This window comes from Streptomyces sp. NPDC048584 (assembly GCF_043199595.1).
Classification (GTDB): Bacteria; Actinomycetota; Actinomycetes; order Streptomycetales; family Streptomycetaceae; genus Streptomyces; species Streptomyces edwardsiae.
The window spans coordinates 636,298-690,763 of record NZ_JBICWF010000002.1 but is presented as its reverse complement, the minus strand read 5'-3'; the positions used below and the strand labels follow the sequence as shown (position 1 = coordinate 690,763).

The following is a 54,466-nucleotide window of genomic DNA, read 5'->3' as shown; positions in this document are numbered from 1 at the left end:
ACCAGTCCCTTCAAGGCTCCGGTCGCTCCGCCTCCGAAGCACTTCGCCGTGGGGGATCAGGTCACGCATGACATGTACGGCCTCGGTCGGGTCGTCGGTATCGAGGAGGGGATCGCCGCCGTTGTGGATTTCGGATCGGCGGAGCGACGGATTCCGAGTCCGTACTCGAAGATGACCAAGTTGTAGGTCGCCCCGACCGCGGTGCGTGTTCAGCCGCCGGCCAGGGCTACCAGCTTGATGAAGATCAGGGTGGGGGTGGTCGCGAGGTCCACTTCCTTGTCGAGGCTGTCCGCCTGGCGGTCGCCGGCGAGGAGGAAGAAGCCGTTGGTCAGGAAGGCCCTTTCCCAGTCGATGGGGTGGGCCGCCTGCTCGCTTGCCCGGCGATGGATCAGGGCGCGTACCGTCATGCGGTCGGGGAGGCCGGTCGACTGCCACTCCCCGAGGGGCCTGCCCGTGGGGGTCTCGTCGCGGAAGGTCACGGTGGCCATCAGGCGCCTCGCCCGAACTGTGTGAGGAGGGACTCGTCCGTGATGTCCGCGTCCGCGGCCGGCAGGAACGCCTTGCTGAGGATCAGGGACAGGCGGTCGTCCTCGAAGGGCAGGTACCGCTCACCCCTGGCGGGGGCCGGGACTATGCAGAGGTGGGCGTCGTCCGGCTCCAGCAGGATGTTCGCCGAGAGCAGGTGGATCTCGTACGTGCCCCGGTCGCCCCGGACCACCGGGAAGCGGCCGTCCAGTGTGCGGCGGTCCGCGATCTTCAGGCGGGGCAGGAGCCGTTCCAGTGCGTCGCGGCGGTTGCGCCGAGCTCTCCGAAGGCCGTCCGCTCCCGGTAGGCGCGTTCCGGGCCGCCCTCCCGCCGGTCGGGGTCCGCGGCGATCGAGGTGACGCCCACGAAGAGGTCCACGTCGTGCATCGCCTCGCTGAACACCAGCGGGGTAGTTCGGCGAGTGGCGCCTCGTGCCACATGCCGTCCGTTCGGTGGTCGAAGCCGACTCTGCCGGTCGAGGCCAGTTCGTCGCCGCCCGACCAGTCGGACCACGTGTGGTGGAAGCGGACGCGCCGCTCCCCCGCGGCCGGCGCCTTCTCGGCCTCGGCGCCGTCCCCCTCGTCCCGGGGGCCGAGCAGGCCGCTCTTCCAGCCCGCAGATCTCGCGGAACGCCTGTCCACATCATGGGACGCCACCAGCAGGTCTCCGAGGTCCTCGTCGGAGATCCGCGCCAGGTCCGGCAGGCGGTGGGGGTCGATGGCGTACGGCATGACGGGATGCCGGCGGAGGGGACTGACAATCGTCGCTACGGCGGTATCAGGACACAGTCATTGAAAGTACAACTACGCCTTGTTCCACGGTTGTTGAGCGAGTGACACTCGTTGACGGCTGCCGGCCGGCGGGAACGGCCGGGAGACCCTTTCGCACGGCCTCATGCTCCCCCACCAGGAGGTATCGATGAAAGCACGTCAACGCGCGGCCGGGTTGACCCTCGGCCTGTCCTCGACTCTCGCACTGGCGCTGGTTGGCGCGTCCCCGGCCTCGGCTTCGGCGGCCTGGACACTGGAGGCCGAGGGGCAGCGGATCTGCGTCGAGGCGGGGCACGGGTGGCCCAACACCTACGCCTTCGCCCCGGTCTCCGGCACCTGGTCGGCGCCGATCCGGACCGGGGTGCGTAATCTGCCGCCCGGTTCGACGAGTGAGGGCGGCAGCACCATCGCGCCGGGGACGAACGAGCGGGATCCCGTCGACCACGGTCTGGTCGTCAACGGCTGGCTGCAGTTGTCGATCGCGGCAGCGCCGGCCGGTGAGTACACGGCCGAGATCTGGGCGACCGACGGCACGGAGACGCAGACCGATCCGCTGCTGATCGTCTTCAAGGACAGGTGCTACTAGACGGCAGAGGACGCCGCATCGCGTCGTGGCCGGCCTCGCCCCGCAGTGGGTGAGGCCGGCTTCCGTCTCCCAGAAGGCGTCGGGCCTCGCTCCCGGCACAGGTTCACCTCCCCGGCGGTTCATATATATAAATTCCATCTCACAGTCTAGATGTGGGCTGCGGTCTGTGCGTAGAGTCCGGTCACCTCGCCCGTACGGACCAAACGGAGACCCTCGTGTCGAAGCAACTCCGTAAACCAGAAGGAGGGCGGCGGTTCGGCGCGATCGCCGCCGTTCTCGCCGTCGCCGCCGCCACCGTCACGGGGTGCTCCTCGGGCGGATCCGGTCAGCAGCAGGACGACTCCGCCCCGTTGGAGGTGTGGATCCGGCAGGACGCCGGCAGTCCCGCCGCCGAGTCCGCGGAGGCCCTCACCAAGGCGTTCTCCGAGGAGAGCGGTATCGAGGCGAAGCTGGTCGCCGTCGGCGTGACGGACTTCGAGACCAAGCTGCAGCAGCGCACGGCGCAGAAGGATCTGCCGGACATCGTCATCAACGACACCGGCCAACTGGGGAACCTGGTGACCCAGGGCCTGGTCCGCGAGGTCGACCGGGACGGTGTCGCCGGAAGCGGGGACCTCGCCGACCGGGCCTGGGAGGCGGCGCAGGGGTACGACGGCAAGTACTACGGGGTGCCCTTCAACTCGCAGGCCTTCGCGCTGCTGATACGCAAGGACTGGCGGGACAGGGTGGGGGCGGACGTTCCCACGAGCTGGGACGAACTGACCGCGCTTGCCGTCAAGTTCACCGACGACGACCCCGACGGCAACGGCAAGGACGACACCGCCGGCATGGTGGTGCCGGGGACCACCACGCGCGGCTATCTGACCTGGTGGTTCTCCACCATGCTGTGGTCGGAGGGCGGCGGGTTCGTCAAGAAGACGGGTGCCGGCTACACGCCCGCGATCAGCGACGACGCGTCCATCAAGGCGGTCGAGAAGCTGCAGGCGATGTTCTGCGACTCCAAGGTCGTCCAGCCGGGGGCCACGACCGCCGACTCCTCCACCACACACACCGTGTTCGAGAGCGGCAAGGGCGGCATCTATCTGACCGGGCCGTACATGCTGCCGCGCTTCGACGGATCGCTCGGCAAGGACAAGTACGAGGTCGTCGCGGCCCCGCCGGGCGCCGGCGGGGAAGCCGCCCTGGCGGAGGGCGAGAACGTCTACATGATGGCCGGATCGGCCAACGAGAAGGGCCAGCAGCGGTTCGCGGAGTTCGCCGCCTCCCCCGCCGGGCAGAAGATCGGCCTCGGGGTCGACAACGGCGGCATCATCGTGCGGCTGCCGGTCAACACCAAGGTGGACGGGGCCACCGAGCGCGAGGACCCGCGCTGGGACGTCTTCCAGAAGGTGTACGACACGGCCGGCCGCAACGCCCCCGCCCTGCCCAACTGGTCCAACGTCCGGCAGATCTCCTCCGAGGGACTCAACGGCGTCGTCTCCGACTGCTCGCGCGACGTCGGCACGGCGATGGACAAGCTGGCGGGCGAGATCGACGCCGAGCTCGAGAAGCAGGGGGCCAAGGGCTGATGACGGTGACCGAGGCGCGGACGTCGCGCGGGCCGGTCACCAAGGGGGCCCCGCGTTCGGCCCCTCCGGTGAGGACCCGGCTGCGCCGGGCCGCGACGCCCTGGCTCTTCCTCGCGCCGGCCCTGCTGCTGTTCCTGTACTTCAAGTTCATCCCCATGGCCGAGGCCGTGCGGATGAGCTTCCAGGAGGTACAGCCGTTCCTCGGCAACACCTATGTCGGCGGCGCGAACTACTCGGAGATCGCGGGCAGTTCCGACTTCGGTGCGGCGGTGTGGCACACGGTGGTGCTGGCCGTGGCCACGACCGCCGGTTCGATCGTGCTCGGGATGGTGCTGGCGCTGCTGCTGGAGGGGCAGACCCGGTCGCTGTGGTTCATCCGGTCGGCGATCTTCCTGCCGGTGGTGACGGCCATGGCGGTGGTGGCCGAGGTGTGGCGGGTCATGTACTACCCGGCCGAAGGGGGTGCGCTGAACTCCGTGCTGTCCGTCATCGGGCTGGGGCCCAGCGAGTTCCTCAACTCGCCGGACAGTTCACTGGCGTCCATCGCCTTCGTCGGCATCTGGCGGGGCGCCCCGTACGACATGATGATCTTCCTGGCGGGGCTGGCCGGGGTGGACCGGGTGCTCTACGAGGCGTCCGCGGTCGACGGTGCCTCGCGCTTCCGCCGGATCTGGCACGTCACCCTGCCCGGACTGCGGCCCGTGTTCGCGATCCTGCTGACGCTGGCCGCGATCCGGGGACTGCGGATCTTCACCGAGGTGTTCCTGCTGACCAACGGCGGGCCCGACGGCTCGACCGAGGTGCTGCTGACGCTGACGTACAAGCTCGGTCTGGAACGCAACGAGCTGGGGGTCGCGGCGGCCGGGACGGTGCTGCTGTTCGCGATTCTGCTGGTGCTGACCGTCGCCTCGCGCGTACGCCGTAAGGGGGTCCGATGAGGAACGACACCGCGCTCGGACTGCAGGAGGCGCGCGGGCCGTGGGCCCGGGTGCTGCGGTTCGTGCTGTACACCGTCCTGTTCGCGGTGTTCGCGGGGCCGCTGCTGGCGCTGATGATCGGCGCCTTCACACCGACCGTGGACCCGACGCAGTTCACCCTGTTCCCGGACCGGCTGTCCCTGGACAACCTGGAACGGGCGATCGACCGGAACGTGCTGGACTATCTGCTCAACTCCTTCCTCGTGGTGGGCGGCGGGCTGGCGCTGCAGGTGCTGGTCAGCGTCCTCGCCGGGTACGCGCTGGCCCGCAAGCGGTTCCGCGGGTCGGCGGTGGTGCTGGTGCTCGTCCTGGCCACCATGATGCTGCCGGAGGAGGTGCTGGCCGTACCGCTGTCGGTGCTGCTGGCGGATCTGCCGGTGCTGCACATCAGCCTGGTCGGCTCGCTGGTCGGCATGATCGTGCCGGTGGCGGCGTGGGGCTTCTCCATCCTGGTGATGACCGAGTTCATGAAGGAGATCCCGAAGGAGCTGGAGGAGTCGGCGCGGCTGGACGGCGCGGGCGAGTTCCGTGTCTTCTGGCAGGTGGTGCTGCCGCTGTGCCGGCCGGCGCTGGGTGTGATCGGCATCTTCGGGTTCACGATGATCTGGGACCAGTACATGCTGCCGCTGCTGGTCGCCACCGACCCGGCGCAGTACACCCTGCCGCTGGCCCTGCGCTCGCTGCGCTCCGACGACCAGGTGGGCATCGGGGTGCTGCTGGTGGGCGCCTTCCTGGCGATGCTGCCGTCGGTGCTCGCCTTCCTCGCGCTGCAGCGGTCGTTCATCCGGGGGCTGACCTCGGGGGCGGTGAAGGGGTAGGAGGTGCGGGTTCTAGGGTGTCCGCATCGGTTCACGGCGGGGGCTCGGGCTTCGCCGTAGGGGTTGGGGGGTGGCATGGCACTGGTCATGTGTCCGCTGTGCAGTGACGACGAGGACATCGAGGTGGTCCGGAGCCTGGAGGGCGGCGGGCGGGTCGTACGGCATCGGTGCGGTTACGAGTGGGAGGACGCGGCGCCCGCCGCCGCTCCGCGGGGGGAGCGGGTGCCGCGCTCGTTCGACGAGCTCGCCGCGCGCTTCCCGAGGGCCGAGGAGGTCGAACCCGGGCGGCTGCGCCGTCTGGACCGGCTCAAGGAGCAATACCTCGCCGCACGGCCGGACTTCGATCCCCGGGTCGCGGCGTACTGGGCGGAGTACCAGGAGATCTTCTCCCCCGACGGGTTGCGCACCTGTGATCCGCGGCGGCTGAAGGACTTCGCCAACTCCGAGATCGGCGCCCGCCCCGGCAACCAGGCCACCTTCAACTCCGCCTGGAACGCCATGGGGGACGCGGCGGCAGGGGAGGCGACCCGGGAGACGATCGCGTACCTCCTGTACGGGCCCGAGGACATTCCGCTCGGAGACCGTCTGCACCAACTCCTGGCCGGGGCTGTCCCGTTCGCCATGACCGGGTTCAAAGAGGCGCTGCTCACCCGGGTGTTGTGCGTGGTGCGGCCCGAACGGTTCCTGACGATCCTCAAGTACACGACGGAGGCGGGCGGCAAGCGCGAGATCGCGCGGCAGGTGTACGGCCTCGAGCTCCCGGCGCCGGAGTCGGTCGACTGGACGCTGGGCCGGCTCGTCCTGTGGAGCAACGACCTGCTGCGTTCGCTGGCCGGCGAGGGGTTCGCCAATCAGCAGCACGCGGCCGCGTTCCTGTGGTGGGCGAAGGACCAGCCGGCCTGACCGGTGTCCGCGGGGTCAGGGCACCGTCCCCGCCCGTGTCGGGGCGGTGGCCGCCGCTCCCGGGGTCGTCGCGGAGACGGTCGACGTGATCTCGATGCCGTCGCCCACTCGTGCCCGGGCGTAGAACCACTCGGCGTCCTTGGTGCTCATGTCCAGCCAGCAGGATTCGGCGTCGAGCACGGAGAGCTTCTTGGTGTCGAAGGCGAGGGCGCCCGCGTAGACCGGCTCCCGGTCGGGGGTGCGCAGCTCCACCAGGTACGGGACCTTGACCTCGCCGCCGTACTCGGCGCCGTCCTCCAGGGGCAGCAGTTTGAGGCCGGCCTTGGTGACCACCGTCATCCGGCTGCCGGACCGGAAGCGGGGGAAGGTGTGCGAGTCGATCCGGATGACGCGCTTGTCGACCGTGAGGGTGTGCCGGTTCAGGTCCAGTACGCCGGTGGTGGAGGCGGGCTCGGGGGTCGCCGTGTCCGGTGCCGGGGCGTGGAGGGTCGACGCCGTGGCGGGGGTGCGGTGTTTCCGTGCGGGTGGCTCGGTGTCCAGGGTGAACGCGACGGCCGCGAACACGCTCGCGGCCGTGGCCGTCGAGGCCAGCGCGGCGGTCGCCCTGCGGCGGCGCGAGCGGCGCCTGGCCCGTTCGCGGACCTCCGCGCCGCCGACGCGCGGCGGGGTCTCGTGCTGCGCGGCCAACTCGCGCAAGGCTCCAGCGAGTTCATCCGACACGGCCGCCCTCCCTCCAGGCCGGCTCCTCGGCCTCGTCCACCGCCAGCTGTCTGGCCAGTGCCGCCCGTCCGCGGGACAGCCTCGCCTTGACCGTACCCACGGGTGCGCCGGTCTCGGAGGCTACCTGTTCGACACTGAGGTCGCACAGATGGTGAAGGACTACGGCCATGCGCTGATGCTCCGGGAGTTGGCGCAGCGCGGCGACGAGGGCGGTGCGGTCGGGGTCCGGGCCGGGCGTGTTCTCCGGGGGCGGGGTGTGCCGCACCAGTTCCAGCCAGCGCTTCGCGCGCCGCCAGCGGCTCACGGCGAGCCGCATGGCCACGGTGCGTATCCACGCCTCGGGCGCCTCGTCGGCGAGCAGCTTCTGGCGGCGGTCCCAGGCCCGTACGAACGCCTCCTGGACAACGTCCTGCGCTTCGCCGAGGTCCCCGGTGAAGGTGTACAACTGCCCGGTCAGGCGGGGGAACGCGGCCGCGTAGAAAGCGTCGAACTCTTCCTCGGTCATGCCCTCCACCGGTGTCTCGGATTTCCCGTGCAACCCGGCCGTCCCCGCCGCGTGTTCAGGTTTCGCAGGTCGGGCTCATCGAAGCACACCCCGGTGAGAAGACGCCGAACGCGGGTGCCGGGATCCGTCGGGCGGGGGTGTGGCGGTGGTTCGCGGCGTGACGCTTCCCACATGCCGGTCATGTCGAGGCAACCCGGCCGGGGCGCTCGGGAGTTGTGCGGTGTGTCTCGCGTCACCCGTCTGGTAGAACGTGGCAAAACGGACATGGACGGGATTCAACAATGGCTCGTTCGCAATGCGTACAGAACACTCGTATCCGTTACCAGTACGACAGTTCGTCTCAAAGAGAGCATGTGCGGCCATGACCCACTCCCCCGAAACGCCTGAAGTACCCATACGTCCGTACGCGGTCGGCGCCGCCGAGGTCGTTCCCGGTGATCTGCTCGCCCTGTCCCGGGAGGACGTGGCGGGGCGCCGGTGGCATGTCGTGACGCACACCCTGCCCGTGGGTCCGGAGGTGATCCAGGTCACGCTGCGTCCGCCGTTGGGCGGGGTGGACCGTGAGGAGACGCTGCGGCGCGAGCAGCGGGTGACGGTCGCCGGGCGGCGGATGGACGTGGACACGGTTCCATGCGTGAGCTCGCCGGCCCTGGACGACGTGGAGTTCCGCGACGGGGACCGGGTGCACACGCTGCGGGCCGTGGACCCGGAGGCGGGTGAGGTGGCGTATGTGCGCCGGTGGGGCGCCTGGGCGGCCGAGGGGTCGCCCTCGGCCGCGTCGGCGGACGACGCCGACGTACGGCGGTGGGCCGCGGAAGCGGACCGGGACGGCGTTCTCGTACGGCATGAGCCGCGGCCCGTGCGGGCGGCCGAGGCCGCCGGGGCGCGGCGGGTGGTCGTCACCGGGCTCGGTGCGGTCACGCCGCTGGGGGTCGGCACGGGCGAGTTGTGGCAGGGGCTGCTCGAAGGGCGGCACGGCATACGGGAGTTGGCGGACCAGGAGTTCGACGGCCTGCCGGTGCGGATCGCCGGGACCGTGCCGGTGGACCCGGCCGGGCTGCTGCCCCGGCAGGCGGCGCGGCGGATGAACCGGGCCGCGCAGTTCGCCGTGCTGGCGGCGCGGGAGGCGTGGGCGGACGCGGGGTACGCGGACGGCGGTACACGCGAGAGCGGGCTCGATCCGGAACGGGTCGGGGTCAGCCTCGGCGCCATCCTCGGGGACGCGTCGGTGCTGGTCGGCGGGGACCGGAGGCTGCGGGACCGGGGAGCGCGCGGTGTGTCACCGCTCACCACGCCGATGACCGTGCCCTCGCAGGCGGCCTCGCAGGTCTCGCTGGACCTGCACATCACCGGTGAGGCGCGCACCGTGACCAGTGCGTGCGCGTCCGGGACCGAGGCGATCGGGCAGGCCGTGGACCGGATCCGGTACGGCCGGGTCGACGTCGCCCTCGCGGGCGGGGCGGAGGCGGTCGTCACGCCGGCGATCATGGCGTCGTTCGCGGCGATGCGGGCGCTGGCGGCGGGGGATCCTGCCGCGGGGTCGCCGTCGCATCCGTTCGCGAAGGACCGGGACGGGTTCGTGAACGGGGAGGGGGCGGGGGTGCTGGTGCTGGAGTCCGAGGAGCACGCGCTTGCCCGTGGGGCTCGGATCTACTGCGAGGCGGCGGGGTGGGGGCTGTCGGCCGACGCCCACCATGTGGCCGCGCCGGATCCGTCGGGGGACGGGATCGCGCTGGCGTTGCGGCGGGCGGTGCGGGACGCGGGGGGCCGGGTCGCGGATGTCGTTCATGTCAACGCGCATGCGACGGCGACGGTGGACGGGGATCTCGCGGAGGCCCGGGCGGTGCGGGGGGTGCTGGGGCGGCGGGATGTGCCGGTGACGGCGCTGAAGGGGCATCTGGGGCATCTGCAGGGGGCCGCGGGCGGGGTGGAGGCGGTGGCGGCGGTGCTCACCCTCCACCACGGGGTGGTGCCTCCCACGGTGGGGTGCGGGGAGGTCGACGCGGCGGTGGATCTGGACGTGGTCCGGGGTGAGCCTCGGGTGTTGCCGTCGGACGGCGATCTGGTGCTGAGCAACTCGTTCGGGTTCGGGGGGCACAACGCGGTGCTGGCGCTTCGACGGGTGGCGTAGGGGGCGGACGGGTACCGGCGCGGCAAGGGGTTGCCGGCGTCGGTGGCTGTGCCCACCCGTTCCGCCCTGCGGAACGACTGCCCACAGCCAGGCGGGGGCGCGGGTGGCGTACGGCTGCGCCCACAGCCGGGTGGGCGGGCACCTGCGGCGCCGTGGGCATGCGCCCAGGGCCGGTGGGTGGGTCGGGGCCGCGACGGGGGTGGCCGTCCTCGGGCTGGCACGCCTGTGTCCCGCCGACCGCAGCACATGGCTGCGCCCGGCATGCGCCTGCGGCCCACCGCCGCACGCCTTCACACCCCACGGGCAACCGCTGCCGCACCCTCCGCCAGCCGCGGACAGCCGCTGCCGCACCCTCCGCCAGCCGCGGACAGCCGCTGCCGCACCCTCCGCCAGCCGCGGACAGCCGTGCCGCACGCCTCCGCACCCCACCCCCAGCCGCCGACGGCCGTGCCGCACGCCTCCGCACCCCACCCCCAGCCGCCGACAGCCGTGCCGCACGCCTCCGCACCCGCCCCCAGCCGCGGGCAGTCGTGCCGCTGGGGCGGCACGGGTGGGCGCGACGGCACCCCGTAGGCGCCGGACCGCGCGAGCACCCACCGGGCCACACCCACGGGGGGTGCGTACGACGCTGGTGCAGGGCCCCTGTGTCCGCGCACGGCGCCGACCGGGGAGTCAGGCCGAGCGTTTGCGGGGGGTGCTCTTCTTTGCCGTGCTCTTCTTCGCGGGCGACTTCTTCGCCGTCGGCTTCTTCTCCGGCTGGGCGGTCTTCGACGTGGACTTGCGGGGCGAGGAGGCCGTCTTCTTCTTGGCCGTCGACGTCGACTTCCTGCCGCCCGTCGTCTTCGGGGTCGAACGGGACGTCTTGCGCTGGGGCAGAGGCTTGACCTCGGCCTCCTCGCCCCGGGATTCGCGGGCCGCGCGGACGCTGTTCTCCAGCGCCGCCATCAGGTCCAGGACCTTGCCGCCCCGCTCCGGGGCCGCGGACTCCGGTGGCGCCTCGCCGGAGGCCTTCGCGGCGATGACCTCCTCCACCGCCTCCCGGTACTCGTCGTGCAGGTCCTCCAGGTCGACCTCGCCCAGCGTGTCCATCAGCGCGTCCGCGAGGTCCAGCTCCTGGTCCCGCACGGTGACGTCGGTGTCGGGCGCCACCCCCTCCGGCGCGCGGACCTCGTCCGGCCACAGCAGCCCGTGCATGGCGATCGCGTCACCGACCACCCGGAGCATGCCCAGCCGCTCCTTGCCCCGCAGCGCGAACTTCGCGATGGCCACCTTGTTGCTCCGCTTCAGTGCCTCGCGCAGCAGCGTGTACGGCTTGGCGGCCGGCGCCCCGCCCGCCGCGAGGTAGTACGCCGCGTCCATCTGGAGCGGGTCGATCCGGTCCTCGGGGACGAAGGCGACGATCTCGATCGTCCGGGCGGTCGGGATCGGCAGGCTCGACAGATCGTCGTCGGTGATCGGGATGATCGTGCCGTCCGCGTCCTCGTACCCCTTGCCGATCTCCTGCCCGGTGACCTCGCGGTCCTCCAGCTCGCAGAACTTGCGGTACCGGATCCGCCCGCCGTCCTCGGTGTGGATCTGGCGGAAGGAGATCGAGTGGTTCTCGGTGGCGTTCACGAGCTTGATCGGGATGCTGACCAGGCCGAAAGAGATCGCGCCGTTCCAGATGGATCTCACGTGCAGCACCTTTCCGGTCGTCCGCCGATCACCGTCGGAGGCTTTTGTCACGGTTCGCGTGCGATTCTCATCGTATGGCGCCTATCACCGAGGTGGAGGGGCGACGGCTCGCGCTCAGCAATCTGGAGAAGGTGCTGTACCCCGCCACCGGGTTCACCAAGGCGGAGGTGCTGCACTACTACGCGACCGTCGCCGACGTACTGCTGCCGCATCTGCGGGACCGGCCGGTGTCCTTCCTGCGGTATCCGGACGGACCCGACGGCCAGGTGTTCTTCACCAAGAACGTGCCGCCGGGCACCCCCGACTGGGTCACCACCGCCGAGGTGCCGAGGAGCGAGGGGCCGGCCCGGATGGTGCTGGTGCAGGATCTGCCGAGCCTGATGTGGGCGGCGAACCTGGTCACCGAGTTCCACACCCACCAGTGGCTGATCGGCGACCCCGGGCAGGCCGACCGGATCGTGTTCGACCTCGACCCGGGCGCGCCCGCGACGGTCGTGCAGTGCTGCGAGGTCGCGCTGTGGCTGCGGGAGCGGCTGGCGGCGGACGGGATCGGGGCGTACGCGAAGACGTCCGGGTCGAAGGGGCTGCATCTGCTGGCGGCGGTGCGGGGCGCTTCCTCCGATCGGGTGTCGGAGTACGCCAAGGAGCTGGCGGTGGAGGCGGAGAAGGCCCTGCCGGGACTGGCGCTGCACCGGATGACCCGGAGCCTGCGGCCGGGGAAGGTGTTCGTCGACTGGAGCCAGAACGCGGCCCGGAAGACCACGGCCACCCCGTACACGCTGCGGGCGCGGGCCGAGCCGCTGGTCTCGGCGCCGGTGACCTGGGAGGAGGTCGAGGCGTGCCGGGCGCCGGAGCTGATGGCGTTCGGGGCGCCGGACATCGGGCCGCGGGTGCGGGACTACGGCGATCTGCTGGCCCCGCTCCTGGACCACGGGGACGCCGCCGCTCTGCCGTGAGCCCTCACAGCCGCGCCCAGGTGTTCCGGTCGCGGGCGACGGCGTGCAGGGCCTCCACGTCGGCCGGTTTCAGGACCCCGCCCCCGCCGGTCAGGCGGTCCAGGCCGGCCTCGGTGAGGACGCGCACCTCGCGTGGCGGGACGGGGCAGCTCAACCGGGCCGCGCCGACCAGCACGAGCACGGGACGGACCTCGGCCGTCAGGGCGTACGAGGCACGGCCGGCGTCGGACCGTACGCGGCGCAGCAGCGGCCGAGGGGCGTGCCGGCCCAGGGCGACCCGGGGGTCGGTGACCGTGACGCGCTGCTTGTGGGCGTACACGGCGTGTACGGCGTACAGTCCGCCGGGGCCGATCAGCAGATGGTGGACGCGGTCGCCGCCGGGAAGCGGGATCGAGTGCAGGGTGTGCCAGCCGGCGCCGTCCATACGGTCCAGGGCGGCGCCGACCGTCCGCTCCGCGGTGAGCGCCCTGCGGCGCGGGTCGGGGCGCAGGCGGCGGGCCGGGGCGGGCTCGCGGTCGAGGGCGACCAGGAGTGCCTCGCCGGGGCGGTTCGGCGCGAGGTCGTCGTCGGGGTGCAGGGCGAGACGTGCCAGGTCGGCGGGGGTGGGGACCGGGGGCGGGCCGACCTGGACCGGGCCGGTGAGGAAGGGGCCCAGGGCGGTGAGGACGTCCTCCTCGTGGTCGCCGCCGAGCAGGTTCACCCTGGCGCTCTCACGGTCGTACCAGGCGAGGTTCCTGCCGTCCGGGAGGCAGACGTACAGCCGTTCGCGGCCGTGGCGGTAGGTCGGTACGACGCGCAGTCCGTCCATGCACCATCACCCCATGTCCATGGGAACAGGCGGGTGCTCCGGGGGCAAGAAGCCGGATACCTTTGGGAGGAGTTGGGCGGTCAGGGTGGGGAGGCGTCGTTGCGTACCCGCGGGAATGAACCCGACGTACCGGCTCCGGACAGTCCGTGGAACGAGATCGTGCCGGGCCTGTGGATGGGCGGGCACGAGTTCCGGGGCCGTTCCGGGCAGCTGGAGTTCGCCGTGGTGCACCGGCAGTTCGATCTCGTACAGACGCTGCTGCGGCTGCCCGGACACGGGCCGGACCCCGGGGTCGAGCACCATGTGTGGCCGGTTCCGGACGGGCCGCTGGACGGGACGCAGCTCGCGGGGGTGATCCGGCTGGCGGAGGCGGCGTGCGAGGCGCTGGACGGCGGCCGTACGGTCCTCGTGCGCTGTTACCACGGGTACAACCGTTCGGGTCTGGTGGTCGCGCACGCGCTGATACGGCAGGGCAGGACCGCCGAGGCCGCGATCCGGCTGGTCCGTTCCCGCCGCTCGTCCTGGGCGCTGCACAACGATCTGTTCGTGGACTACCTCCGGGCGGGGCTGCCGACGGCGCGGCTGCTGGAGGAGCTGACGGAATAGGCGGAGCGGGTGGCGCCGTCCCCGATGGCGCAGCAGGGCGGGCGAGTGCGGAGGGCCGCTCCTAGTGTGGCGATAAGTCAGCTTCAGCCCGTTCTCCCGCATGTGGAGGTACCGCCATGTCCCTGCGTCCCCCGCGCCCGCCGCTCACCCGCCGTCTGCCCATAGTGCTGGCCGCCGGGGCTCTCGCGATCGCGACCGCCGTCACTCCCGCCGTCGCCGCCGACGACCCCGCCCAGGGCAGCGGACAGGGCAGCGGACAGGGGAACTGGAGCCAGCAGAGCGGCGACGACCACGGTGACTCCGGTCAGCAGAGCGGCAACGGGCAACAGCAGTCCGGCAGCGGCCACCAGCAGGGCGACAGCGGCCAGCAGAGCGGCGGCGGCAACGGCGACAGCGGTCAGCAGAGCGGCGGCGGCAACGGCGACAGCGGTCAGCAGAGCGGCGGCGGCAACGGCGACAGCGGTCACCACACCGGCTCCGACCAGGGCGGCAACGGCAATCACGAAAGCGGCACCGGCCAGGCCGGCGGCCACCACGGCGACCAGGGCCAGTACAGGGGCCGCGTCACCGTGAAGTCGCTCGCCCTGCGCACTGCCCCGAACCGTGGTTCGCAGGTCATCCGGTACGTCCACAAGGGGGATGTCGTCTCGATCTTCTGCAAGGTCCCGGGCGACAAGGTGAAGGGCAATCCCCTCTGGTACCTGCTCACGGACGGCACCTGGGCCTGGGGTCCTGCCGCCCACATCGACAACATCGGTCCCGCGCCACGCTGGTGCTGATGAGTCCGGCACGCAAGCCATCCCATGTGGGTAAGTTCCGGACATGAGCAAGGCCGGTATCACCCTTCCGACGGCTGATCCGCCCGCACCCGCGGTCCGTCTCACCGGACGCCGTGGCGTCGAACTCGCCCTGATCGTCCTGGCCGTTCTGCTGTCGGTGTACGGCTACTGCGCCGTCGGCCTCGCCAGGAACGGCACCATCCCGCCCGGCGCCGCCGGTTACGGCGCCGGGCTCGGTGTGCTCGCACTGGTCGCCCATCTGGCGGTGCGCTGGCGTGCCCCGGCCGCCGATCCGGTGCTGCTGCCCATCGGGGTGCTGCTCAACGGGCTCGGTCTGGTGCTGATCTACCGGCTCGACCTGGAGACACCGGGGCATCCGGCGGCCCCGGCGCAGCTGATCTGGTCGACGCTGGGTGTGGCGCTGTTCATCGGCGTCGTACTCGTGCTGCGCGACCACCGGGTGCTCCAGGACTACGCGTACGTCTGTGTCACCGTCGCGCTGGTGCTGCTGACGGTGCCGATCCTCTTCCCGGCGGTGAACGGGGCGCGGATCTGGATCCGGGTCGCCGGATTCTCCATCCAGCCGGGGGAGTTCGCGAAGGTGCTGCTGGCGGTCTTCTTCGCCGCGTACCTGGCCGCGAACCGGGGCGCCCTCACCTACGCGAGCCGTCGCGTGTGGCGGCTGCGACTGCCCACCGGGCGGGTGCTCGGCCCGATCGTCGCCGTGTGGCTGGTCAGTGTGGGCGTGCTGGTGCTGGAGCGGGACCTCGGCACCTCGCTGCTGTTCTTCGGCCTGTTCGTGGTGCTGCTGTACGTCGCCACCGGCCGCACCGGCTGGATCGCCATCGGTCTGCTGCTGGCCTCGCTGGGGGCGGTGGCGGTGGGCCGGCTGGAGCCGCATGTGCACCACCGGATCGAGACGTGGCTGCACCCGTTCGCGTCCATCGAGGCGGGCGAGGGCCCGAACCAGATCGCCCAGTCCCTGTTCGCGTTCGCGGAGGGCGGGACGCTCGGCACCGGGCTCGGGCTCGGGCACTCGGTACTGATCGGGTTCGCGGTCAAATCCGACTTCATCCTGGCCACGGCCGGTGAGGAACTGGGGCTCGCCGGGCTGTCCGCGATCTTCCTGCTGTACGGGCTGCTGGTGGAGCGCGGCTACCGGGCGGGGCTCGCCCTGCGGGACCCGTTCGGGCGGCTGCTCGCCGTGGGGCTCGCCTCGCTCGTGGCGCTCCAGGTGTTCGTGATCGCGGGCGGGGTGACCGGGCTGATCCCGCTGACCGGGATGGCTATGCCGTTCCTGGCGCAGGGCGGCTCGTCGGTGGTGACCAACTGGGCGATCGTGGCGCTGCTGGTCCGGCTGAGCGACTCGGCCCGGCGGCAGGGCGGCGGGGGTGCCGCCCGGTGAGCCGCAACATCCGGCACGCGGCGCTGTTCTGCGCGTTGCTCCTGGTGGCGCTGCTGGTGAACGCCACCCGGGTGCAGGTGCTGCGGGCCGACGCCTACGACAGCAATCCCGCCAACCGCCGGGATGCCATCGCCCGTTATCAGCAGCCGCGCGGGGACATCCTGGTGGACGGCCGGCCGGTCACCGGGTCACGGGACACCGGGGAGCATCTTCGCTATGAACGGACCTACCGGGACGGGCCGTTGTACGCGCCGGTGACCGGGTTCGCCTCGCAGGAGTACGGCACGACGCTGCTGGAGCACACGGAGGACGGGCTGCTGTCCGGGGCCGCCCCGGTGCTCGCGCCGCTGCCGCTGTGGAACGAGTTCACTCGCGGCCACAACGCGGGCGGCCATGTGGTGACGACGATCGATCCGGCGGCGCAGCGGGCGGCTTACGAGGGACTGCGCTCGCGGAAGGGGGCGGTGGCGGCGGTGGAACCGTCGACCGGGCGGATCCTGGCGCTGGTGTCGGTGCCGTCGTACGATCCCGCGCTGCTGTCCGGGAACGGGGCGACGGCGCGGGACGCCTGGGCGCGGCTGAACGCCGATCCGGACCGGCCGATGCTGAACCGTGCGGCGCAGCGGACGTATCCGCCGGGGTCGACGTTCAAGGTGGTCACGGCGGCGGCGGCGCTGGACGCCGGTGTGGTGCGGAACCTGGACAAGGCGACCGACTCCCCCGACCCCTACACCCTGCCGGGGACGAGGACCCGGCTGACCAACGGTTCCGAGGGCTGTGCGGACGCCTCGGTGCGGGAGGCGTTCGTCTGGTCCTGCAACACGGTGTTCGCCAAGCTGGGCGTGACGACGGGCGTGGCGGGGATGCGGGCGGCGGCCGAGAGCTTCGGCTTCAACGACGCCGATGTACGGATTCCGTTCCGGGTGGCGCCCAGCACCTTCGACACCTCGGTGGACCGGGCACAGCTCGCGCTGTCGTCGATCGGGCAGTACAACACCCGGGCGACCCCGCTGCAGATGGCGATGGTGGCGGCGGCCGTGGCGAGCGGCGGTCAGGTGCGGGCGCCGTATCTGGTGGAGCGGACCACCCGGGCGGGCGGGGGCACGGTGTCTACGGCGGGCTCCCGTTCGGTACGGCGGGCCATGTATCCGGCGACGGCGTCGCGGCTGCGGGAGCTGATGCGGGGCGTGGTGGAGGACGGCACCGGCAAGAAGGCGGCGATCCCCGGCGCGATCGTCGGCGGCAAGACCGGCACCGCCCAGCACGGCCTGGGCAATTCCGGTACGCCGTACGCCTGGTTCATCTCCTGGGCTCGGGGCGGGGAGGATCTGGAGGCCAAGGTGGCGGTGGCGGTGGTGGTCGAGGACGCGGCGGCGAACCGGAGGGAGATCAGCGGGGGCGGCACGGCGGCGCCGATCGCGCGGGCGGTGATGGAGGCGGTGCTGAACTCGTAGAAGGAAAAGCTCACTTGATGAGACGGGGGTGCCGGAGCGCTGCATTCCCGACCTACCGTCCGGTACATGACCGACACCGCGTACGAACTCGCCCAGGTGAACATCGCCCGCCTCAAAGCCCCGTTGGACTCCCCGCAGTTGAAGGACTTCGTCGACGGTCTCGACCCGGTGAACGCGGACGCCGACGCCGCCGACGGCTTCGTCTGGCGTCTGGAGAGCGAGAGCGGTGACGCGACGGACATCGCCGTCTTCGACGACTCCTGGCTGATCGTCAACATGTCGGTGTGGCGGGACACCGATGCCCTGACGGCGTTCATGTACCAGGGCCGCCACCGGGAGATGCTGGCGCGGCGCAGGGAGTGGTTCGAGCGGGTCGAGGAGGCGATGGTGGGGATGTGGTGGGTGCCCCTCGGCCACCGCCCCACGGTCGCCGAGGCCGAGTCCCGCCTCCTGCACCTGCGCGCCCACGGGCCGACGCCGTACGCCTTCACGCTGCGCACCTCGTTCCCGCCGGGCGGGGCGGAGCCCGTCACCGGGGAGGTGCCGGAGGGCCTGGGCTGCTCGGTCTAACGGCGGCGGTCGACGGCCGTGAGGTCGATGTCGACGGGGAACGGGACGGTGAGTTTGAGGCGGTTGTGGAAGATGCCCATGGGGACGTACGACTTGGTCATCGTGTCGAGTTCGTAGACGTAGACCACGGGGAGTCCGTCGTTCTCCTCGACGCGCCAGTAATGCGGAATACCCACGGCTGCGTACTTCCGCGGCTTCACCTCACGGTCCCGCTCCTCGGAGTCGTCGGAGACGACCTCGACGACAACCAGGACGTCCTCAGGCCGGAACCAGGTCTGCCTCGGACCGGTATCGGCGTCCTCGCGAAACACCAGCACGTCGGGTTCCGGCCGATTGCGCTTGTTGAGCTTGATGGTCATCTCCCGGATGGCGTCCCACTCATCCGGGACCTGCTCCCGCAGGCGTGCTTCGAACAGCGACATGGTGCGTGAGTGGAAACGGGTCTGCGGACTCACGAAAACAAGGCTCCCGTCGATCAGCTCCGTATGCGGAGGCAGGTTGGGAAGCTCGTCGAGGTCGTCCGCCGTCCAGCCACCCACCGGCGGACGCGGCCACTCGTAGTCGTCGTCCAGCCCGTAGTCGTGTGCGGCGCTCATGATCGCTCCCATGTACCGGAGTCTGACGGACACCATCAGCGTACCCAGGCCGATCGCGGATGCTGCGCTCCACCGGGTGACCGTGGGGCGCCGTGTTGACGCCCCCGTGGTTCCGTCGTCGACAAGTCCCGCCCAAGGGATTGACGGGCTTGCTGACAGGCAGTCTTATAAGTGGGTGAACCGTCGGTGACCCGAGACGTCTTCGAGGTGGAACCCGTCATGACGACCCTGTCCGAAGCCGAGGCGCTCGATGGGCTGCGGGACGCGCTCGGGATGCTCAAGGACCGGGAGCAGGTGGCCCGGCGACTGCTCGAGTCCTCCGCCAGGCACTCCTTCGATCCGGACAGGGAACTGGACTGGGAGGCGCCCTTCGAGGAGGGGAAGTGGTTCTGGCCCCCGGAGCTGGTGTCGCTGTACGACACCCCGATGTGGCGGCGGATGAGCGAGGAGCAGCGCGTCCTGCTGTCGCGGCACGAGGCGGCGGCGCTGGCCTCGCTCGGTATCTGGTTCGAGCTGATCCTGATGCAGCTGCTGGTCCGGCACATCTACGACAAGTCCGCGACCAGCGCGCATGTACGGTACGCCCTCACCGAGATCGAGGACGAGTGCCGGCACTCCAAGATGTTCGCCCGGGTCATCGCGCGCGGCGGTACGCCCTGGTATCCGGTGGGCCGGATGCACCAGAACCTCGGCCGGCTCTTCAAGACGGTCTCCACCACCCCCGGCTCCTTCACCGCCACCCTGCTCGGCGAGGAGGTCCTGGACTGGATGCAGCGGCTGACCTTCCCGGACGAGCGGGTCCAGCCGCTGATCCGGGGCGTCACGCGCATCCACGTGATCGAGGAGGCGCGGCATGTGCGGTACGCCCGTGAGGAACTGCGGCGCCAGATGGTGACCGCGCCGAAGTGGTCGCGGGAGTTCACCCGGGTCACCTCCGGGGAGTTCGCCCGGGTGTTCTCCGTGGCCTTCATCAACCCCGAGGTGTACACGAACGTGGGCCTGGACCGGCGCGCGGCCGTCGCCCAGGTCAGGGCGAGCGGCCACCGGCGCGACGTGATGCAGCAGGGTGCGCGCAAGCTGACCGACTTCCTGGACGACATCGGCGTACTGCGCGGAGTCGGCCGGAAGCTGTGGCAGTCGTCGGGGCTGCTCGCCTAGGGCGGGCGGATACCCTGCGGGCATGACCCCGCAGGCCTCCACCCCCGCCTACCGGCGGCTCAGCGTCGAGGAGCGTCGCAGCCAGTTGCTGGAGGCCGCGCTGTCCCTCTTCGCCCACCGCGCCCCCGAGGACGTCTCCCTGGACGACGTGGCGGAGGCGGCCGGCGTGTCCCGCCCCCTGGTGTACCGGTACTTCCCGGGCGGCAAGCAGCAGTTGTACGAGGCGGCCCTGCACTCCGCCGCCGACGAGCTGCGCACCTGCTTCGACGAGCCGCACGAGGGGCCGCTGCTGCCCCGCCTCTCCCGCGCCCTAGACCGCTATCTCGGCTTCGTCGACGAGCACGGCACCGGGTTCAGCGCGCTGCTCCAGGGCGGCAGCGTGGTGGAGACCTCCCGTACGACCGCGATCGTCGACGGGGTGCGGCGGGCCGCCGCCGAGCACATCCTCAGCCACCTCGGCGTCGCCGAGCCCGGGCCCCGGCTGCGGATGACCATCCGGATGTGGATCACCGCCGTGGAGGCGGCCTCCCTGATCTGGCTCGACGAGGAGAAGCAGCCCCCGCCGGACGAGCTGCGGGACTGGCTCGTGGAGCAGTTCGTGGCGGTCCTCGCGGTGACCGCGCGGCGCGACGCGCAGACCGACGCCCTGGTCCAGGCGCTGGCCATGGACCTCTGACGCGCGGCGCATCACCGACACTGGTGGCGTGAAGAGCGAAGACACCCCGTTCGAGGGCGGGCCCATGGACGGGCGCGTCCTGCCCGTGCTGCTGGGCATCACCGGGCACCCGCCGAAGACGTACCGCATCCCCGTCCCGGCCCCGGACGGCGGCGCGCCCACCGTGCTGGTCTACCGGCGGGTGCCCCGGGGGCGCGGCACCCGGACCGGGCTGACGCGGGGGTGGAGGTATCTGTACGACCCCACGGGCCGGGCCGGCGACGGCCGCAGATGGCCATGGTCGAAACCGGCGCCCGATCCAGACGCCACGCCGCGGGGCAAGCCGGACGACGCGAACGGGTGACCGGGTTGCGCCGAACCGCGCACACTCGGCGCGCGGACCGCGCGCACCCGCCTGATGCTCGCGATGCGGAGCGGACCTGCCGCCCCGGGTCGGAGGTGATGAAGTGTCAGGAAGGCTATTGCGTCTGGTGTGTACGGCGGCACTGACGGCCGGGGCGGTTCTCGCGCCCGGTGCTGCCGCGGCCGCCCCGGAACCCGGCGCGCGTTCCGTCGCCGGACTGCTGACGCAGCTTCAGACCCTGTACCGGGAGGCGGAGAAGGCCACCGAGAGCTACAACGCCACCGAGGAGCGGCTGAAGAGGCAGCGCGCCGAGACCGAGCGGCTGGACCGCGCCCTCGCCCGCAGCCGGGACTCCCTGCACGACAGCAGGGGCGCCGCCGGACGGCTGGCCCGGCAGCAGTACCAGAGCGTCACCGGCCTCTCCCCCTACGTACGGCTGCTGCTCGCGCACGATCCGCAGCGGGCGCTCGACCAGGGGCATGTGATCGGGCAGCTGGCGCGGGAGCGGGCGGCGACGGTGGGCCGGCTGACCGGTGACACGAGGAAGGCCGTCGAGCTGGCCCGCCGGGCCCGCAAGGCCCTCGACGCCCGCACCGCCCTCGCCGAGCGGCGGGAGAAGGAGCGGGACCAGGTCCGCACCCGGCTCCACGCGGTCGAGGCGCTCCTCGCCTCGCTCACCCCCGGACAGCTCACCGCGCTCGCCGACCTGGAGCGGGCCCACACCGCCGAAGCCCAGCGGGAACTCGTCGCCTCCGGCGCGCTGAGCGGCACCCACGCCCCCACCCCGGCCGGTGAACGGGCCGTACGGTACGCGGTGGAGCAGCTCGGCAAGCCCTACGAGTGGGGGGCGGAGGGGCCGACGGCGTACGACTGCTCGGGGCTGACCTCCGAGGCGTGGGGCGCCGCCGGGACACCTGTCCCCCGGACCAGCCAGGAGCAGTGGGCCCGGCTGGAGCGGGTTCCGCTGGACGAGCTGCGGCCGGGCGACCTCGTCGTGTACTTCCCGGAGGCCACGCATGTCGCCCTCTACCTCGGCGACGGCATGGTGGTGCAGGCGCCCCGCCCCGGCGCGCGGATCAAGGTGTCCCCGATCGCGGCCGGCCCGGTGCTGGGCGCCGTACGTCCCGACCCGGCCGGGGAGGCCGTACGGCGGTACGAACCGCCGGAGCTCCCCGCGGGGGCGGCCTCCGGCACCGGTCACGCCCCGGAGACCTCCGCCAGGTAGCTCCCCGTCTTCTCCGGGTCGTAGAAGAAGTTCTCGAAGTCGGACGGGTCGTCGAAGCCGTTGGCGAAGCGGTCGGCGACCGGCTGGAGCTGTCCGGCGGCGCCGAGGAGGTTCAGGACGTGCTCCGGCGGCGGGGCGAGCATGGTGTTCGTCCACTTGGTGACGTGCCGCGCCGTCTCCCAGTAGCGGTCGAACGTGGCCCGCATCCAGGTCTCGTCGAACTCCTTCTCGCCGTGCTCGACGATCGAGGCGAGATAGGAAGCGGCGCATTTGGAGGCCGAGTTGGAGCCCTGGCCGGTGATCGGGTCGTTGGCCACGACCACGTCGGCGACGCCGAGGACGAGTCCGCCGCCGGGCAGCCGGCCGATGGGGTTGCGGACCGTGGGGGCGTAGCGGCCGGCCAAGGTGGCGCCGGCGTCGGTCAGTTCGACCTTGGTGGCCCGCGCGTACTCCCAGGGGAGGAACGTCTCCATGAGTTCCAGGGTCAGGGAGAGGTGCTCCGCCGGGTCCTTGACGTCCTTGAAGGCGTCGAGCGGGCCGCCGGGTATGCCCTCCCAGAACAGGATGTCGGCGCGGCCCGACGTGGTGACCGTCGGCATGATGAACATCTCGCCGACGCCGGGGACCAGGTTGCAGCGGACCGCCTCCGTGTCCGGGTGTTCGGGACGCGGGCCGAGGCCGTGGACGTAGGCGACGGCGAGGGCGCGCTGCGGCTCGTCGTACGGGGAGCGCGAGGCGTCCCGGCCGAACATCTGCACGAGCTCGCCCTTGCCGGCGGCGACGAGCACCAGGTCGTACGCGCGGGAGAAGTAGTCGAGGTCACCGACCGCCGCGCCGTGGATGACGAGCTGGCCGCCGCGCTGGGCGAAGGTCTCCATCCAGCCCGCCATCTTCACCCGCTGGTCCACCGACTGCGCGAAGCCGTCGAGCCGGCCCAGCCAGTCGATGGCGCGCTGCGACGGGCCCGGGTCGAAGGAGCCGGGGGCCGCGACCGAGACGCCGAGCCCCTGGATCTTCGGGGCCTGGGACTCCCAGAAGTTCAGCTGGAGATCGCGTTCGTGCTGGAGAGCGGTGTGGAACATGCACTGCGTCGACATCACCCGTCCGGTACGGATCTCGTCCGCGGTCCGGTTGGACATCAGGGTGACCTCGTACCCGTGCGACTGGAGGCCGAGGGCGAGCTGGAGACCGGACTGGCCGGCTCCGACGACGAGTATCTTCCGCATACGGGGGACGCTCCTAGGGGATTACTCGGGGGTTTCGTCCAGCGCGTGGCCCACGAGGGACAGGAGGGTCTCGATGACCGAGATCCGGCGGCGCGCATCCATGATCATGACAGGTATGTGCGCGGGGATCGTCAACGCCTCCCGCACGTCGTCGGCGTCGAACCGCTCACTGCCGTCGAAGTGGTTGACCGCGACGATGTACGGCAGTCCGCAGCTCTCGAAGTAGTCCAGCGCGGGCCAGGAGTCCTTGAGGCGGCGGGTGTCGGCGAGGACGACGGCACCGATCGCGCCGCGCACCAGGTCGTCCCACATGAACCAGAACCGCTGCTGGCCGGGCGTGCCGAAGACGTAGAGCACCAGGTCGTCGTCGAGCGTGATGCGGCCGAAGTCCATGGCCACGGTGGTGGTCAGCTTGTCCGGCGTGGCGGTGAGGTCGTCGAGCCCGGCGCTCGCCTCGGTCATCAGCGCCTCGGTCTCCAGGGGCGTGATCTCCGAGACGGTGGTGACGAGCGTGGTCTTGCCGACGCCGAAGCCGCCCGCCACGACTATCTTCGTGGCGATGGGCGCACGGGTGCGGTCCATCTGCCAGGGGCGCAGGGGCTCGTCGTCGTCGACGAGCGGGGAGACACCACGAGCGGCGTCAGAGACGACGGAGTCCACTCAGCACCCTTTCCAGCAGCGCGCGGTCCGGGCGGCCCGTGCCGTGGCCGGTTCCCGTTCCGTAGACACGGATCTTTCCCTGGTCCGCGAGGTCGCTCAACAGGACCCGGACCACACCGAGGGGCATCCTCAGCAGCGCGGCGATCTCGGCCACCGTACGCATACGGCGGCACAGTTCGACGATGGCCCGCATCTCCGGCATCACCCGGGCGCCCAGCGGACCGTTCGTCAACTCCTTGCGCTCGTCGGCGGCTTCGAGCGCGGCCGTGGCGCCGACGAACGTCTCGACGAGGAGGACATGGCCGAAGCGGGTACGGCCGCCGGTGAGCGAATAGGGGCGCACCCGGGCGGGTTTGCGGTCACCGCCGCGGACCGGGAGGTGCTTCCTGGGTTTGCTCAACGGGCGCTCCCGGTGGACTCGTTCTCCAGGGACTGGCGCAACTCGCTGCGCAGTTCCGGGGTGAGGACGTGGCCGGCCCGGCCGACGAACAGGGCCATGTGGTACGCCACCACGCTCATGTCGCAGTCCGCGGAGCCGTGCACACCGAGCAGGGAGCCGTCGCTGATGGACATCACGAACAGGCTGCCCTCGTCCATCGCCACCATCGTGTGCTTGACCGGTCCGTAGTCCATCAGCTTCGAGGCGCCGACGGTGAGGCTGCCGATGCCGGAGACGACGGTGGCGAGGTCGGCGGTGGAGCCGCGGGGGCCGGCGCGTCTGCCGGTTCTCGCTTCGAGGGCCTGGCCGCCGGGGGTCCCCTCGCGCGAGGCTGTTCGAGCGTGGGGGAGGGTGTCGTCGGAGGAGAGCAGGAGCAGGCCGTCGGAGGAGACGACCGCGACGGAGAGGATGCCGGGCACCTCCTCGACGAGGTTGCTCAGCAGCCAGTGCAGGTTACGGGCCTCACTGCTCAGTCCGACAGTACTGGGCGCGGTCAACTGCTTGCCTCCTCGACGGTTTCCCCCGTGGTCTCTTCGGATGCCGCGGCCGGCGCCTCGTGGTCACCGGTCGGCTCGGCGAGTTCCGCCTCTACGTCCCGGCGCCCGGCGTCCGCCCCCCGGCGGAAGCCGCCGAGCCGGCGGCGCAGCGCCTCGGCGTCCACGGCCCCGGAACGCGGGCGCGGGACGTCGGTGGGCGCGGTGATTCTGGGTGTGCGTTTGGGCAGGCCCTTGGCGGTGACGGGGTCGTCGTCCTCGGCGTCTCCGTCGGGGGCGCGGGTGTGCTCGGCGTCGGCGTCCGCCGTGGGGGCGGCCGCGGCGGCCGGCCGGCGCGGGGGGCCTGCCGGGGCGGCGGGGGCGTCCCCGGGGGCCGCGTCCGCCGCGGGTACGTCCTTGGCGGCCGAAGCCGGTTCGGCGGCGCCCTCGGTGTCCTCGCCGGCCGGCTCGCTCGCGACGGCGGAAGGGGGCTCCTCGTCCGCGGTCGCGTGACCGGCCCCCGGGCGGACGGCGTCGTCCGTACCCGCGTCGAACGGCTGCGGAGCCGCGTCCGCGGCCTCGGGCGTGCCGTCGTCCCCGCCGCCGGTGTGACCCGACCCCGGGCGGACCCTCTCGCCCTTCGGCTGTGCCGGGATCAGCAGTTCCATCGTGACTTCGGCGGGCCGCTCGACCGGCACGTCGGCGTCGGCCGCACCTTCCGCGCCGTCATGCCCCGCACGGGCCGACGGGGTCTCGCCCGCGCCCGCACGAGCCGGTGGCGTCACGCCCGCACGGGCCGACTGGGTCTCGCCCGCGTGAGCCGGTGCGGTCTCGTCCGTCTGAGCCGGTGCGGTCTCGTCCGCACGGGCCGGTGCAGTGTCCTCCTCGCCGGTCGGGGCGGCATCCTCCGCGTCTTCGGCGGGAGCGTCCGCCGGTCGACCGGCATCGTTCGGGGCCGGCGCGCCGGCATCTCCCGCGGGTGCCCGCGAGGGCTCCTCCGCGGAGTCCGTCCCCGTCGGCTCGCCCGGCGTCACCTCGCCGGCCGCGTCCTGGCGCAGCGCCTTCTCCGCGAGGGCGACCAGCGGGTCGTCCGGCTCGGTGCGGCCGTGCAGGACGTTGGAGTTGGCCTCGGCGTCGGCGCCCGGCAGGGCGTACCCGGTCGCGGCGACGGACGCGGGGACCGCGTCGGGCGTGGCGGACGCCAGCAGGGGATCGGGGAGGACCACGACCGCGGCGATGCCGCCCTGCTTCTGCTCGCGCAGCTTGACCCGCACCCCGTGCCGGTGGGCGAGCCGGGCCACGACGTACAGCCCGAGGCCGAGACCGTCCTCGGCCTCCGCGTCGTAGGTGACCTCCGGGTCGAAGTCGGCCAGCCGGGCGTTGAGCCGCTCCAGCCGCTCCCCGGTCATGCCGATGCCCTCGTCCTGGACGGAGAGCATCACCTCGCCGTTCTCCAGCAGCCAGCCGGAGATCTCCACGGGCAGATCGGGCGGCGAGAACGAGGTGGCGTTCTCCATGAGTTCGGCGAGCAGATGCGACAGGTCGTCCGCGGCGAACCCGGCGATGTGCGCGTGCGGCGGCAGCGCCGCGATCCGTACCCGCTCGTACCGCTCGATCTCGCTGACCGCGGCCCGTACGACGTCCACCAGCGGGACCGGGCCCGCCGCGTGCTGGATGTGCTCGGTGCCGGCGAGGACGAGAAGGTTCTCGCTGTGCCGGCGCATCACCGTGGCGAAGTGGTCGAGCTTGAAGAGGGTGGCCAGCCGGTCCGGGTCGTCCTCACGCTCCTCCAGCCCCTCGATGACGCCGAGTTGCCGCTCGACCAGTCCGAGGGTACGCAGCGCGAGGTTGACGAACGTGCCGCCGATCCCGGCCCGCATCCGCTCCAGATGGGCGGCGGACTCGGCGAGTTCGGTACGGAGTTCCTCACGGGCGTCGGCCATCTTCTGCCGCTGGCCGACGAGATGCTTGCGGTCGGCCTCCAGGGTGGCGATCCGCTCGGCGAGCGCGGCGGCGTGCGCGCGGAGGGCGTTGACGGAGCGGACGACCTGCGCGAACTCGTCGTTGCGACCGGTGAAGGCGACCGGTTCCTGAGCGGCGGGGTCCTCCGCCTCGGCGAGCCGGGCGGAGCCCCGGCGCAGCACCGACAGCGGACGCGTGAGCGTGCGGGCCATCGCGGTGGCGACGCCGATCGTGAGCAGCATCAGGGCACCGAGGACGGCGACCCTGATCTCCAGCGCGGTGACGTCGTCGTCGCGGAGCTGGGCGAGGTCCTTGGTGCGCTGGTCGAAGAGGGCGGACTCCACGCCGCGCATCGTCTCGATCCGCGCGGTGAGCGCCGCCGTCAGCTTCTTGGTGCTGGTGCCGAGGTCGTCGTCGGAGAGCGTCGGCTCGTCGGTGAGGCTCGCCAGGTACTTCTCGGCGGTCTCGACCTCGGGACCGGTGACCGTGGAGTCGTAGGAGCCGCGCGCGGTCTTCGGCGCGGTCTCGCGGAAGTCGGCGAGGGCCGCGTCGGAGCGCAGCCGAGCCTGGAGTGCGGCGGAGGTCAGCGCGTCGCGGCGCTTGGTGTCGGCGTCCGTGGAGCCGGTGACGGTGGAGGGCAGGCCGGTGATCGGGTCGATCACGGTCTGGGTGGTGGTCGGCACGTTCAGCGCGGCCAGCAGCAGTCCGCGGGTGGCGGCGGCCTGCTGGACGGCGGAGTCCAGCTCGGCGAGCGCGTGGGCGCCGGAGCCGGCGCGCGGCGGGGTCCGCTCCGCCAGCTGTTCGGCGAGCCGGTGCAGCTGGGTGATGGCGGTGGAGTACGCCTGATGCGCTTCGAGAGCACTGCTCTTGCCCGTGAGCGCCGCTCTGCGTACGGCCGCGACGGCGTCCAGCCCTTCGCGCAGCTCCGTCGGGATGTCGGTGTCGGCGCGCAGCTCCTCGACCTGCCGGTCGACGCGGGCGCTGTGCTCCTCGGAGGGCGCCTTGTCCTTGGGCCGCCCCGCCGCGATGTAGGGGACGGCCTCGTCGCGCTCGTCGGCGAGCGAGTGGGCCAGCGCGAGGGAGTCCTGGGTCTGCTCGGCGAGCGTCACCAGCTCCTGCGAGTCCGCGAGCTCCCCGGAGGACGCGAGTACGGAGGGTGCCCCGGCCGCGGCGATCGCCGCGGCCACCACGGCCACGGCGACGATGAGCCGGTTGCGTACATGGGTGGGCCTGCCCCTGCCTACGCGGGGCGCCTGCTCCGCGTCCCCCGTGGGGGCCGTCTGCTTGCCTGTGCGACGAGGCCGCGACTTCTGCACCGGTGCTCGCAATCCTGACTCGTGTACCCGTGGGTCCGGGTGACGCTCCGTCAACGGGTGCGGGCGTTCACCCCGAGCTCCTGACCGTGCTCGGACAGCGAGGCGCCCCCATCGCTCCCCGACCCTCCCAGCGACCGCGGGCAGTGGATGCGCATCACCGGACCCGCCACTCGAAGGAGTGAACCCCGGAGGCGAGTTGAGGGGCAAGTTCCGTTGCCCGTCGCAGCGGCCGTGCGCGGCACGCCGGTTGGACGTCTGCGGCGGGCGGTGGCAATATTCGCCGCCACGTCTTCCCGGAGCGCCGCATTTGCCCCCAAAACAGGCGCCTCACCTGCGCGGCCTGGCGGAACGGGCGACGAGCCAGACATCTCCACGGCCCTTGTGGAGGGCTCGTGCAGACTGGCCGGATGCGTACTGAGCTTGTTTCGGAGCCCGGTGACCCCGGCCGCCCCAACGAGGACTTCGCGAGCGTCGGGCTTCCGGCGTCCGGGCAGGGCGGTTCGCTCGTGGTGCTGGACGGGGTCACGCCGCCCCGGAACGGCGGCGGATGTCTGCATTCCGTGCCCTGGTTCACCGCCCGGCTGGGCGGGGCGCTGACCGAACTGACCGTTTCCCGCCCGGATGTTCCACTGGCCGAGCTGCTTTCCCTGGCCATCGCGCGTACCGCGGGGAGTCACGCGTCAACCTGTGACCTTTCTCACCCCCGTACACCTCAGGCAACGGTGGCGCTGGCCCGCTGGTCACCGGCCTCGGTGGAGTACCTGGTGCTGTCCGACTCGGCGCTGCTCGTGGAGTCCCCGGACGGCACGGTCACCGCACTGCTGGACGACCGGCTGGACCGCATCCCCCGGGCGGCCCTGGCCACCGACGCCCTGGTCGACAGCACGCTGCGCAACAAGGAGGGCGGCTTCTTCACGGTGGCGGCGGACCCGTCGGTGGCGTCCCGCGCGGTCACCGGTTCCCTGCCCCGCACCGAGGTACGCGCCCTGGCGGCCATGACGGACGGCGCGACCCGCTGGGTCGACCGCTTCCACCAGGGCACCTGGTCCGACTGCCTCACCCTGATCCGCAAGGAAGGCGCCCACGCCCTCGTCCAGCACGTACGAACCCTGGAACGCACGGGCCCACCCCGTCGGGGCAAAACCCACGACGACGCGACGGTGATCTACACAGAGCTGACGCGGTAGCCGCGGGCAACCCCGCGCATCCGCACCCCGCGGCTGCGGGCAGTCGTGCCGCTGGGGCGATGGGGGTCCCCCCGCTCGAGCGAAGCCGAGAGTGAGGGAGGGTGGGCGCGGCGGCACCCCCTCCAGCGGGGCCGGCGCACACCCACCCGCACCCCGCACCCACAAGCAGCGACCCCCTGCAGACACGAACAGCCCCGCCGCCCGCCTTACCGCTCCATCCCCCGGTTCAACTGCCCCAACAACCGGGCAAGCTCCGAAACCTCCGCCGGATCCCAGTCCGCCAACCGCCCCGCATACCGCGCCCGCCGGGCCTCCCGAACCCGCCGCACCCGCTCCTGCCCCTCCCCCGTCAGCGCGATCAACCACGCCCGCCCATCCGCGGGATCCGGCTCCCGGACCACCAGCCCCAGCTCCTCCAGCGCCCGCAGCTGCCGCGACATCGTCGCCTTGCCGACCCCGATGTAGCCGGCCAGCTCGGTCGCCCGCTGCCGCCCGCACTCATCCAGACGGACCAGCAGCCCGTACGCGGACGGCTCCAGCTCCGGGTGCACGGCCCGGGACATCTCCCCCTGACTGGCCCGCGCCCGTCGCAGCAGCACCGTCAACTCACGCTCCAGCGCGAGGAATCCGGGCTGATCCACACCTCGCGCGGATGACGCGGACGCGCCCCGCTCCTCGCCGCCGTTCCCGTCTTCGTGCACGTTCGCCCCTGCTCAGGTTTCCGGTTCTGAAAGTTTCCCGCCAAGTGGCGACGTCGCCCCAGCTCCACCAGTATTTCGCAGGCGTAGACCATCGGCGGAGCGGCCACCCCGTCCCGTCGTGGTCCACGTACGCACTTTCCCCACCAGGCGATCAAGTGGCATGCCCACAACACGCCAGCAATGTGGCTCACATTCCGGGTTCGCCCCACCGACCTTTCGGAGATGCGTCATGCCTGTGCACAGATCCCGCATACGCGCGCTCGCGACCGCCGGCGCGGTCCTGCTCGCGCTGCTCTCCCTCCCCCACTCGGCCGGCGCGGCCGGCTCCTCCCCCAGCGCCCCTCCGCGCGGCTCCGCCCACATGGGTATGGGCGTGCTCGACCACGACGGGCAGCACGGCCTGCCCACCGCCCGCTCCACCCAGACGGAGGGCGTGGACGTCTCCAGCCACCAGGGCAACGTCGCCTGGACGACCCTGTGGAACAGCGGCGTCCGCTGGGCCTACGCCAAGGCCACGGAGGGCACGTACTACACCAACCCGTACCACTCGCAGCAGTACGGCGGCTCCTACGACGTCGGCATGATCCGCGGCGCCTACCACTTCGGCACGCCCGACACCGCGAGCGGCTCCGCCCAGGCCGACTACTTCGTCGCCCGCGGCGGCGCCTGGTCCGCCGACGGCCGCACCCTGCCGGGCGTGCTCGACATCGAGTGGAACCCGTACGGCGACGCCTGCTACGGCAAGTCGCAGAGCGCGATGGTGGGCTGGATCCGCGACTTCCTGGACCGGTACCGCGAGCGCACCGGCCGCAGCGCCGTCATCTACACGGCGACCAGCTGGTGGAAGCAGTGCACCGGCGACTACGCGGGCTTCGCCTCCACCACCCCGCTGTGGATCGCCCGGTACGCCTCCACCGCGGGCGAACTGCCGGCCGGCTGGAGCACGTACACGATGTGGCAGTACACCTCGACCGGCCCGACCGTCGGCGACCACGACCGCTTCAACGGCACCGTGGACCGCGTACGGGCCCTCGCGACCGGCTGATCCGGAGACGGGTGAGGCCCGGGCCTCCCTCACGGGACCCGGGCCCCACCCGTCCGATCGCGTCCGTCACACCGCGACCGGAACCTCCGGCGCCGCCCCGTTGGTGGCGGGCGACAGCGCCAGTTCCAGGACCTGCCGGACATCGGTGACGGCGTGGACGTCGAGCTTGTCCAGCACCTCCGCCGGGACGTCGTCCAGGTCGGGCTCGTTGCGCTTGGGGATGATCACCGTGGTGATCCCCGCGCGGTGCGCGGCGAGCAGCTTCTGCTTCACGCCGCCGATCGGCAGCACCCGCCCGGTGAGCGAGACCTCGCCGGTCATCGCCACATCGGTGCGGACCAGCCGGCCGGAGAGCAGCGAGGCCAGAGCGGTGGTCATGGTGACGCCCGCGCTCGGGCCGTCCTTGGGGACCGCGCCCGCCGGGAAGTGGATGTGCGCTCCCCGGTCCTTCAGGTCGCCCACCGGCAGCTCCAGCTCGGCGCCGTGACTGCGCAGGAAGCTCAGCGCGATCTGCGCCGACTCCTTCATCACGTCACCCAGCTGGCCGGTCAGGGTCAGCCCCGCCGCGCCCGTCTCCGGGTCGGCCAGCGACGCCTCCACATAGAGGACGTCACCGCCGGCGCCGGTCACGGCGAGCCCGGTGGCGACACCGGGAACGGCGGTACGGCGCTCGGCCGGGTCCTGGGCGGACTCGGGCACATGGTGCGGCCGTCCGATCAGGCCCCGCAGCTCGCCGTCCGTCACGGTGAAGGGCAGCTTCCGCTCCCCCAGTTCGTGCTGGGCCGCGACCTTGCGCAGCAGCCGCGCGATGGACCGCTCCAGGGTGCGCACGCCCGCCTCGCGCGTGTACTCGCCGGCCAGCCTGCGCAGCGCGCCCTCGTCGATCGTCACCTCGTCCTTGTCCAGGCCGGCCCGCTCCAGCTGGCGCGGGAGCAGGTGGTCACGGGCGATGACGACCTTCTCGTCCTCGGTGTAGCCGTCCAGGCGGACCAGCTCCATCCGGTCGAGCAGGGCCTCCGGGATGGCCTCCAGGACGTTGGCCGTCGCGAGGAAGACGACGTCGGACAGGTCGAGCTCGACCTCCAGGTAGTGGTCCCGGAAGGTGTGGTTCTGCGCCGGGTCGAGGACCTCGAGCAGGGCTGCGGCCGGGTCGCCCCGGAAGTCGGAGCCCACCTTGTCGATCTCGTCGAGCAGGACGACCGGGTTCATCGAACCGGCCTCCTTGATCGCCCGGACGATCCGGCCGGGCAGCGCGCCGACGTACGTACGGCGGTGGCCGCGGATCTCGGCCTCGTCGCGGACGCCGCCGAGGGCGACGCGCACGAACGTGCGGCCCATCGCGTGGGCGACGGACTCGCCGAGCGAGGTCTTGCCCACGCCGGGCGGGCCCACCAGGGCCAGTACGGCACCGCCGCGCCGGCCGCCGACCACGCCGAGCCCCCGGTCAACGCGCCGCTTGCGCACCGCCAGGTACTCGGTGATCCGCTCCTTCACGTCCTGCAGGCCCGCGTGCTCGGCGTCCAGGACGGACTGGGCGCCCTGGATGTCGTAGGCGTCCTCGGTGCGCTCGTTCCACGGCAGCTCCAGGACCGTGTCGAGCCAGGTGCGGATCCAGGAGCCCTCGGGCGACTGGTCGGAGGAGCGCTCCAGTTTGTCGACCTCCTTGAGCGCCGCCTCGCGGACCTTCTCCGGCAGGTCGGCGGCCTCGACGCGGGCCCGGTAGTCGTCGGACTCCTCGCCCTCCTGCTCGCCGCCCAGCTCGCGCAGTTCCTTGCGTACGGCTTCGAGCTGGCGGCGCAGCAGGAACTCGCGCTGCTGCTTGTCGACGCCCTCCTGGACGTCCTTGGCGATGGTCTCGGCGACGTCCTGCTCGGCGAGGTGGTCGCGCAGCTGCTGGGTGGCGAGCCTGAGGCGGGCCACCGGGTCGCCGGTCTCCAGCAGGGCGGACTTCTGCTCGGTGGTCAGGAACGGCGAGTAGCCGGAGTTGTCGGCGAGCGCGGAGACGTCCTCGATGGCCTGGACCCGGTCGACGACCTGCCAGGCACCGCGCTTGCGCAGCCACGCGGTGGCGAGCGCCTTGTACTCCTTCATCAGTTCGGTCACGTGTCCGGGCAGCGGCTCGGGCACGGTCTCGTCGATCCGGGTGCCCTCCACCCACAGCGCGGCGCCCGGCCCGGTGGTCCCGGCGCCGATACGGACGCGGCCCCGGCCGCGGATCAGGGCGCCCGGGTCGCCGTCGGCCAGCCTGCCCACCTGCTCGACCGTGCCCAGTACGCCGGTCCCGGCGTAGGTCCCGTCGACGCGTGGCACCAGCAGCACCTTCGGCTTCCCGGGCGCGGTGCCGGCGGCGGCCTGGGCGGCCTCCACCGCGGCGCGCACCTCGGAATCGCTCAGGTCCAGCGGAACCACCATCCCGGGCAGCACGACCTCGTCGTCGAGCGGCAGCACAGGCAGGGCGAGCGGTGCGGACTCAGTAGCCATGATCTCCCCTTCGGCAGTCAAGTTGAGCTATGCCGACTCAATGCAGGAGAGCCGCCGAATGTTCCCGAGGCCGCGTTCGCTCTGAGCGATCACCCCCGGGGGGTACATGAGGCCCCGGCCCGCCATGGAAGGGGAGCTGCCAGGATGAACACATGTCCACCCCGTACGGCATTCCCGAACCCCCCGAAGTCCTGGACCGTCGCGAGGGCCCGTACGGCGAGGTCGTGCTGCGCAGGCACGGTGGTCTGCTGCAGATCATCGCCAACGGCTGCTTCCTGATGGACACCTCCGACGGCCGCTCGGAGCGCCGGCTCGTCGATGTCGCGCTCGCCGCCCTCGGCCCGCGCGCGGCGGCGGCCCCGCACGTGCTGATCGGCGGTCTCGGGGTGGGCTTCTCGCTGGCGCACGCGGCCGGCCAGTCCCGCTGGGGACGGATCGCGGTGGTGGAACGCGAACCGGCCGTCATCGGATGGCACCGCGCGGGACCGCTCGCCGCGATCTCCGCGAAGGCGCTGGCCGATCCGCGCACGGAGATCGTCGAGGCGGACCTGGTCGGGTACCTCGATGAGACGTCGGACACGTTCGACGCGCTCTGCCTCGACATCGACAACGGGCCCGACTGGACCGTCACCGAGGACAACGAGGGCCTGTACGAGCCGTCCGGACTGGCGGCCTGCGCGCGGGTGTTGAGACCGGGCGGGGTACTCGCCGTATGGTCGGCCAAGCCCTCCCCGGAATTCGAAGAAACCTTGCGGAATGCCGGGTTCCAGGGGGTGCGTACCGATGAGGTCCCCGTTGCCCGGGGCGTTCCGGACGTCGTGCACATCGGCGTCCGCCCTGGATAGCAAAGCCGCGGTGACTCCCCGTACGCTGCTGCCCTGACGCGGATCATTCAAGCGTCAATAGCAGTGATGCGCAGACGACGGATCACCCCACGGATTCCGGAAAAAGCACACCTCAGGGGCGGGCGATGGAGCAGACACACACCTCCCACAACGGCACGGCCACGACCACCCCCGGCGCACAGCGCAGGGTCCTGGTGGTCGAGGACGACGCGACGATCGTGGACGCCATCGCGACTCGCCTCCGCGCCGAGGGATTCCTGGTGCAAACGGCGGGCGACGGCCCGTCCGCGGTGGACACGGCGGAGGCCTGGCAGCCCGATCTGCTGATCCTCGACATCATGCTGCCGGGCTTCGACGGCCTGGAGGTCTGCCGGCGCGTGCAGGCCCAGCGGCCGGTGCCGGTGATGATGCTCACCGCGCGCGACGACGAGACCGACATGCTGGTCGGGCTGGGCGTCGGCGCCGACGACTACATGACGAAGCCTTTCTCCATGCGGGAACTGGCGGCACGCGTGCACGTACTGCTGCGCCGCATGGAGCGGGCGGCCCTCGCGGCGACGACCCCGCGCAGCGGCATCCTGCGCCTGGGCGAGCTGGAGATCGACCACGCGCAGCGCAGGGTGCGGGTGCGCAGCGAGGACGTCCATCTGACGCCCACCGAGTTCGACCTCCTGGTGTGCCTGGCGAACACCCCGCGCGCGGTGCTCTCCCGGGAGCAGCTGCTGGCCGAGGTCTGGGACTGGGCGGACGCCTCCGGCACCCGCACGGTCGACAGCCACATCAAGGCGCTGCGCCGGAAGATCGGCGCCGAGCGCATCCGCACCGTGCACGGCGTGGGCTACGCCCTGGAGACGCCGACGCCATGAGCGACGGGCCGGCCGGACGCAGAGGCCCCGGGGCGCAGCCGCCCTGGGGCGGTGTACGCCCGTTCTCGATCAAGACCAAGCTGGGCGCGCTCGTCGTCGTGTCGGTCCTGATCACCACCGGCCTGTCGGTGATCGCCGTGCACACCGAGACGGAGCTGCGCTTCATCACGGTGTTCTCGATGATCGCCACGCTGCTGATCACCCAGTTCGTGGCGCACTCGCTCACCGCGCCGCTGGACGACATGAACGCCGTGGCCCGTTCCATCTCGCACGGCGACTACACCCGCCGGGTCCGCGAGAACCGCTGGGACGAGCTCGGCGACCTGGCCCAGACGATCAACGTCATGGCGGACGAGCTGGAGGCCCAGGACCGCCAGCGCAAGGAGCTGGTCGCCAACGTCTCGCACGAGCTGCGCACCCCCATCGCGGGTCTGCGCGCGGTGCTGGAGAACATCGTCGACGGCGTCACCGAGGCCGACCCCGAGACCATGCGTACGGCCCTCAAGCAGACCGAGCGGCTGGGCCGCCTCGTGGAGACCCTCCTGGACCTGTCCCGCCTGGACAACGGCGTGGTGCCGCTGAAGAAGCGGCGGTTCGAGGTGTGGCCGTATCTGTCGGGGGTGCTCAAGGAGGCCAACATGGTCTCCAGCGCCCGCGCGGGCATGGCCTCCGGCTCGGGCAGCCACACGCGTACGGACGTTCATCTGCACCTCGACGTGTCGCCGCCCGAGCTGGTCGCGCACGCCGACCCCGAGCGCATCCACCAGGTCGTCGCGAACCTGATCGACAACGCGGTCAAGCACAGCCCGCCGCACGGCCGGGTGACGGTCAGGGCGCGGGTCGGGGCGCAGCAGGGGTCGCTGGAGCTGGAGGTGCTGGACGAGGGGCCCGGCATTCCGCGGACCGAGTGGCACCGGGTCTTCGAGCGCTTCAACCGGGGCAACGTCAACCGGCCGCACGGGCCGGGCAGCGACGGCGGCACCGGACTGGGCCTGGCGATCGCCCGCTGGGCCGTCGATCTGCACGGCGGCCGGATCGGCGTGGCCGAATCCGAGCGGGGCTGCCGGATCCTCATCACTCTTCCGGAAGCCTCTTCCGTACCAAGTTGACGTAAAGTTCGAAGCGGAGCCGCAAGATCCATCCGTGTCCACCCTGACGGACACGTGTGATCAGGCAGAGGCCCGCGCGAGCTGAGCGCCGAGGCCCGGCGGAGTGATGCCTGACGCGGCCGGAAGAATCGAAACCACGGTTGTTTCCCGCCATTTCATGCCCCGAAACGCTTGCCGCAATGTGACTTACGCGACGATGAACGGGCCCGACCTGACCTTCTCGCTCTCGGGGGCGTAGCCTTTATTTCCGCTGTCCATCATCTTGCGAAGCGGAAGAGGGCGGTTGACGCCGTGTCGCCACAGTCCCCCAGTAACTCGAGCATCTCGACCGACACCGACCAAGCGGGCAAGAACCCCGCAGCGGCCTTCGGTGCCAACGAATGGCTCGTCGACGAGATCTACCAGCAGTACCTCCAGGACCCGAACTCGGTCGACCGAGCCTGGTGGGACTTCTTCGCCGACTACAAGCCGGGCGCGCCTGCCGCCTCGGCTCCGGCGGGTACCGCGGCCGCGGGGGCCGCGGGAACCTCCACCCCCACGGCCCAGCCGGCCACCCCGGCCCGGCCGGTCGCCCCGGCGCGGCCGGCGGCCGCGCAGCCCGCTGCCGCCGCTCAGCCGGCCGCCCAGGCTCCCGCCGCCCCGGCCCAGGCGCCTGCCGCGGCTCCGGCCCCGGCGAAGGCCGCCGCGCCCGCCGCCAAGCCGGCCGCCGCGAAGCCGAAGACCGAGCCCGCCGACGCGGCGAAGGCCGGCCCCGAGCAGGTCACCCTGCGCGGCCCGTCCGCCGCCGTGGTGAAGAACATGGACGCCTCCCTGGAGCTGCCCACGGCCACATCCGTGCGCGCGGTCCCGGTGAAGCTGCTGTTCGACAACCGCATCGTCATCAACAACCACCTCAAGCGGGCCCGGGGCGGGAAGATCTCCTTCACGCACCTCATCGGCTACGCGATGGTGCAGGCCATCAAGGCCATGCCGACGATGAACCACTCGTTCGCGCGCGTGGACGGCAAGCCGACCCTGGTGAAGCCGGAGCATGTCAACCTCGGTCTGGCCATCGACCTGGTGAAGCCCAACGGCGACCGCCAGCTGGTCGTCGCGGCCATCAAGAAGGCCGAGACGCTGAACTTCTTCGAGTTCTGGCAGGCCTACGAGGACATCGTCCGCCGCGCCCGCGACAACAAGCTGACGATGGACGACTTCACCGGTGTCACGGTCTCCCTGACCAACCCCGGCGGACTCGGCACCGTCCACTCCGTGCCGCGGCTGATGCCCGGCCAGTCGGTGATCATGGGCGTCGGCGCCATGGACTACCCGGCGGAGTTCCAGGGCACCTCCCAGGACACCCTGAACAAGCTCGGCATCTCCAAGGTCATGACGCTCACGTCGACCTACGACCACCGGGTGATCCAGGGCGCCGCCTCCGGCGAGTTCCTGCGCGCGGTGGCCAACCTGCTGCTCGGCGAGAAGAACTTCTACGACGAGATCTTCGAGGCGCTGCGCATCCCCTACGAGCCGGTCCGCTGGCTCAAGGACATCGACGCGTCCCACGACGACGACGTCACCAAGGCCGCCCGTGTCTTCGAGCTGATCCACTCCTACCGGGTCCGCGGCCACGTCATGGCCGACACCGACCCGCTGGAGTACCAGCAGCGCAAGCACCCCGACCTGGACATCACCGAGCACGGGCTCACCCTGTGGGACCTGGAGCGCGAGTTCGCGGTCGGCGGCTTCGCCGGCAAGACCCTGATGAAGCTGCGCGACATCCTCGGCGTGCTGCGCGACTCGTACTGCCGCACCACCGGTGTCGAGTTCATGCACATCCAGGATCCGAAGCAGCGCAAGTGGATCCAGGACCGCATCGAGCGCTCGCACACCAAGCCCGAGCGCGAGGAGCAGCTGCGCATCCTGCGCCGGCTGAACGCGGCGGAGGCCTTCGAGACCTTCCTGCAGACGAAGTACGTCGGCCAGAAGCGCTTCTCCCTGGAGGGCGGCGAGTCCGTCATCCCGCTGCTCGACGCGGTGCTGGACTCGGCCGCCGAGTCCCGCCTCGACGAGGTCGTCATCGGCATGGCCCACCGCGGCCGGCTGAACGTGCTGGCGAACGTGGTCGGCAAGTCGTACGCGCAGATCTTCCGCGAGTTCGAGGGCAACCTCGACCCGAAGTCGATGCACGGCTCCGGCGACGTGAAGTACCACCTGGGCGCCGAGGGCACCTTCACCGGGCTGGACGGCGAGCAGATCAAGGTCTCGCTGGTCGCCAACCCCTCCCACCTGGAGGCGGTCGACCCGGTCCTGGAGGGCGTCGCCCGCGCCAAGCAGGACATCATCGGCAAGGGCGGCACGGACTTCACCGTCCTGCCGGTGGCGATCCACGGCGACGCGGCCTTCGCGGGCCAGGGCGTGGTGGCCGAGACCCTGAACATGTCGCAGCTGCGCGGCTACCGCACCGGCGGCACGGTCCACGTCGTCATCAACAACCAGGTCGGTTTCACCGCCGCCCCGGAGTCGTCCCGCTCGTCGATGTACGCGACGGACGTGGCGCGGATGATCGAGGCCCCGATCTTCCATGTGAACGGCGACGACCCCGAGGCCTGCGTCCGCGTGGCGCGGCTCGCCTTCGAGTTCCGCCAGGCGTTCAACAAGGACGTGGTGATCGACCTCATCTGCTACCGCCGCCGCGGTCACAACGAGACCGACAACCCCGCCTTCACCCAGCCGCTGATGTACGACCTCATCGACAAGAAGCGCTCGGTGCGCAAGCTCTACACCGAGTCCCTCATCGGTCGCGGCGACATCACCCTGGAAGAGGCCGAGCAGGCGCTGCAGGACTACCAGGGCCAGCTGGAGAAGGTCTTCACGGAGGTCCGTGAGGCCACCTCGCAGCCGGCCACGGTCGAGACCTCGGACCCGCAGGCCGAGTTCCCGGTCGCCGTGAACACCGCGGTGACCACGGAGACCGTCAAGCGGATCGCCGAGTCCCAGGTCAACATCCCCGACCACATCACCGTCCACCCGCGGCTGCTGCCGCAGCTGCAGCGCCGGGCGACGATGGTCGAGGACGGCACCATCGACTGGGGCATGGGCGAGACCCTCGCCCTCGGCTCGCTGCTCCTGGAGGGCGTCCCGGTACGCCTCGCGGGCCAGGACTCCCAGCGCGGCACCTTCGGCCAGCGCCACGCGGTCATCATCGACCGCAGCACGGGCGAGGAGTACACGCCGCTGCAGTACCTCTCCGAGGACCAGTCGCGGCTGAACGTCTACAACTCCCTGCTGTCCGAGTACGCGGCGATGGGCTTCGAGTACGGCTACTCGCTGGCCCGCCCCGACGCGCTCGTGCTGTGGGAGGCGCAGTTCGGTGACTTCGTCAACGGCGCGCAGACGGTCGTGGACGAGTTCATCTCCTCGGCGGAGCAGAAGTGGGCCCAGACCTCCGGTGTGGTCCTGCTCCTCCCGCACGGCTACGAGGGCCAGGGCCCGGACCACTCCTCGGCTCGTCCGGAGCGGTTCCTGCAGCTCTGCGCCCAGAACAACATGACGGTCGCGATGCCGACGTCGCCGTCGAGCTACTTCCACCTCCTGCGGTGGCAGGCGCACAACCCGCACCACAAGCCGCTGGTCGTCTTCACCCCGAAGTCGATGCTGCGCCTGAAGGCCGCGGCGGCGAAGGCGGAGGAGTTCACCTCGGGCCAGTTCCGTCCGGTCATCGGCGACGACACGGTCGACCCGGCCGCGGTGAAGAAGGTCGTCTTCACGGCCGGCAAGGTCTACTACGACCTCGACGCCGAGCGGAAGAAGCGCGGCACGACGGACACGGCGATCATCCGCATCGAGCGCCTGTACCCCCTGCCGGGTGCCGAGCTCCAGGCGGAGATCAAGAAGTACCCGAACGCCGAGAAGTACCTGTGGGCCCAGGAGGAGCCGGCGAACCAGGGTGCCTGGCCGTTCATCGCGCTCAACCTGATCGACCACCTCGACCTGTCGGTCGGCGCGGACCTGCCGCACGACGAGCGTCTGCGCCGCATCTCGCGGCCGCACGGCTCGTCCCCCGCGGTCGGCTCCGCGAAGCGCCACCAGGCCGAGCAGGAGCAGCTGGTGCGCGAGGTCTTCGACGCGTAGCCTCTCCGGCCGTCCGTACGGGCCGCACCCCTCTCACGGGGGGTGCGGCCCGCCCGTTTTCCCGCACCTATCCTTGTCCTCATGTACTTCACGGACCGTGGCATCGAGGAACTGGAGAAGCGGCGCGGGGAGGAGGAGGTCACCTTCGAGTGGCTGGCCGAACAACTCCGCACCTTCGTCGACCTGAACCCCGACTTCGAGGTCCCGGTAGAACGCCTGGCCACCTGGCTCGCCCGCCTGGACGACGAGGACGACGAGGACTGACCCCCTCCCCGGACACCCACGGGCCGCCGCCCACCCTGCGCCCCGCGGGACAGCCCGCGGCCGGTCGCTGCCACCTCCCGCCAGGACGAGCAGAACGATGGCGGCCGAACGCCGGACAGCCACCCCCGCTCGACCAGCCACATCCGCCGCCCCGCCGACGGCCGCTACCGCCCGCCGACTCCCTCCGCGGAACAGTCCGTACCGCCCCCGTCGGCCGCCCTCCGCGGAACAGTCCGTACCGCCCCGTCGGCCGCCCTCCGAGGGCAGCCGCACCGCACCCCTCCGCGCCCGCTCCCAGCCGCTGCCGCACGACCGCCCTCCGCTGACAGCTCGCCGCCGTACCCCCGCATTTCCGCCCTCCGCCCTCCGCCCTCCGCCCTCCGCCCTCCGCTCTCCGCTCTCCGCTCTCCGCTCTCCGCTCTCCGCTCTCCGCCCTCCGCCCTCCGCCCTCCGCTCTCCGCTCTCCGCTCTCCGCGGGCAATCGTGCCGCAGGGCGGCACGGGTGGGCGCGACGGCACCCCGTAGGCGCCGGGCCGCGCGAACACCCCGCGCCCCGCACCCCGCACCCCGCACCCCGCACCCCGCACCCCGCACCCCACACCCCACACCCCGCACCCCGCACCCCACAGGCAACCGCGCCCCCGGGGCAACACAAGCGCGCCAGCACCCCGGGGGGCCCGGGCGGCCCAGCCCTCCCCCGGCCAACACCAGCAACGGCCCCGGCCCAGACACCCGACACAAACCCCCCGGTTCACCACATCGAGTGTCTTGACTTTCCCCTCCCGCGATATATCGTGAATCACGTACAGACGCGATATGCCGCGTCCCCAGCTGGAGGCCCCCATGACCGAGTGGACCGTCGCGCACCCCACAAAGCTCACCTTCGACACCCCCGTCACGGACCTCCACGTCCGCGTCGTCAACGGCACGGTGAACATCGTCGGCACCGACGCCCCCGAGGCCCACCTCCAGGTCTCCGACATAGACGGCCCGCCCCTCACCGTCACCCACCACAGCGGCACCCTCACGGTCGCCTACGAAGACCTCCCCTGGAAGGGCTTCCTCAAGTGGCTCGACCGCAAGGGCTGGCGCCGCAGCGCGGTGGTCTCCCTCGCCGTCCCCGCACAGACCCGCGTAGAGGTGGGCGTGGTCGGCGCCGCCGCCGTCCTCTCCGGCATCCAGGCCCGCGCCGCGGTGAAGGGGGTCGCCGGCGACACCACCCTCGTCGCCCTCTCCGGCCCGGTCCGTGCGGACACCGTGTCCGGCAGCGTGGAGGCCCAGTCCGTCACGGGCGACCTCCGCTTCGCCTCCGTCTCCGGCGACCTCACCGTCGTCGAGGGCTCCGGCTCCTCCGTACGGGCGGACACCGTCAGCGGATCGATGATCGTGGACCTCGACCCCGGCGGCCCCACCGACGTCCGGCTGACCAGCGTCTCGGGTGAAATAGCCATTCGCCTGCCGGACCCGGCCGACGCCGAGGTGGAGGCCAACACCGCGAGCGGCGCCATCTCCAACGCCTTCGACGACCTCCGGGTCCAGGGCCAGTGGGGCGCCCACAAGCTCACCGGCCGCCTGGGCACCGGCAGCGGCAAGCTGCGCGCCACCACCGTCTCGGGCTCCATCGCCCTGCTGCGCCGCCCGGCCGCGGCAGCCGGGGAGCCCGAACCGCGGCCCGGCTCGGGAGACAATGCCGGTACGACCGACAAGAAGGTGCTCTGACATGCCCCCCGTCTTCGCCCACGGACGCCTCCGCCTGTACCTGCTGAAGCTGCTGGACGAGGCCCCGCGCCACGGCTACGAGGTGATCCGCCTCCTGGAGGAGCGCTTCCAGGGGCTGTACGCGCCCTCGGCGGGCACGGTCTACCCGCGTCTGGCCAAGCTGGAGGCGGAGGGTCTGGTCACCCACACCACCGAGGGCGGCCGCAAGGTGTACTCCATCACCGACGCCGGCCGCGCCGAACTGGCCGACCGCAGCGGCGAACTGGCCGATCTGGAGCTGGAGATCCGGGAGTCCGTCGCCGAACTGGCCGCGGAGATCCGCGCCGACGTCAGCGGGGCGGCGGGCGATCTGCGCCGCGAGATGCGGGCCGCCGCCGGCCAGGCCCGCCAGAGCCGTACGGGCGGGGCGTCCGGCGCGGAGGAAGGCGCCTTCGGCGACTTCACGATGTTCGGCGACAAGGACGCCTGGCGCGCCGCCAAGGAGGAGATGCGCCGAGCCAAGCAGGAGTGGAAGGAACAGGCCCGGCGCGCCAAGGACGAGAGCCGCCGCTCCCGCGAGGAGGCCCAGCGCGCCCGCCGGCAGGCCAAGGAGGCGCAGGACAGGGCGCAAGAGGAGGTGCAGCGCATCGTGCGGCAGGTCCAGGAACAGGTACAGGGCCACTTCGCCCGGGGCGACTGGCCGACCGGACTGCGTGAGGGCCTGGGCGAACTGGCCAAGGAGATGAGCGAGTTCGGCAAGGACTTCGCCTTCGGCCGCACAGGCACGGGTAGCCCCGGCTCAGGAAGCCCCGGCACCGGAACCTCCGGCAAGACGTCCGAGCCGTCGTACTCCCACACCCCCGAGGACTTCCCCGCCGACTACACCCCGACCTGGGCGCACGAGGACGCCGCGGAGTCCACCGGCGACCCGGCCCGTGACCTGGACCGGCTGCTGGACCGCTTCCGGGACGACATCCGGGACGCGGCCCGCGACCAGGGAGTCACCGCCGCCCAGCTCCGCGACGCCCGCCGCCATCTGTCCACGGCGGCGGCCCACATCGGGGTGATACTCCGCGCCCCGCACGCGGGGCCGCCCACCGGGAAGGGCTGATCCGGCGTCAGCCCGCCTTGGCGTCGCCGCTCCCGTACAGCACGCGGGTGACGGACTCGTAGGTCACACCGTGGTCGGCGAGGACCTCGGCGGGCACCCCGGGGCGGGCGGTGAGGGCGAGCAGGATGTGCTCGTCGCCGATATGACGGTCCCTGCGGGCCACGGCGACCCGCAGGGCCCCTTCGAGTACGTCCTTGGCGCCCCGGCCGAAGCTGCGGCGCCCCGACCACCAGCCCTTCTCCCCGCGGTCGCCGGACATCGCCCCGACGCCATGGGTTTCCTCCACCCTGGCGACGATCTCCGAGACGTCGATCCCCAGTCCGGCGAGGGCGTCGGACTCGGCCCGCGACAGACCGGCCCGGCGCCGGGCCTCGTCCAGCGCCCGCCGTACGGACTCCCCCCGCTCGTCCACACCGAGCGCCGCCAGCGCGAAGGACGCGCGGCTCGCCCGGCGTTCCAGCAGGGCCCGCAGGAGATGCTCGGCGTCGACGGTCCCCGTCTGCGTCCCGTCGACGTACTCGACCGCCCCCTTCACCACCTCACGGGCGTCCTTCGTGAACCGCTCGAACATCAATGCCTCCCGTACTTCTTGTGCACGGCCTGCCTGCTGACCCCGAGTTCGGTCGCGATCTCCTGCCACGACCAGCCCTGATGGCGCGCGTTGCGCACCTGCACGGTCTCCAGTTGCTCCAGCAGCCGGCGCAGGGCGGCGACGGCCCGCAGGCCGACCCGTGGGTCACGGTCGCCCGCGCGCTCGGCGAGGTCGGTTGCCTCAGTCATGATGTCAACGTAAGTTGACGGGGTACGGCATGTCAACCCCAGTTGACATGCCGACGGCCGGCCCGGAGACCCGGACCGGCCGTGCAGGCCTTCTCAGCCCCTCCGTCAGGGAGTGGTGAGCACGATCTTGCCGAACTGCCCGCCGGACTCCATCCGTTCGAAGCCCTCCCGTGCCCGGTCCAGGGGCAGCACCTCGTCGATGACGGGACGTACGCCCGTGGCGGCGCAGAAGGAGAGGAGATCCTCCAGCTCGTCCTTGGTGCCCATGGTCGACCCGACGACCTTGAGCTCCAGGAAGAAGATCCGGGTCAGCTCGGCGTGCGAGGGCCGGTCACCGCTGGTGGCGCCGGAGATCACCAGCGTGCCGCCGGGACGCAGCGACTTCACCGAGTGGGACCAGGTGGCGGCGCCCACGGTCTCGATGACTGCGTCGACCCGCTGTGGCAGCCTCGCCCCGGTCTCCACGGCCTCCACGGCCCCGAGTTCGAGCGAGCGCTTGCGCTTGGCCTCGTCCCGGCTGGTGGCGAAGACCCGTAGCCCCGCCGCCTTGCCGAGCACGATCGCGGCGGTGGCGACGCCACCTCCGGCCCCCTGCACCAGCACCGAATCCCCGGGCCGTACCCCGGCGTTGGTGAACAGCATCCGGTACGCGGTCAGCCAGGCGGTCGGCAGACAGGCGGCCTCCTCAAAGGAGAGCTCCTTCGGTTTGGGCAGAAGGTTCCAGGTGGGCACGGCGACCTGCTCGGCGAAGGTGCCCGGGTAGCGCTCGGTGAGGATGGACCGGGGCTCGCGGGGACCCACCCCGTGCCCGCTCTGGCCGATCACGGAGTGCAGGACGACCTCGTTGCCGTCCTCGTCGACGCCTGCGGCGTCGCAGCCGAGGATCATCGGCAGCTTGTCCTCCGCGAGGCCGACGCCCCGCAGGGACCAGAGGTCATGGTGGTTGAGGGAGGCGGCCTTGACCGTGACGGTGCTCCAGCCGGGCCGGGACTCGGGAGCGGGACGCTCTCCCGACTCCAGACCCGTGAGCGGCTGGTCGCGGTCGATTCGGGCGGCGTAGACGGCGAACATGACCTTGACGATAGGTTCCCCGCCCCGCCGAAGGAACCAGGCCCCGCTGTGAGACACGCCCTCTTGCCACCGGGCACACCGGCGAAAGACGGCCGGCCCCGCCCAGCAGGGGACGGGGCCGGCCGGCGGTCCACGCGCTTCAGCGGCGGGCGACACCCTCCGCACGGGCGGCCGCGGCCACCGCGGCCGTCACCGCGGGGGCGACCCGCTCGTCGAACGGGGACGGGATGACGTAGTCGGCGGCGAGATCGTCGCCCACCACCGAGGCCAGCGCCTCGGCCGCCGCCAGCTTCATCCCCTCGGTGATCCGGGAGGCGCGCACCTGCAGCGCGCCCGCGAAGATGCCGGGGAACGCCAGCACGTTGTTGATCTGGTTCGGGAAGTCCGACCGCCCGGTGGCCACGACCGCCGCGTACTTGTGCGCGATCTCCGGGTGCACCTCGGGGTTCGGGTTGGCCATGGCGAAGACGAACGCGCCCTCGGCCATCGACGCCACCGCCGGCTCCGGCACCGTACCGCCGGAGACGCCGATGAAGACGTCGGCGCCGGACAGAGCCGACTCCAGCGAACCGGAGATTCCGGCCTTGTTGGTGAAGGACGCCAGTTCCGTCTTGATCGGCGTGAGGTCCCCGCGGTCCCGCGAGACGACGCCCTTGCGGTCGGCCACGGCGACATCGCCGATACCGGCCTCGATCAGCATCCTGGCGATGGCGACACCCGCCGCTCCCGCGCCCGAGATCACGGCCCGCAGATCACCGAGCGGCCGCCCGCTCAGCCGTGCCGCGTTCCGCAGCGCCGCCAGCGTCACGACCGCCGTGCCGTGCTGGTCGTCGTGGAAGACCGGGATGTCCAGCCGCTCCTGCAGCCGCTTCTCGATCTCGAAGCAGCGGGGCGCCGAGATGTCCTCCAGGTTCACCCCGCCGAAGGATGGAGCGAGCCGGACCACGGTCTCGACGATCTCGTCCACATCGGTGCAGGCCAGCGCGATCGGGACCGCGTCCACACCGCCGAACTGCTTGAAGAGGATGGCCTTGCCCTCCATCACCGGGAGGGACGCCTCGGGCCCGATGTCACCCAGGCCCAGCACGGCCGTACCGTCCGTCACGACGGCGACGACCTGGGACTTCCACGTGTAGTCGTGGACGAGGTCCGGCTGCTCGGCGATCGCGCTGCACACCTTCGCGACGCCGGGCGTGTACGCCAGGGACAGATCGTCCTTGTCGCGGATCGGCACAGTGGCCTGCACAGCCATCTTGCCGCCGCGGTGCAGCGCGAACGCCGGGTCGAAGGAGTCAAGGGGCTCTGCCCCGTCGCCCTGCTCCGTATGACCGGTCCGGCTTTCGCTGTCGCTGCGAGGATTGACAATCTCCGCTGCCACTTGGTTTTACCCCTTAAGTGTTCATGGTTTGAGGGTTGCCACTCCTGGTGAGGGGTGGGCGGGACCGCGCAAGGCCCGGAGGGATGATGCGTACGGGCCGAACACGACGGGCACGCCGCACACGCGCCCTGAGCCCCGGATGAGGGGTGTGAGGATCCTTCTTACCGGACGGACGCCGTCGGCGACGAGTCCATAACGCGAAGGTCACATGCCGCCGCTCTGAATTGTCGCTCCATATCAGGACAAGCGCCCGACGGGCTACGAGCAAGCCCACAAAAACGACAAAAACCTCGGCGGGTGCGTCCACATCCTGGACTTGGCCGCAGATCTTCCGGTCAGAGTGGCTGATTCCCGCAGACTCTTCGGCCGGATGTCCCGGAGTGGTGTGGTTCGGGTACGACCCGTTATCCGATTTTGACATCACGGGCCCCCTGAATGGCTCAGACCGAATGGCAAGATGCCGTAATCGCACGAGGTCGCGACACTCGAAGACGTGTGTTCTCGTCGACCTGCGGCGCTGTCGGTACCCCATCGGCAGTGGCCCACCCATCGGCATCTCCACCCATCCGCCGGAGGAACCCACCATGACCGCAAGCACCACCCGTCGTACCACCGCCGCGCGTTCCCGTCTTGCGGCGGTCGGCGCGATCGCGGTCGCAGGCGCACTGATTCTCACCGGCTGCGGTGACCAGACGGACAAGAGCAGCGACAGCGGCACCGCCGACTCGTCCAACGCGCCGCTCGCCGACAAGCTCCCGGCCGACATCCGCAAGGCGGGCGTCATCAAGGTGGGCTCCGACATCGCGTACCCGCCGGTCGAGTTCATGAAGGACGGCAAGGCCGTCGGCATCGACCCCGACATCGCGGAGGCCCTGGGCAAGCAGCTCGGGGTGGAGTTCGACTTCCAGAACGGCAAGTTCGACCAGCTCATCGTCGGTCTGCAGTCCAACCGCTTCAACGTGATCATGTCCGCGATGAACGACACCGCGGACCGCCAGAACGGCATCGACTCGGACACCGGCAAGAAGGCCGGCGACGGCATCGACTTCGTCGACTACTTCACCGCCGGTACGTCGATCCTCGTCCAGAAGGGCAACCCCAAGGGCATCAAGTCCCTGGACGACCTGTGCGGCCAGGTGGTGGCGCTGCAGCGCGGCACCACCTCCGAGGGCATCGCGAACGCGCAGAACAAGAAGTGCACCGAGGACGGCAACAAGGCGATCAAGCTCCAGACCTACGACACCGACCCCGAGGCGCTGCTGCGGCTGAAGCAGGGCGCGTCCGTCGCCGACCTGAACGACTTCCCGGTCGCGGCCTACAACGCCAAGACCTCGGGCGGCGGCAAGGACTTCGAGGTCGTCGGTGAGCAGATCGAGGCCGGTCCGTACGGCATCGGCGTCAGCAAGGAGAACACCCAGCTCCGGGACGCCCTCCAGGCGGCCATGAACGCCATCCTCGAGAACGGCGAGTACACCAAGATCCTGGAGAAGTGGAACGTCACCGACGGTGCGGTGACCGAGGCGAAGATCAACGGCGGTTCCTGAACCTCGGCAACACTGAAGGGCAGTCGCTGTGACAGACACGGTTGACAAGGTTCCGGCGCCATCGGTGCCGCCGGAACAGATCAAGGCGATCCCGGTGCGCCACTACGGCCGCTGGGTGGCCGGCGCGGTGGTCATCGCCATCCTGGTACTGATCGGGATCGCCTTCTCCAACGCGAACATCAACTACGGCATCATCCCGGACTACCTCACGGACGGCACGATCCTGTCCGGCGCCTGGCACACGCTGTACATCTCCGTGCTCGCCATGGCGCTCGGCCTCGTCCTGGGTGTGGTCCTCGCCGTCATGCGGATGTCGTCGAACCCGGTCACCAGCACGGTGGCCTACTTCTACGTCTGGTTCTTCCGCGGCACGCCGGTCCTGGTCCAGCTGCTCATCTGGTACAACATCGCGCTGGTGTTCCCCGTCCTCAACCTGGGGTTCTACAAGGACGAGATGAACCAGGTGATGACGCCGTTCCTGGCGGCACTGCTGGGTCTCGGCCTCAACGAGGCCGCGTACATGTCCGAGATCGTCCGTGCGGGCATCCAGTCCGTCGACGAGGGGCAGACGGAGGCGTCCCACGCGCTGGGCATGACCCAGTCCAGGACGCTGCGCCGGGTGGTGCTCCCGCAGGCGATGCGGGTGATCGTGCCGCCGACGGGCAACGAGTTCATCAACATGCTGAAGACCTCGTCGCTCGCCTACGCGGTGCAGTTCAACGAACTCATCAAGCGCTCCACCGACGTCTCCAGCACCTCGCTGGCGGTGGTCGAGATGTACTTCGTGGCGTCCATCTGGTACCTGGCCCTCACCAGCGTCTTCAGCGTCGGCCAGTACTACCTGGAGCGCCGCTACGCCCGTGGCTCGACGCGTAGTCTGCCGCCGACGCCGCTGCAGCGCCTGAAGAAGAACCTCCGTCTGTTCAACTCCTTCGGCCGCCCGGAGGTGACCCGATGAGCAAGATCGACAAGGACGTGGTGAGCGTCCCGAGCGGGCACCCGATGGTCAGGGCGGAGGGCGTGCACAAGTCCTTCGGCCTGGCGCACATCCTCAAGGGCATCGACCTGGAGGTGAACGCGCGGGAGGTCTTCTGCCTGATCGGCCCGTCCGGCTCCGGCAAGTCCACGTTCCTGCGGTGCATCAACCACCTGGAGAAGATCAGCGCCGGCCGGCTGTCCGTCGACGGTGAGCTGGTCGGCTACCGGCAGAAGGGCGACAAGCTCTACGAGCTCAAGGAGAAGGAGGTCGCGGCGCAGCGACGGGACATCGGCATGGTGTTCCAGCGCTTCAACCTCTTCCCCCACATGACGGCGCTGGAGAACGTCATGGAGGCTCCGGTCCAGGTCAAGCGCGAGACCAGGGCGGTGGCCCGGGAGCGTGCGGAGCGGCTGCTGGACCGGGTCGGCCTGGGCGACCGCAGGGGCCACTACCCCGCCCAGCTCTCCGGCGGTCAGCAGCAGCGCGTGGCCATCGCCCGCGCGCTGGCGATGCAGCCCAAGCTGATGCTCTTCGACGAGCCCACGTCGGCGCTCGACCCGGAGCTCGTCGGCGAGGTCCTCGACGTCATGCGCGACCTCGCCGAGGACGGCATGACGATGATCGTCGTCACCCACGAGATGGGCTTCGCGCGGGAGGTGGGCGACTCGCTGGTGTTCATGGACGACGGCGTGGTCGTCGAGTCCGGCCACCCGCGCGAGGTGCTGACGAACCCGCAGCACGACCGCACCAAGTCGTTCCTGTCCAAGGTGCTCTGAGCGCGGTCCCGCGCACGGCGGAGGGGCGGTACGGATTCCCCGTACCGCCCCTCGCCCATGTGCTACTTCAGGGCCAGCAGCAGGGTGTCCGACGGCGAGCACCACACCGGCCGTGCCTCGCCGAACCCCTTCTCGCGCAGCACGCGCGCATGCCACGCCGGGGCCGGCATGTCGCCGTCGGCGTGCTCGCCGTAGATCTCGAAGCGGCGGGCGGTGGGCCCGGCGAGGACCGGGTCCTGTGCGGCGAGCTGCCACCAGTCGGCCCAGTCGAGGGCGCCGTCCGCCCTGGCCCGGTCCATGTGCGCGTGGCGCAGCGCCCGCTCCGCCGTGTTGATCCGGGGCGTGGTGTCGTCGATCATGTGGTCCGCGTTCATGAAGACACCGCCGTCGCGGACGAGCCCCGCGATGTGCCCGTAGAGGTCCGCGAGAGGTTCCCGGTGCAGCCAGTGGAGGGCGGTCGCGGTCAGGACGGCGTCGTAGGAGTCGTACGGCAGTCCGGCCGGCCACTCGGGGTCCTTGAGGTCGGCCGTCACGAAGGAGACCCGGTCGTCCCCCTCGAAGGTGCCCTCGGCGATGGCGAGCAGCGCCGGGTCCAGGTCGACGCCGGTGCTGGTGGCGTCCGGGAACCGGTCGAACAGCCGGGCGGTGATGCTGCCCGTGCCGCAGGCGAGGTCGAGCACGCGCGGCGCGGTGCCGACGAGGGCCTCCACCATGTCGAGCATGATCCGGAAGCGTTCCTCACGGTCCGGCATGTACCACTCCTGCTGCCGGTCCCAGCTCTCCTGCCAGGCCTGCCAGTCGGTGGCCGCCGTGGTGGTGTCCGCGTCCGTCATGGGGCGCCTCCCTCGCATACGTCCCGTAATACCCTGGGTGCGGAATCGTCCATTACAAGACCGCGCTCCTGACGATAGATCCCCTGCGTAAGGACTACAAGTGGAACTGGCCTATTACTCCGATTACGCCGTACGCCTCGTCAACACCGAGGAACCGGCCCGGGGGAAGGACGCGCTGACCTCGGTGGAGGCCGTGCGGGATCTGTTCGGCGCGAACCAGTCGGCCGCCCGGCGCGCCGCCGACGCCGATGTGACCCGGTTCCGCTCGGTCCGGGCCCGGCTGCGCTCGGTGTTCGAGGCGGCGGACGGCGGCGACGAGACCCTCGCGGTCGACCTGCTGAACTCCCTGCTGCTGGAGTTCCCGGTCAGTCCGCAGATCTCCGGCCACGACTTCCGTGACGACGACGGCCGCCCGCTGTGGCACATGCACCTCGCCGACCACCCGTCCAACGCGACCGCCGGCTATGCCGCCATCGCCGCGATGGGCCTGGCCTTCCACCTCACCGAGTTCGGCGTCGACCGCCTGGGCCTGTGCGAGGCGTCGCCGTGCCGCAACGCCTACCTGGACACCTCGACCAACCGCTCCCGCCGCTACTGCTCCGACCGCTGCGCCACCCGCGCCAACGTGGCCGCCTACCGCGCCCGCAAACGCCTGGAGGCCGACCGTCCGGAGAGCGAGAGCACGGGCCGGGCCGAGGACAGCACCCAGCCGGCCACGGCCAGCGGTGAACGCCTCTCGGAGCCGCGCGGCCGGTAGCGGAAGCGGACCCGGCCGAGCACCAGCTCGTCCGGCACCACCCCGTAGTCGGTGCTGTCACCGCCCGCGAACCTGTTGTCCCCGAGCACCCACCATCCTCCGTCGCGCCGCTCGGCGGCCCGCTTGACGACGAGCAGGTCCTGCTGGAACGGATGCCGCAGCACGATCACGTCCCCGCGTTTGACCCGGGCCCCGTAGTGCACCAGGAGCCGGTCCCCGTGGTGCAGCGTGGGCACCATGGACGGCCCGGTCACCTCGGCCACCCCGAAGGGCAGCGGCGCCCTCGCCCGCTCGGCGTCCTGCGACAGCTCCGGCATCACCCGGCACCTCCCCGGTTCGTCCTCCACCAGTCTCAGTCTCACCCCGGACTTTTGTCCTAAGCCCGCGGGGGCACCCGCCAAAAGCCGTCCGTCACGGAGTAATGTCCAGTGTGAGAAGACGATCACGAGGAAGGAAACGCTCCATGCTTTCCCGCCTGTTTGCCCCCAAGGTCAAGGTCAGCGCCCACTGCGACCTGCCCTGCGGCGTGTACGACCCGGCCCAGGCCCGCATCGAGGCGGAGTCGGTGAAGGCCGTCCAGGAGAAGATGGCCGGCAACGACGACCCGCACTTCCAGGCCCGCGCCACGGTCATCAAGGAGCAGCGCGCCGAGCTGGCGAAGCACCACGTCTCCGTGCTGTGGAGCGACTACTTCAAGCCCCCGCACTTCGAGAAGTACCCGGAGCTGCACCAGCTGGTCAACGACACCCTGAAGGCCCTCTCGGCCGCCAAGGCGTCGACGGACCCGGCGACCGGCCAGAAGGCCCTGGACTACATCGCCCAGGTCGACAAGATCTTCTGGGAGACCAAGAAGGCCTGATCCGCGCCACGACCGGCGATCGGTGCACCATCGCGGGTCTGCGGACATCCCGAAGGGTCCCATGCCGCTTCCTGCGGCCGGGGCCCTTCGGCGTCCGCCGGACGGCTCCCCCTGTCACGCGGGCCGTGGGAGTCTGGACGGATGGAGCTGGAGGATCTCGTACGGTTGCGGCGGGCCCGGGACCGGATGGACCGGGAGTACGCTGAGCCGCTCGATGTCGCGGAGCTGGCGCGGACCGCGTTGATGTCGGCCGGGCACTTCCAGCGGAGTTTCCGGGCGGCGTACGGGCAGACGCCGTACGCCTATCTGATGACCCGGCGTATCGAGCGGGCCAAGGCGTTGCTGCGGCGCGGGGATCTCTCGGTGACGGAGGTGTGCCTCGCGGTGGGGTGTACGTCACTGGGGTCGTTCAGCTCGCGGTTCACGGAGCTGGTCGGGGAGACGCCGAGCGCGTACCGATCGCGGTCGCACGAGGAGAGCGCGGTCATTCCGCCGTGCGTGGCGCGGATGTACACCCGGCCTGTCCGGGGCAAGCCGCGGGTCGATCCGAGCGAAACCTTTTAGCGTGGGTCCATGGACACAGGAAACGATGTACGGCTCGCGCAGTGTTTCATCGCAGTCGACGACCACGACAAGGCGCTGGCCTTCTACCGTGACGTGCTGGGGCTCGAGGTCCGTGACGACGTGGGGTTCGAGGGGATGCGCTGGGTGACGGTCGCCTCGCCGGAGCAGCCGGACGTGGAGATCGTCCTCGAGCCGCCCGCCGCGAACCCGGACGCCTCCCCCGGTGACCGGCAGGCGATGGCGGAGCTGCTGGCCAAGGGCATGCTGCGCGGGGTCAACTTCACCACCACCGACTGCGACGCCCTCTTCGAACGCGTCCGTGAGGCCGGTGTGGACGTGCTCCAGGAGCCGGTGGACCAGCCGTACGGGGTGCGTGACTGCGCGTTCCGCGACCCGGCCGGAAACATGCTGCGCTTCATGGAACGGCCCCGTCGGTGACCGTCCGCTGGACGTACGCCTTCATCGACCGGCCGGCTTCCGCGACCGGTCGGGCGGGTGGGTTCTGGACGGCCGTCACGGGGACGCGGCTGTCCGAACCCAGCGGTGATCACGGGGAGTTCACAACCCTGCTGGCGGAGGGTGCGGACGCCTGCGTGGGGGTGCAGCGGATCGTGTCCGGGCCGGGCGGCGCTCATCTCGACTTCTCCGTGGACGACCTACCGGGGTTCGTCGCGCACGCGTCGCGGCTGGGCGCGGAGACGGTCGCCGAGCACGAGGGGTGGGCCGTACTGCGGTCCCCGGCGGGGCAGTCGTTCTGTGCGGTGCCCTGGCACGGGGAGTCGGTGCGGCCGCCCGTCACCTACGGCAGCCGCCTCGACCAGGTGTGCCTCGATGTCCCGCCGTCCGCGTACGACGCCGAAGTCGCCTTCTGGAGCGAGCTGTTGCCCGGCTGGGAATCCGTACCCGGTTCGCTCCCGGAGTTCCATGTGGTGAAGCCGCCGGCCGGGCTGCCCGTGCGCATCCTGCTCCAGCGGCTGGCGGCGGAGCGGCCGGTCTCCGCGCATCTGGATCTCGCCTGCGCCGACATCCGTGCCACCCGGACGCGGCACGAGGAGTCCGGGGCCGTGTTCGTGGCCGCGTTCGGCCACTGGACGGTGATGCGGGACCCGGCGGGCGGTACGTACTGTCTGACGGGCCGCGATCCGGACACGGGCGGCCTTCCACGCCGGGCAGGCACCTAGGTCCTGTCCAGGCAGGCGGTGGCCACCGGGCCGTCCTCGACGTCCGGCGGGATGTCGGGGACCGGGCAGCGCGGGAGGGGGGCGGCCGGCCGCGGGTCCGTCCTCTCCCAGACGGCCGGCGGCGCGGGTTCCGTCTCGTCGCCCAGCCACAGGGTCAGTCCGCCGCCGACGATCACGACGGCCAACCAGATGCCCACAGCCCGACGCCCCACCATGCCGCCACGCTAGCGCTTGGTGGGGGCCGCTTCCGTGGTGTCGGGTTCCTCGGCCTCGAGGTCCGGCGATTTCTCGCACTTCGGGTTGTGGCAGGGGCCGTGCTCCCACACCGGTACCCATGCGCCCAGCGTCTTGTGGCGCCGGACCACCATCTCCACCGGCTGTCCGCAGGCGGGACAGACCGGCTGTTCGCTGTCCATGCCATCCAGGGTAGGCCGGGAACCGGTTCAGCGCTTCCTGCTGTACGTCCGCACCAGCACGCCGTTGCCGAACGTGCGC

At 71.3% G+C, this 54,466-nt stretch carries 57 protein-coding genes and 1 pseudogene (2 of these 58 running past the window's edge); 34 read left to right on the top strand and 24 right to left on the bottom strand.

Annotated features, from left to right (window positions below):
- Positions 1 to 186, top strand: the 3' portion of a protein-coding gene (locus ACGFR9_RS07465) for a hypothetical protein (RefSeq protein WP_030223733.1). The gene continues 36 nt to the left of window position 1, outside the view; only the last 186 of its 222 coding nucleotides appear in the window; its start codon lies off the left edge, out of view; its stop codon occupies positions 184 to 186.
- 23 nt (positions 187 to 209) lie between these two features.
- On the opposite strand, the gene ACGFR9_RS07460 is transcribed toward ACGFR9_RS07465, so the two are convergent.
- From ACGFR9_RS07460 to ACGFR9_RS07450, 3 genes are read right to left on the bottom strand one after another with little or no spacing between them, the layout of a single operon-like run.
- On the bottom strand, positions 210 to 488 hold the full coding sequence (locus ACGFR9_RS07460) for a hypothetical protein (protein ID WP_393203832.1): 279 nt from the start codon (positions 486 to 488) through the stop codon (positions 210 to 212).
- The gene (locus ACGFR9_RS07455) at positions 488 to 718 is read right to left on the bottom strand and encodes a hypothetical protein (RefSeq protein WP_393203830.1); all 231 of its coding nucleotides are present in this window, start codon (positions 716 to 718) and stop codon (positions 488 to 490) included. Before ACGFR9_RS07455 ends, ACGFR9_RS07460 begins: the two co-directional genes overlap by 1 nt.
- A gap of 38 nt (positions 719 to 756) precedes the next feature.
- Positions 757 to 927 (bottom strand): hypothetical protein, encoded by a 171-nt coding sequence (locus ACGFR9_RS07450; RefSeq protein ID WP_393203828.1) that lies wholly within the window; start codon positions 925 to 927, stop codon positions 757 to 759.
- Between the two features lie 516 nt (positions 928 to 1,443).
- Here ACGFR9_RS07450 and ACGFR9_RS07445 point away from each other — a divergent pair.
- From ACGFR9_RS07445 to ACGFR9_RS07425, 5 genes are all read left to right on the top strand, one after another.
- Positions 1,444 to 1,881: a DUF5980 family protein gene (locus ACGFR9_RS07445; RefSeq protein ID WP_393203826.1), complete on the top strand. Its 438-nt coding sequence runs from the start codon at positions 1,444 to 1,446 to the stop codon at positions 1,879 to 1,881.
- A gap of 215 nt (positions 1,882 to 2,096) precedes the next feature.
- The gene (locus ACGFR9_RS07440) at positions 2,097 to 3,449 is read left to right on the top strand and encodes an extracellular solute-binding protein (protein ID WP_393203824.1); all 1,353 of its coding nucleotides are present in this window, start codon (positions 2,097 to 2,099) and stop codon (positions 3,447 to 3,449) included.
- Positions 3,449 to 4,387, top strand: a complete 939-nt coding sequence (locus tag ACGFR9_RS07435; protein ID WP_393203822.1) for a carbohydrate ABC transporter permease — start codon at positions 3,449 to 3,451, stop codon at positions 4,385 to 4,387. Before ACGFR9_RS07440 ends, ACGFR9_RS07435 begins: the two co-directional genes overlap by 1 nt.
- Entirely contained in the window at positions 4,384 to 5,244 is an 861-nt protein-coding gene (locus ACGFR9_RS07430; protein WP_393203820.1) for a carbohydrate ABC transporter permease, read from the top strand. The genes ACGFR9_RS07435 and ACGFR9_RS07430 overlap by 4 nt, the downstream gene beginning before the upstream one ends.
- Positions 5,245 to 5,319: 75 nt before the next feature.
- Positions 5,320 to 6,147 carry a hypothetical protein gene (locus ACGFR9_RS07425; RefSeq protein ID WP_393203818.1) on the top strand — a complete coding sequence of 276 codons (828 nt, stop codon included), beginning with the start codon at positions 5,320 to 5,322 and terminating at the stop codon, positions 6,145 to 6,147.
- A 15-nt stretch (positions 6,148 to 6,162) separates the two neighbouring features.
- On the opposite strand, the gene ACGFR9_RS07420 is transcribed toward ACGFR9_RS07425, so the two are convergent.
- Positions 6,163 to 6,867 (bottom strand): hypothetical protein, encoded by a 705-nt coding sequence (locus tag ACGFR9_RS07420; RefSeq protein WP_393203816.1) that lies wholly within the window; start codon positions 6,865 to 6,867, stop codon positions 6,163 to 6,165.
- On the bottom strand, positions 6,857 to 7,372 hold the full coding sequence (locus ACGFR9_RS07415) for a SigE family RNA polymerase sigma factor (protein WP_030223716.1): 516 nt from the start codon (positions 7,370 to 7,372) through the stop codon (positions 6,857 to 6,859). Before ACGFR9_RS07415 ends, ACGFR9_RS07420 begins: the two co-directional genes overlap by 11 nt.
- Before the next feature lie 361 nt (positions 7,373 to 7,733).
- Here ACGFR9_RS07415 and ACGFR9_RS07410 point away from each other — a divergent pair, with 361 nt between their 5' ends.
- The gene (locus tag ACGFR9_RS07410) at positions 7,734 to 9,503 is read left to right on the top strand and encodes a beta-ketoacyl-[acyl-carrier-protein] synthase family protein (RefSeq protein WP_393203814.1); all 1,770 of its coding nucleotides are present in this window, start codon (positions 7,734 to 7,736) and stop codon (positions 9,501 to 9,503) included.
- A gap of 672 nt (positions 9,504 to 10,175) precedes the next feature.
- On the opposite strand, the gene ACGFR9_RS07405 is transcribed toward ACGFR9_RS07410, so the two are convergent.
- Positions 10,176 to 11,186 carry a Ku protein gene (locus tag ACGFR9_RS07405; RefSeq protein ID WP_393203812.1) on the bottom strand — a complete coding sequence of 337 codons (1,011 nt, stop codon included), beginning with the start codon at positions 11,184 to 11,186 and terminating at the stop codon, positions 10,176 to 10,178.
- Between the two features lie 65 nt (positions 11,187 to 11,251).
- On the opposite strand from ACGFR9_RS07405, the gene ligD reads away from it, so the two are divergent.
- Positions 11,252 to 12,133, top strand: a complete 882-nt coding sequence (gene ligD, locus ACGFR9_RS07400; protein WP_393203810.1) for a non-homologous end-joining DNA ligase — start codon at positions 11,252 to 11,254, stop codon at positions 12,131 to 12,133.
- 4 nt (positions 12,134 to 12,137) lie between these two features.
- Here the strand turns inward: ligD and ACGFR9_RS07395 are convergent, their stop codons facing one another.
- Positions 12,138 to 12,941 carry a nuclease-related domain-containing protein gene (locus ACGFR9_RS07395; RefSeq protein ID WP_393203808.1) on the bottom strand — a complete coding sequence of 268 codons (804 nt, stop codon included), beginning with the start codon at positions 12,939 to 12,941 and terminating at the stop codon, positions 12,138 to 12,140.
- A 99-nt stretch (positions 12,942 to 13,040) separates the two neighbouring features.
- Between ACGFR9_RS07395 and ACGFR9_RS07390 the strand changes: the two genes are divergently transcribed.
- The 5 genes from ACGFR9_RS07390 (at position 13,041) to ACGFR9_RS07370 (ending at position 17,755) form a co-directional block, all read left to right on the top strand.
- Complete coding sequence (locus tag ACGFR9_RS07390) at positions 13,041 to 13,547, top strand: protein phosphatase (protein ID WP_393203806.1); 507 nt, start codon at positions 13,041 to 13,043, stop codon at positions 13,545 to 13,547.
- Positions 13,548 to 13,663: 116 nt separating this feature from the next.
- The gene (locus ACGFR9_RS07385; RefSeq protein WP_393203804.1) at positions 13,664 to 14,326 is read left to right on the top strand and encodes an SH3 domain-containing protein; all 663 of its coding nucleotides are present in this window, start codon (positions 13,664 to 13,666) and stop codon (positions 14,324 to 14,326) included.
- Positions 14,327 to 14,369: 43 nt separating this feature from the next.
- Entirely contained in the window at positions 14,370 to 15,731 is a 1,362-nt protein-coding gene (locus ACGFR9_RS07380; RefSeq protein WP_393203802.1) for an FtsW/RodA/SpoVE family cell cycle protein, read from the top strand.
- Complete coding sequence (locus ACGFR9_RS07375) at positions 15,728 to 17,185, top strand: penicillin-binding transpeptidase domain-containing protein (RefSeq protein WP_393203800.1); 1,458 nt, start codon at positions 15,728 to 15,730, stop codon at positions 17,183 to 17,185. The genes ACGFR9_RS07380 and ACGFR9_RS07375 overlap by 4 nt, the downstream gene beginning before the upstream one ends.
- 66 nt (positions 17,186 to 17,251) lie before the next feature.
- Positions 17,252 to 17,755: a DUF3291 domain-containing protein gene (locus ACGFR9_RS07370; protein WP_393203798.1), complete on the top strand. Its 504-nt coding sequence runs from the start codon at positions 17,252 to 17,254 to the stop codon at positions 17,753 to 17,755.
- Here the strand turns inward: ACGFR9_RS07370 and ACGFR9_RS07365 are convergent.
- Positions 17,752 to 18,351 carry a Uma2 family endonuclease gene (locus ACGFR9_RS07365; protein WP_393203796.1) on the bottom strand — a complete coding sequence of 200 codons (600 nt, stop codon included), beginning with the start codon at positions 18,349 to 18,351 and terminating at the stop codon, positions 17,752 to 17,754. The two genes, ACGFR9_RS07370 and ACGFR9_RS07365, sit on opposite strands and share 4 nt — an antisense overlap.
- Positions 18,352 to 18,570: 219 nt before the next feature.
- On the opposite strand from ACGFR9_RS07365, the gene ACGFR9_RS07360 reads away from it, so the two are divergent.
- The 4 genes from ACGFR9_RS07360 (at position 18,571) to ACGFR9_RS07345 (ending at position 21,753) form a co-directional block, all read left to right on the top strand.
- Positions 18,571 to 19,509 (top strand): diiron oxygenase, encoded by a 939-nt coding sequence (locus ACGFR9_RS07360; RefSeq protein WP_393203794.1) that lies wholly within the window; start codon positions 18,571 to 18,573, stop codon positions 19,507 to 19,509.
- Between the two features lie 22 nt (positions 19,510 to 19,531).
- A complete protein-coding gene (locus tag ACGFR9_RS07355) occupies positions 19,532 to 20,185 on the top strand; it encodes a TetR/AcrR family transcriptional regulator (protein ID WP_393203792.1) in 654 nt (217 codons plus the stop codon).
- A 28-nt stretch (positions 20,186 to 20,213) separates the two neighbouring features.
- A complete protein-coding gene (locus ACGFR9_RS07350; protein ID WP_393203790.1) occupies positions 20,214 to 20,528 on the top strand; it encodes a hypothetical protein in 315 nt (104 codons plus the stop codon).
- A gap of 103 nt (positions 20,529 to 20,631) precedes the next feature.
- Positions 20,632 to 21,753 carry an NlpC/P60 family protein gene (locus ACGFR9_RS07345; RefSeq protein ID WP_393203788.1) on the top strand — a complete coding sequence of 374 codons (1,122 nt, stop codon included), beginning with the start codon at positions 20,632 to 20,634 and terminating at the stop codon, positions 21,751 to 21,753.
- Here ACGFR9_RS07345 and ACGFR9_RS07340 read toward each other — a convergent pair.
- From ACGFR9_RS07340 to ACGFR9_RS07320, 5 genes are read right to left on the bottom strand one after another with little or no spacing between them, the layout of a single operon-like run.
- Positions 21,726 to 22,979: a styrene monooxygenase/indole monooxygenase family protein gene (locus tag ACGFR9_RS07340; RefSeq protein WP_393203786.1), complete on the bottom strand. Its 1,254-nt coding sequence runs from the start codon at positions 22,977 to 22,979 to the stop codon at positions 21,726 to 21,728. The two genes, ACGFR9_RS07345 and ACGFR9_RS07340, sit on opposite strands and share 28 nt — an antisense overlap.
- A gap of 21 nt (positions 22,980 to 23,000) precedes the next feature.
- Positions 23,001 to 23,639, bottom strand: coding sequence for an ATP/GTP-binding protein (locus ACGFR9_RS07335; RefSeq protein ID WP_393203784.1), 639 nt, complete (start codon positions 23,637 to 23,639; stop codon positions 23,001 to 23,003).
- Positions 23,620 to 24,039: a DUF742 domain-containing protein gene (locus ACGFR9_RS07330; RefSeq protein WP_393203782.1), complete on the bottom strand. Its 420-nt coding sequence runs from the start codon at positions 24,037 to 24,039 to the stop codon at positions 23,620 to 23,622. The genes ACGFR9_RS07335 and ACGFR9_RS07330 overlap by 20 nt, the downstream gene beginning before the upstream one ends.
- Positions 24,036 to 24,575: a roadblock/LC7 domain-containing protein gene (locus ACGFR9_RS07325; protein ID WP_393203780.1), complete on the bottom strand. Its 540-nt coding sequence runs from the start codon at positions 24,573 to 24,575 to the stop codon at positions 24,036 to 24,038. Before ACGFR9_RS07325 ends, ACGFR9_RS07330 begins: the two co-directional genes overlap by 4 nt.
- Positions 24,572 to 27,829 carry a nitrate- and nitrite sensing domain-containing protein gene (locus ACGFR9_RS07320; protein ID WP_393203778.1) on the bottom strand — a complete coding sequence of 1,086 codons (3,258 nt, stop codon included), beginning with the start codon at positions 27,827 to 27,829 and terminating at the stop codon, positions 24,572 to 24,574. The genes ACGFR9_RS07325 and ACGFR9_RS07320 overlap by 4 nt, the downstream gene beginning before the upstream one ends.
- 407 nt (positions 27,830 to 28,236) lie before the next feature.
- Here ACGFR9_RS07320 and ACGFR9_RS07315 point away from each other — a divergent pair, with 407 nt between their 5' ends.
- On the top strand, positions 28,237 to 29,016 hold the full coding sequence (locus tag ACGFR9_RS07315) for a protein phosphatase 2C domain-containing protein (RefSeq protein WP_393203776.1): 780 nt from the start codon (positions 28,237 to 28,239) through the stop codon (positions 29,014 to 29,016).
- A gap of 206 nt (positions 29,017 to 29,222) precedes the next feature.
- Here the strand turns inward: ACGFR9_RS07315 and ACGFR9_RS07310 are convergent, their stop codons facing one another.
- Positions 29,223 to 29,717 (bottom strand): MarR family winged helix-turn-helix transcriptional regulator, encoded by a 495-nt coding sequence (locus tag ACGFR9_RS07310; protein ID WP_393203774.1) that lies wholly within the window; start codon positions 29,715 to 29,717, stop codon positions 29,223 to 29,225.
- Positions 29,718 to 29,946: 229 nt separating this feature from the next.
- On the opposite strand from ACGFR9_RS07310, the gene ACGFR9_RS07305 reads away from it, so the two are divergent.
- The gene (locus ACGFR9_RS07305; protein ID WP_393203772.1) at positions 29,947 to 30,762 is read left to right on the top strand and encodes a lysozyme; all 816 of its coding nucleotides are present in this window, start codon (positions 29,947 to 29,949) and stop codon (positions 30,760 to 30,762) included.
- Positions 30,763 to 30,828: 66 nt separating this feature from the next.
- On the opposite strand, the gene lon is transcribed toward ACGFR9_RS07305, so the two are convergent.
- Entirely contained in the window at positions 30,829 to 33,243 is a 2,415-nt protein-coding gene (lon, locus tag ACGFR9_RS07300; protein ID WP_393203770.1) for an endopeptidase La, read from the bottom strand.
- Between the two features lie 152 nt (positions 33,244 to 33,395).
- On the opposite strand from lon, the gene ACGFR9_RS07295 reads away from it, so the two are divergent.
- The 7 genes from ACGFR9_RS07295 to ACGFR9_RS07265 all read left to right on the top strand — a co-directional run bounded on the left by ACGFR9_RS07295 (position 33,396) and on the right by ACGFR9_RS07265 (position 43,249).
- A complete protein-coding gene (locus ACGFR9_RS07295; protein ID WP_393203768.1) occupies positions 33,396 to 34,088 on the top strand; it encodes a spermidine synthase in 693 nt (230 codons plus the stop codon).
- A gap of 125 nt (positions 34,089 to 34,213) precedes the next feature.
- Positions 34,214 to 34,954 (top strand): response regulator transcription factor, encoded by a 741-nt coding sequence (locus ACGFR9_RS07290; protein WP_030223674.1) that lies wholly within the window; start codon positions 34,214 to 34,216, stop codon positions 34,952 to 34,954.
- Entirely contained in the window at positions 34,951 to 36,063 is a 1,113-nt protein-coding gene (locus ACGFR9_RS07285) for a sensor histidine kinase (protein ID WP_393203766.1), read from the top strand. The genes ACGFR9_RS07290 and ACGFR9_RS07285 overlap by 4 nt, the downstream gene beginning before the upstream one ends.
- A 291-nt stretch (positions 36,064 to 36,354) precedes the next feature.
- On the top strand, positions 36,355 to 40,176 hold the full coding sequence (locus tag ACGFR9_RS07280; RefSeq protein WP_393203764.1) for a multifunctional oxoglutarate decarboxylase/oxoglutarate dehydrogenase thiamine pyrophosphate-binding subunit/dihydrolipoyllysine-residue succinyltransferase subunit: 3,822 nt from the start codon (positions 36,355 to 36,357) through the stop codon (positions 40,174 to 40,176).
- Between the two features lie 81 nt (positions 40,177 to 40,257).
- Positions 40,258 to 40,440: a DUF6104 family protein gene (locus ACGFR9_RS07275; RefSeq protein ID WP_018535226.1), complete on the top strand. Its 183-nt coding sequence runs from the start codon at positions 40,258 to 40,260 to the stop codon at positions 40,438 to 40,440.
- Between the two features lie 843 nt (positions 40,441 to 41,283).
- Positions 41,284 to 42,159: a DUF4097 domain-containing protein gene (locus ACGFR9_RS07270; protein ID WP_393204022.1), complete on the top strand. Its 876-nt coding sequence runs from the start codon at positions 41,284 to 41,286 to the stop codon at positions 42,157 to 42,159.
- Between the two features lies 1 nt (position 42,160).
- Positions 42,161 to 43,249, top strand: coding sequence for a helix-turn-helix transcriptional regulator (locus tag ACGFR9_RS07265; RefSeq protein WP_393203762.1), 1,089 nt, complete (start codon positions 42,161 to 42,163; stop codon positions 43,247 to 43,249).
- 7 nt (positions 43,250 to 43,256) lie between these two features.
- Here the strand turns inward: ACGFR9_RS07265 and ACGFR9_RS07260 are convergent, their stop codons facing one another.
- The 4 genes from ACGFR9_RS07260 to ACGFR9_RS07245 all read right to left on the bottom strand — a co-directional run bounded on the left by ACGFR9_RS07260 (position 43,257) and on the right by ACGFR9_RS07245 (position 46,478).
- Entirely contained in the window at positions 43,257 to 43,820 is a 564-nt protein-coding gene (locus ACGFR9_RS07260) for a Clp protease N-terminal domain-containing protein (protein ID WP_393203760.1), read from the bottom strand.
- Entirely contained in the window at positions 43,820 to 44,029 is a 210-nt protein-coding gene (locus tag ACGFR9_RS07255) for an HTH domain-containing protein (protein ID WP_030219802.1), read from the bottom strand. The genes ACGFR9_RS07260 and ACGFR9_RS07255 overlap by 1 nt, the downstream gene beginning before the upstream one ends.
- Positions 44,030 to 44,134: 105 nt before the next feature.
- Complete coding sequence (locus ACGFR9_RS07250) at positions 44,135 to 45,100, bottom strand: zinc-binding dehydrogenase (RefSeq protein WP_393203758.1); 966 nt, start codon at positions 45,098 to 45,100, stop codon at positions 44,135 to 44,137.
- 139 nt (positions 45,101 to 45,239) lie between these two features.
- Positions 45,240 to 46,478 (bottom strand): NADP-dependent malic enzyme, encoded by a 1,239-nt coding sequence (locus ACGFR9_RS07245; RefSeq protein ID WP_393203756.1) that lies wholly within the window; start codon positions 46,476 to 46,478, stop codon positions 45,240 to 45,242.
- Positions 46,479 to 47,062: 584 nt separating this feature from the next.
- Between ACGFR9_RS07245 and ACGFR9_RS07240 the strand changes: the two genes are divergently transcribed.
- Genes ACGFR9_RS07240 through ACGFR9_RS07230 form a run of 3 tightly spaced genes read left to right on the top strand, consistent with a single transcriptional unit; the run spans position 47,063 to position 49,777 of the window.
- Entirely contained in the window at positions 47,063 to 48,022 is a 960-nt protein-coding gene (locus ACGFR9_RS07240; protein ID WP_393203754.1) for an ABC transporter substrate-binding protein, read from the top strand.
- Between the two features lie 28 nt (positions 48,023 to 48,050).
- Positions 48,051 to 48,980, top strand: a complete 930-nt coding sequence (locus tag ACGFR9_RS07235) for an amino acid ABC transporter permease (RefSeq protein WP_393203752.1) — start codon at positions 48,051 to 48,053, stop codon at positions 48,978 to 48,980.
- Positions 48,977 to 49,777 (top strand): amino acid ABC transporter ATP-binding protein, encoded by an 801-nt coding sequence (locus ACGFR9_RS07230; protein WP_393203750.1) that lies wholly within the window; start codon positions 48,977 to 48,979, stop codon positions 49,775 to 49,777. The genes ACGFR9_RS07235 and ACGFR9_RS07230 overlap by 4 nt, the downstream gene beginning before the upstream one ends.
- A gap of 62 nt (positions 49,778 to 49,839) precedes the next feature.
- Here ACGFR9_RS07230 and ACGFR9_RS07225 read toward each other — a convergent pair whose 3' ends face one another.
- Positions 49,840 to 50,610: a class I SAM-dependent methyltransferase gene (locus tag ACGFR9_RS07225; protein ID WP_393203748.1), complete on the bottom strand. Its 771-nt coding sequence runs from the start codon at positions 50,608 to 50,610 to the stop codon at positions 49,840 to 49,842.
- A gap of 100 nt (positions 50,611 to 50,710) precedes the next feature.
- Here ACGFR9_RS07225 and ACGFR9_RS07220 point away from each other — a divergent pair, with 100 nt between their 5' ends.
- Positions 50,711 to 51,367: a CGNR zinc finger domain-containing protein gene (locus tag ACGFR9_RS07220; protein WP_393203746.1), complete on the top strand. Its 657-nt coding sequence runs from the start codon at positions 50,711 to 50,713 to the stop codon at positions 51,365 to 51,367.
- 65 nt (positions 51,368 to 51,432) lie between these two features.
- Here ACGFR9_RS07220 and ACGFR9_RS07215 read toward each other — a convergent pair.
- Positions 51,433 to 51,606, bottom strand: a pseudogene (locus tag ACGFR9_RS07215) (S26 family signal peptidase); the annotation flags it as partial.
- 224 nt (positions 51,607 to 51,830) lie between these two features.
- Here ACGFR9_RS07215 and sodN point away from each other — a divergent pair.
- The 4 genes from sodN (at position 51,831) to ACGFR9_RS07195 (ending at position 53,971) form a co-directional block, all read left to right on the top strand.
- Positions 51,831 to 52,226, top strand: a complete 396-nt coding sequence (gene sodN / locus ACGFR9_RS07210; RefSeq protein ID WP_030219831.1) for a superoxide dismutase, Ni — start codon at positions 51,831 to 51,833, stop codon at positions 52,224 to 52,226.
- Between the two features lie 141 nt (positions 52,227 to 52,367).
- Complete coding sequence (locus ACGFR9_RS07205) at positions 52,368 to 52,790, top strand: helix-turn-helix domain-containing protein (protein ID WP_393203744.1); 423 nt, start codon at positions 52,368 to 52,370, stop codon at positions 52,788 to 52,790.
- Positions 52,791 to 52,799: 9 nt separating this feature from the next.
- Entirely contained in the window at positions 52,800 to 53,228 is a 429-nt protein-coding gene (locus ACGFR9_RS07200) for a VOC family protein (protein ID WP_393203742.1), read from the top strand.
- Positions 53,225 to 53,971, top strand: a complete 747-nt coding sequence (locus ACGFR9_RS07195; protein WP_393203741.1) for a VOC family protein — start codon at positions 53,225 to 53,227, stop codon at positions 53,969 to 53,971. The genes ACGFR9_RS07200 and ACGFR9_RS07195 overlap by 4 nt, the downstream gene beginning before the upstream one ends.
- Here the strand turns inward: ACGFR9_RS07195 and ACGFR9_RS07190 are convergent.
- The 3 genes in view from ACGFR9_RS07190 to ACGFR9_RS07180 are tightly spaced (at most 27 nt apart) and all read right to left on the bottom strand, a layout consistent with a single transcriptional unit that may run on beyond the window.
- Positions 53,968 to 54,186: a hypothetical protein gene (locus ACGFR9_RS07190; RefSeq protein WP_393203739.1), complete on the bottom strand. Its 219-nt coding sequence runs from the start codon at positions 54,184 to 54,186 to the stop codon at positions 53,968 to 53,970. The genes ACGFR9_RS07195 and ACGFR9_RS07190 overlap by 4 nt on opposite strands.
- Positions 54,187 to 54,195: 9 nt before the next feature.
- Positions 54,196 to 54,387 carry a hypothetical protein gene (locus ACGFR9_RS07185; RefSeq protein WP_393203737.1) on the bottom strand — a complete coding sequence of 64 codons (192 nt, stop codon included), beginning with the start codon at positions 54,385 to 54,387 and terminating at the stop codon, positions 54,196 to 54,198.
- 27 nt (positions 54,388 to 54,414) lie between these two features.
- Positions 54,415 to 54,466, bottom strand: partial view of a dihydrofolate reductase family protein gene (locus ACGFR9_RS07180; protein WP_393203735.1) — the 3' portion only. Its footprint extends 533 nt past the window's final position; 52 of the gene's 585 nt are visible here — the last part of the coding sequence; its start codon lies beyond the right edge, outside the window; its stop codon occupies positions 54,415 to 54,417.

Coding starts and splice junctions, on each gene's coding strand:
- ACGFR9_RS07425 (WP_393203818.1), top strand. CDS start 5,320: ATGGCACTGGTCATGTGTCCGCTGTGCAGTGACGACGAGGACATCGAG.
- ACGFR9_RS07255 (WP_030219802.1), bottom strand. CDS start 44,029: ATGACTGAGGCAACCGACCTCGCCGAGCGCGCGGGCGACCGTGACCCA.
- ACGFR9_RS07295 (WP_393203768.1), top strand. CDS start 33,396: ATGTCCACCCCGTACGGCATTCCCGAACCCCCCGAAGTCCTGGACCGT.
- ACGFR9_RS07315 (WP_393203776.1), top strand. CDS start 28,237: ATGCGTACTGAGCTTGTTTCGGAGCCCGGTGACCCCGGCCGCCCCAAC.
- ACGFR9_RS07250 (WP_393203758.1), bottom strand. CDS start 45,100: ATGTTCGCCGTCTACGCCGCCCGAATCGACCGCGACCAGCCGCTCACG.
- ACGFR9_RS07190 (WP_393203739.1), bottom strand. CDS start 54,186: ATGGTGGGGCGTCGGGCTGTGGGCATCTGGTTGGCCGTCGTGATCGTC.
- ACGFR9_RS07340 (WP_393203786.1), bottom strand. CDS start 22,979: ATGCGGAAGATACTCGTCGTCGGAGCCGGCCAGTCCGGTCTCCAGCTC.
- ACGFR9_RS07395 (WP_393203808.1), bottom strand. CDS start 12,941: ATGGACGGACTGCGCGTCGTACCGACCTACCGCCACGGCCGCGAACGG.
- ACGFR9_RS07230 (WP_393203750.1), top strand. CDS start 48,977: ATGAGCAAGATCGACAAGGACGTGGTGAGCGTCCCGAGCGGGCACCCG.
- ACGFR9_RS07305 (WP_393203772.1), top strand. CDS start 29,947: ATGCCTGTGCACAGATCCCGCATACGCGCGCTCGCGACCGCCGGCGCG.
- ACGFR9_RS07285 (WP_393203766.1), top strand. CDS start 34,951: ATGAGCGACGGGCCGGCCGGACGCAGAGGCCCCGGGGCGCAGCCGCCC.
- ACGFR9_RS07360 (WP_393203794.1), top strand. CDS start 18,571: ATGACGACCCTGTCCGAAGCCGAGGCGCTCGATGGGCTGCGGGACGCG.
- ACGFR9_RS07270 (WP_393204022.1), top strand. CDS start 41,284: ATGACCGAGTGGACCGTCGCGCACCCCACAAAGCTCACCTTCGACACC.
- ACGFR9_RS07370 (WP_393203798.1), top strand. CDS start 17,252: ATGACCGACACCGCGTACGAACTCGCCCAGGTGAACATCGCCCGCCTC.
- ACGFR9_RS07265 (WP_393203762.1), top strand. CDS start 42,161: ATGCCCCCCGTCTTCGCCCACGGACGCCTCCGCCTGTACCTGCTGAAG.
- ACGFR9_RS07415 (WP_030223716.1), bottom strand. CDS start 7,372: ATGACCGAGGAAGAGTTCGACGCTTTCTACGCGGCCGCGTTCCCCCGC.
- ACGFR9_RS07200 (WP_393203742.1), top strand. CDS start 52,800: ATGGACACAGGAAACGATGTACGGCTCGCGCAGTGTTTCATCGCAGTC.
- ACGFR9_RS07225 (WP_393203748.1), bottom strand. CDS start 50,610: ATGACGGACGCGGACACCACCACGGCGGCCACCGACTGGCAGGCCTGG.
- ACGFR9_RS07385 (WP_393203804.1), top strand. CDS start 13,664: ATGTCCCTGCGTCCCCCGCGCCCGCCGCTCACCCGCCGTCTGCCCATA.
- ACGFR9_RS07275 (WP_018535226.1), top strand. CDS start 40,258: ATGTACTTCACGGACCGTGGCATCGAGGAACTGGAGAAGCGGCGCGGG.
- ACGFR9_RS07185 (WP_393203737.1), bottom strand. CDS start 54,387: ATGGACAGCGAACAGCCGGTCTGTCCCGCCTGCGGACAGCCGGTGGAG.
- sodN (WP_030219831.1), top strand. CDS start 51,831: ATGCTTTCCCGCCTGTTTGCCCCCAAGGTCAAGGTCAGCGCCCACTGC.
- ACGFR9_RS07355 (WP_393203792.1), top strand. CDS start 19,532: ATGACCCCGCAGGCCTCCACCCCCGCCTACCGGCGGCTCAGCGTCGAG.
- ACGFR9_RS07205 (WP_393203744.1), top strand. CDS start 52,368: ATGGAGCTGGAGGATCTCGTACGGTTGCGGCGGGCCCGGGACCGGATG.
- ACGFR9_RS07445 (WP_393203826.1), top strand. CDS start 1,444: ATGAAAGCACGTCAACGCGCGGCCGGGTTGACCCTCGGCCTGTCCTCG.
- lon (WP_393203770.1), bottom strand. CDS start 33,243: ATGGCTACTGAGTCCGCACCGCTCGCCCTGCCTGTGCTGCCGCTCGAC.
- ACGFR9_RS07290 (WP_030223674.1), top strand. CDS start 34,214: ATGGAGCAGACACACACCTCCCACAACGGCACGGCCACGACCACCCCC.
- ACGFR9_RS07365 (WP_393203796.1), bottom strand. CDS start 18,351: ATGAGCGCCGCACACGACTACGGGCTGGACGACGACTACGAGTGGCCG.
- ACGFR9_RS07380 (WP_393203802.1), top strand. CDS start 14,370: ATGAGCAAGGCCGGTATCACCCTTCCGACGGCTGATCCGCCCGCACCC.
- ligD (WP_393203810.1), top strand. CDS start 11,252: ATGGCGCCTATCACCGAGGTGGAGGGGCGACGGCTCGCGCTCAGCAAT.
- ACGFR9_RS07260 (WP_393203760.1), bottom strand. CDS start 43,820: ATGTTCGAGCGGTTCACGAAGGACGCCCGTGAGGTGGTGAAGGGGGCG.
- ACGFR9_RS07240 (WP_393203754.1), top strand. CDS start 47,063: ATGACCGCAAGCACCACCCGTCGTACCACCGCCGCGCGTTCCCGTCTT.
- ACGFR9_RS07460 (WP_393203832.1), bottom strand. CDS start 488: ATGGCCACCGTGACCTTCCGCGACGAGACCCCCACGGGCAGGCCCCTC.
- ACGFR9_RS07430 (WP_393203820.1), top strand. CDS start 4,384: ATGAGGAACGACACCGCGCTCGGACTGCAGGAGGCGCGCGGGCCGTGG.
- ACGFR9_RS07435 (WP_393203822.1), top strand. CDS start 3,449: ATGACGGTGACCGAGGCGCGGACGTCGCGCGGGCCGGTCACCAAGGGG.
- ACGFR9_RS07410 (WP_393203814.1), top strand. CDS start 7,734: ATGACCCACTCCCCCGAAACGCCTGAAGTACCCATACGTCCGTACGCG.